General features: G+C 72.2%; 39 protein-coding genes, 1 tRNA gene and 1 pseudogene. 23 read left to right on the top strand and 18 right to left on the bottom strand.

Features of this window, described 5'->3' with window-relative positions:
* Window positions 1-35 precede the first annotated feature (35 nt).
* The gene (locus ACFRCG_RS33145; RefSeq protein ID WP_380038325.1) at window positions 36-1,109 is read right to left on the bottom strand and encodes a LacI family DNA-binding transcriptional regulator; all 1,074 of its coding nucleotides are present in this window, start codon (window positions 1,107-1,109) and stop codon (window positions 36-38) included.
* 164 nt (window positions 1,110-1,273) lie between these two features.
* Between ACFRCG_RS33145 and ACFRCG_RS33140 the strand changes: the two genes are divergently transcribed.
* From ACFRCG_RS33140 to ACFRCG_RS33120, 5 genes are all read left to right on the top strand, one after another.
* Window positions 1,274-2,446: a Gfo/Idh/MocA family protein gene (locus ACFRCG_RS33140; protein WP_380038323.1), complete on the top strand. Its 1,173-nt coding sequence runs from the start codon at window positions 1,274-1,276 to the stop codon at window positions 2,444-2,446.
* Window positions 2,443-3,615, top strand: coding sequence for a dihydrodipicolinate synthase family protein (locus ACFRCG_RS33135; RefSeq protein WP_380038321.1), 1,173 nt, complete (start codon window positions 2,443-2,445; stop codon window positions 3,613-3,615). The genes ACFRCG_RS33140 and ACFRCG_RS33135 overlap by 4 nt, the downstream gene beginning before the upstream one ends.
* A 74-nt stretch (window positions 3,616-3,689) precedes the next feature.
* Entirely contained in the window at window positions 3,690-4,538 is an 849-nt protein-coding gene (locus ACFRCG_RS33130) for a sugar phosphate isomerase/epimerase family protein (protein ID WP_380038398.1), read from the top strand.
* A gap of 299 nt (window positions 4,539-4,837) precedes the next feature.
* Window positions 4,838-5,947, top strand: coding sequence for a glycerate kinase (locus ACFRCG_RS33125; RefSeq protein ID WP_380038319.1), 1,110 nt, complete (start codon window positions 4,838-4,840; stop codon window positions 5,945-5,947).
* A gap of 158 nt (window positions 5,948-6,105) precedes the next feature.
* Entirely contained in the window at window positions 6,106-7,263 is a 1,158-nt protein-coding gene (locus ACFRCG_RS33120; protein WP_380038317.1) for a methyltransferase, read from the top strand.
* Between the two features lie 112 nt (window positions 7,264-7,375).
* On the opposite strand, the gene ACFRCG_RS33115 is transcribed toward ACFRCG_RS33120, so the two are convergent.
* Window positions 7,376-7,951, bottom strand: coding sequence for a MarR family winged helix-turn-helix transcriptional regulator (locus ACFRCG_RS33115; RefSeq protein WP_380038315.1), 576 nt, complete (start codon window positions 7,949-7,951; stop codon window positions 7,376-7,378).
* A 68-nt stretch (window positions 7,952-8,019) separates the two neighbouring features.
* On the opposite strand from ACFRCG_RS33115, the gene ACFRCG_RS33110 reads away from it, so the two are divergent.
* The 3 genes from ACFRCG_RS33110 (at window position 8,020) to ACFRCG_RS33100 (ending at window position 11,740) form a co-directional block, all read left to right on the top strand.
* A complete protein-coding gene (locus ACFRCG_RS33110) occupies window positions 8,020-9,282 on the top strand; it encodes an MFS transporter (protein WP_380038313.1) in 1,263 nt (420 codons plus the stop codon).
* Between the two features lie 83 nt (window positions 9,283-9,365).
* Window positions 9,366-9,437, top strand: a tRNA-Arg gene (locus ACFRCG_RS33105).
* Between the two features lie 2 nt (window positions 9,438-9,439).
* Entirely contained in the window at window positions 9,440-11,740 is a 2,301-nt protein-coding gene (locus ACFRCG_RS33100) for a hypothetical protein (protein WP_380038311.1), read from the top strand.
* A gap of 15 nt (window positions 11,741-11,755) precedes the next feature.
* Here the strand turns inward: ACFRCG_RS33100 and ACFRCG_RS33095 are convergent, their stop codons facing one another.
* Window positions 11,756-12,448 (bottom strand): TetR/AcrR family transcriptional regulator, encoded by a 693-nt coding sequence (locus ACFRCG_RS33095; RefSeq protein WP_380038308.1) that lies wholly within the window; start codon window positions 12,446-12,448, stop codon window positions 11,756-11,758.
* Between the two features lie 262 nt (window positions 12,449-12,710).
* On the opposite strand from ACFRCG_RS33095, the gene ACFRCG_RS33090 reads away from it, so the two are divergent.
* Window positions 12,711-14,135: an MFS transporter gene (locus ACFRCG_RS33090; protein WP_380038306.1), complete on the top strand. Its 1,425-nt coding sequence runs from the start codon at window positions 12,711-12,713 to the stop codon at window positions 14,133-14,135.
* 18 nt (window positions 14,136-14,153) lie between these two features.
* On the opposite strand, the gene ACFRCG_RS33085 is transcribed toward ACFRCG_RS33090, so the two are convergent.
* Complete coding sequence (locus tag ACFRCG_RS33085) at window positions 14,154-14,822, bottom strand: tetratricopeptide repeat protein (RefSeq protein ID WP_380038304.1); 669 nt, start codon at window positions 14,820-14,822, stop codon at window positions 14,154-14,156.
* A gap of 314 nt (window positions 14,823-15,136) precedes the next feature.
* On the opposite strand from ACFRCG_RS33085, the gene ACFRCG_RS33080 reads away from it, so the two are divergent.
* Window positions 15,137-15,727 carry a hypothetical protein gene (locus tag ACFRCG_RS33080; protein WP_380038302.1) on the top strand — a complete coding sequence of 197 codons (591 nt, stop codon included), beginning with the start codon at window positions 15,137-15,139 and terminating at the stop codon, window positions 15,725-15,727.
* 24 nt (window positions 15,728-15,751) lie between these two features.
* Here ACFRCG_RS33080 and ACFRCG_RS33075 read toward each other — a convergent pair whose 3' ends face one another.
* The 3 genes from ACFRCG_RS33075 to ACFRCG_RS33065 all read right to left on the bottom strand — a co-directional run bounded on the left by ACFRCG_RS33075 (window position 15,752) and on the right by ACFRCG_RS33065 (window position 19,365).
* Window positions 15,752-16,807: a hypothetical protein gene (locus tag ACFRCG_RS33075; RefSeq protein ID WP_380038300.1), complete on the bottom strand. Its 1,056-nt coding sequence runs from the start codon at window positions 16,805-16,807 to the stop codon at window positions 15,752-15,754.
* Between the two features lie 354 nt (window positions 16,808-17,161).
* Window positions 17,162-18,568 (bottom strand): dihydrolipoyl dehydrogenase, encoded by a 1,407-nt coding sequence (gene lpdA / locus ACFRCG_RS33070; RefSeq protein WP_380038298.1) that lies wholly within the window; start codon window positions 18,566-18,568, stop codon window positions 17,162-17,164.
* A gap of 110 nt (window positions 18,569-18,678) precedes the next feature.
* A complete protein-coding gene (locus ACFRCG_RS33065; protein WP_380038296.1) occupies window positions 18,679-19,365 on the bottom strand; it encodes a helix-turn-helix domain-containing protein in 687 nt (228 codons plus the stop codon).
* 212 nt (window positions 19,366-19,577) lie between these two features.
* Between ACFRCG_RS33065 and ACFRCG_RS33060 the strand changes: the two genes are divergently transcribed.
* Together ACFRCG_RS33060 and ACFRCG_RS33055 are read left to right on the top strand one after the other, a co-directional pair.
* Window positions 19,578-21,011, top strand: coding sequence for an aminotransferase class V-fold PLP-dependent enzyme (locus ACFRCG_RS33060; protein WP_380038293.1), 1,434 nt, complete (start codon window positions 19,578-19,580; stop codon window positions 21,009-21,011).
* Between the two features lie 318 nt (window positions 21,012-21,329).
* Window positions 21,330-21,584 (top strand): acyl carrier protein, encoded by a 255-nt coding sequence (locus ACFRCG_RS33055; RefSeq protein WP_380038291.1) that lies wholly within the window; start codon window positions 21,330-21,332, stop codon window positions 21,582-21,584.
* 99 nt (window positions 21,585-21,683) lie between these two features.
* On the opposite strand, the gene ACFRCG_RS33050 is transcribed toward ACFRCG_RS33055, so the two are convergent.
* A complete protein-coding gene (locus tag ACFRCG_RS33050; RefSeq protein WP_380038289.1) occupies window positions 21,684-22,052 on the bottom strand; it encodes a transposase in 369 nt (122 codons plus the stop codon).
* A gap of 171 nt (window positions 22,053-22,223) precedes the next feature.
* Here ACFRCG_RS33050 and ACFRCG_RS33045 point away from each other — a divergent pair, with 171 nt between their 5' ends.
* Entirely contained in the window at window positions 22,224-22,619 is a 396-nt protein-coding gene (locus ACFRCG_RS33045; RefSeq protein ID WP_380038287.1) for a Rid family hydrolase, read from the top strand.
* Window positions 22,620-22,681: 62 nt separating this feature from the next.
* Here the strand turns inward: ACFRCG_RS33045 and ACFRCG_RS33040 are convergent, their stop codons facing one another.
* Window positions 22,682-23,980 (bottom strand): hypothetical protein, encoded by a 1,299-nt coding sequence (locus ACFRCG_RS33040; RefSeq protein ID WP_380038285.1) that lies wholly within the window; start codon window positions 23,978-23,980, stop codon window positions 22,682-22,684.
* Between the two features lie 277 nt (window positions 23,981-24,257).
* On the bottom strand, window positions 24,258-24,719 hold the full coding sequence (locus ACFRCG_RS33035) for a hypothetical protein (protein WP_380038283.1): 462 nt from the start codon (window positions 24,717-24,719) through the stop codon (window positions 24,258-24,260).
* A 280-nt stretch (window positions 24,720-24,999) separates the two neighbouring features.
* Here ACFRCG_RS33035 and ACFRCG_RS33030 point away from each other — a divergent pair, with 280 nt between their 5' ends.
* Complete coding sequence (locus ACFRCG_RS33030) at window positions 25,000-26,112, top strand: porin PorA family protein (protein WP_380038281.1); 1,113 nt, start codon at window positions 25,000-25,002, stop codon at window positions 26,110-26,112.
* A 68-nt stretch (window positions 26,113-26,180) separates the two neighbouring features.
* Here the strand turns inward: ACFRCG_RS33030 and ACFRCG_RS33025 are convergent, their stop codons facing one another.
* Window positions 26,181-27,071 carry a LysR family transcriptional regulator gene (locus ACFRCG_RS33025; protein WP_380038279.1) on the bottom strand — a complete coding sequence of 297 codons (891 nt, stop codon included), beginning with the start codon at window positions 27,069-27,071 and terminating at the stop codon, window positions 26,181-26,183.
* A gap of 84 nt (window positions 27,072-27,155) precedes the next feature.
* Here ACFRCG_RS33025 and ACFRCG_RS33020 point away from each other — a divergent pair, with 84 nt between their 5' ends.
* From ACFRCG_RS33020 to ACFRCG_RS32995, 6 genes are all read left to right on the top strand, one after another.
* The gene (locus ACFRCG_RS33020) at window positions 27,156-28,178 is read left to right on the top strand and encodes a threonine/serine dehydratase (protein WP_380038277.1); all 1,023 of its coding nucleotides are present in this window, start codon (window positions 27,156-27,158) and stop codon (window positions 28,176-28,178) included.
* 314 nt (window positions 28,179-28,492) lie between these two features.
* Complete coding sequence (locus tag ACFRCG_RS33015; protein WP_078979967.1) at window positions 28,493-29,164, top strand: FadR/GntR family transcriptional regulator; 672 nt, start codon at window positions 28,493-28,495, stop codon at window positions 29,162-29,164.
* A 418-nt stretch (window positions 29,165-29,582) separates the two neighbouring features.
* Window positions 29,583-30,974, top strand: coding sequence for an L-fuconate dehydratase (locus ACFRCG_RS33010; protein ID WP_380038275.1), 1,392 nt, complete (start codon window positions 29,583-29,585; stop codon window positions 30,972-30,974).
* The gene (locus ACFRCG_RS33005; RefSeq protein ID WP_380038273.1) at window positions 30,971-31,729 is read left to right on the top strand and encodes an SDR family NAD(P)-dependent oxidoreductase; all 759 of its coding nucleotides are present in this window, start codon (window positions 30,971-30,973) and stop codon (window positions 31,727-31,729) included. The genes ACFRCG_RS33010 and ACFRCG_RS33005 overlap by 4 nt, the downstream gene beginning before the upstream one ends.
* Window positions 31,730-32,112: 383 nt before the next feature.
* Window positions 32,113-33,075 (top strand): aldo/keto reductase, encoded by a 963-nt coding sequence (locus ACFRCG_RS33000; RefSeq protein ID WP_380038271.1) that lies wholly within the window; start codon window positions 32,113-32,115, stop codon window positions 33,073-33,075.
* A 90-nt stretch (window positions 33,076-33,165) separates the two neighbouring features.
* On the top strand, window positions 33,166-33,906 hold the full coding sequence (locus ACFRCG_RS32995) for an SDR family NAD(P)-dependent oxidoreductase (protein WP_380038269.1): 741 nt from the start codon (window positions 33,166-33,168) through the stop codon (window positions 33,904-33,906).
* Here the strand turns inward: ACFRCG_RS32995 and ACFRCG_RS32990 are convergent.
* Window positions 33,896-34,345, bottom strand: coding sequence for a MerR family transcriptional regulator (locus ACFRCG_RS32990; protein WP_380038267.1), 450 nt, complete (start codon window positions 34,343-34,345; stop codon window positions 33,896-33,898). The two genes, ACFRCG_RS32995 and ACFRCG_RS32990, sit on opposite strands and share 11 nt — an antisense overlap.
* 28 nt (window positions 34,346-34,373) lie before the next feature.
* Between ACFRCG_RS32990 and ACFRCG_RS32985 the strand changes: the two genes are divergently transcribed.
* Window positions 34,374-35,204 (top strand): methyltransferase domain-containing protein, encoded by an 831-nt coding sequence (locus tag ACFRCG_RS32985; protein ID WP_380038265.1) that lies wholly within the window; start codon window positions 34,374-34,376, stop codon window positions 35,202-35,204.
* 102 nt (window positions 35,205-35,306) lie between these two features.
* On the top strand, window positions 35,307-35,912 hold the full coding sequence (locus tag ACFRCG_RS32980; protein WP_380038263.1) for a short chain dehydrogenase: 606 nt from the start codon (window positions 35,307-35,309) through the stop codon (window positions 35,910-35,912).
* A 162-nt stretch (window positions 35,913-36,074) separates the two neighbouring features.
* Here ACFRCG_RS32980 and ACFRCG_RS32975 read toward each other — a convergent pair whose 3' ends face one another.
* A complete protein-coding gene (locus tag ACFRCG_RS32975; RefSeq protein ID WP_380038261.1) occupies window positions 36,075-36,734 on the bottom strand; it encodes a hemerythrin domain-containing protein in 660 nt (219 codons plus the stop codon).
* 289 nt (window positions 36,735-37,023) lie between these two features.
* Here ACFRCG_RS32975 and ACFRCG_RS32970 point away from each other — a divergent pair, with 289 nt between their 5' ends.
* Entirely contained in the window at window positions 37,024-37,311 is a 288-nt protein-coding gene (locus ACFRCG_RS32970) for a hypothetical protein (protein WP_380038259.1), read from the top strand.
* Between the two features lie 84 nt (window positions 37,312-37,395).
* Here ACFRCG_RS32970 and ACFRCG_RS32965 read toward each other — a convergent pair whose 3' ends face one another.
* From ACFRCG_RS32965 to ACFRCG_RS32945, 5 genes and pseudogenes are all read right to left on the bottom strand, one after another.
* Window positions 37,396-38,721 carry a hypothetical protein gene (locus ACFRCG_RS32965; protein WP_380038257.1) on the bottom strand — a complete coding sequence of 442 codons (1,326 nt, stop codon included), beginning with the start codon at window positions 38,719-38,721 and terminating at the stop codon, window positions 37,396-37,398.
* Between the two features lie 79 nt (window positions 38,722-38,800).
* Window positions 38,801-40,123 carry a nucleotidyl transferase AbiEii/AbiGii toxin family protein gene (locus tag ACFRCG_RS32960; protein WP_380038255.1) on the bottom strand — a complete coding sequence of 441 codons (1,323 nt, stop codon included), beginning with the start codon at window positions 40,121-40,123 and terminating at the stop codon, window positions 38,801-38,803.
* Window positions 40,124-40,170: 47 nt separating this feature from the next.
* Window positions 40,171-40,716, bottom strand: coding sequence for a GNAT family N-acetyltransferase (locus ACFRCG_RS32955; RefSeq protein WP_380038253.1), 546 nt, complete (start codon window positions 40,714-40,716; stop codon window positions 40,171-40,173).
* A gap of 90 nt (window positions 40,717-40,806) precedes the next feature.
* Complete coding sequence (locus tag ACFRCG_RS32950) at window positions 40,807-42,243, bottom strand: GuaB1 family IMP dehydrogenase-related protein (protein WP_380038251.1); 1,437 nt, start codon at window positions 42,241-42,243, stop codon at window positions 40,807-40,809.
* Window positions 42,244-42,740: 497 nt separating this feature from the next.
* A pseudogene (locus ACFRCG_RS32945) lies at window positions 42,741-42,872 on the bottom strand (IS3 family transposase); the annotation flags it as partial.

Below are 42,872 nucleotides of genomic sequence, written 5' to 3'. Positions count from 1 at the left end.
ACGGCCAGGCACCAAGGCCGCAGCCGCGTCGTCGGTCAGGGGCCGGGGGCCGGGGCCGTGCTGGATCTGGGGATCAGTTCTGCGTCCACCTCCACCGTGCGTGGGGTGACTGTTGGGCCGGTGAGGATCATGTGCATGGCCTGGGTGCCGATGTCGGCCAACGGGAGGCGGATCGTGGTCAGGGGTGGGTTGAGGTCGGCGGCGAAGGGGACGTCGTCGAAGCCCACCACCGAGACCTGGTCCGGTACGCGCAGGCCCAGGTCCTCCCGCAGGGCGGCCAGCACACCGGCGGCCATCACGTCGTTGAGGACGACGAGCGCCGTCGGTGCGGACGGACCGGTCAGCAGGGTGTGCGCGGCGGTTCGGGCCTGCTCGCGGGTGAAGCCGCCGTCGACGACCTGACCGGGGGTCAGGGGAAGCCCCAGCGACCGGAGTTGCCGCCGGGCGCCGTCCAGGCGATCCCGGACGGTGGTCAGCGCGCGCGGGCCGGAGACGATGCCGAAGCGCCGGTGGCCGAGGTCGTACAGGTGGCGCACGGCGAGGGCGGCGCCGGCGCGGTTCGCCGGACGCACGGTGTCGGCCGCGATCCCGTGTGAGCCGACCGCGATCACGTGGCCGCCGTCGGCGCGGTAGGCGTCCGCCTCGGCGGCCAGCCGTCGGGTGAACTCGCGGTCGGCGAAGCCGCTGCCGGCCAGGACCACCGCACGGGCGCGCTGGGCACGCAGGCGGGCCAGGTAGTCGAGTTCCAGCTCGGGGTCGCGGAACGTCGCGGCGAGCATCACCAGCAGCCCGTGCTCCCGAGCCACGCCCATCGCGCCGGCCGCGATCGCCGCGAAATACGGGTCGGCGACGTCGTGCACCACCACGCCCACCACACTCGTCGTGGAACGGGCCAGCGCCTGGGCCGGGGCGTTCGAGACGTACCTCAGTTCGCGGGCGGCGTCGAGTACGCGCTTGCGCAGTTCCTCCCCCACGATCCGGGTCCCGTTGCTGCCGTGCAGGGCACGGGAGGCGGTGGCGGAGGAGACCCCGGCGCGCTCGGCCACCTGCTGGAGGGTGACGGGGCCCGGCGGGCGGGCCGCAGGCGCGTCGGAGGGCGGAGTCGGCATGGGCACAGAGTAGCGATTGGAAAGCGCATACCCAAGTGAATGCCGGGAGCGGTATGCGGGCTGTGTGCCTCCAGCCCCGCATCCCTTGACCTTGACGGCCCCGCGCTCTAGCTTACGGGAAAGCGCTTTCCCGCTCCCGTCCACCCGCCTATCGAGAGGCCCCCATGACCACCACCCAAACCCTCGGCGTCGTGATGAACGGCGTCACCGGCCGCATGGGCTACCGCCAGCACCTGGTCCGCTCGATCCTGGCCATCCGCGAGCAGGGCGGCGTGGCGCTGGCCGACGGGTCGCGGGTCGTGCTCGAGCCGGTGCTGGTCGGGCGTGACGCGGACAAGCTGCGCGCGATGGCCGATCGGCACGGCATCGCCGCCTGGACGACCAGCCTGGACACCGCGCTCGCCGACCCCGCGAACACGATCTACTTCGACGCGCAGGTGACCACGGCGCGCGAGAAGGCGATCCACGCGGCGATCGCGGCGGGCAAGCACATCTACACCGAGAAGCCGACCGCCGAGACCCTGACCGGCGCGCTGGACCTGGCCCGGGCCGCCGACGCCGCCGGGGTCAAGCACGGCGTGGTGCAGGACAAATTGTTCCTGCCCGGACTGCTCAAGCTCCGCCGGTTGATCCAGGGCGGCTTCTTCGGCCGAATCCTGTCCGTGCGCGGCGAGTTCGGCTACTGGGTGTTCGAGGGCGACTGGCAGGCCGCACAGCGGCCGAGCTGGAACTACCGGGCCGAGGACGGCGGCGGCATCGTCGTGGACATGTTCTGCCACTGGTCGTATGTCCTGGAGAACCTGTTCGGCCGGGTCGAGGCGGTCACCGCCAAGGCCGTCACGCACATCCCCACCCGCTGGGACGAGCAGGGCCGGGAATACCCCGCGACCGCCGACGACGCGGCCTACGGCATCTTCGAACTCGCGGGCGGGGTGGTCGCGCAGATCAACTCGTCCTGGGCGGTGCGGGTCAACCGGGACGAACTGGTGGAGTTCCAGGTCGACGGCACCGAGGGCAGCGCCGTCGCCGGGCTGCGTCGATGCCGCGTCCAGCACCGCTCGGCGACGCCGACTCCGGTGTGGAACCCGGACCTTCCGGTGACCGAGTCCTTCCGGGACCAGTGGCAGGAGATCCCGGACAACGCGGGCGACAGCGGCTTCGACAACGGATTCAAGGTCCAGTGGGAGGACTTCGTCCGGCACGTGGTGGACGACGCGCCGTTCGCGTTCGACTTCCTCGCGGGCGCGCGAGGCGTACAGCTGGCCGAGTGCGGCCTGCGCTCCTCGGCCGAGGGCCGTCGGATCGAGCTGCCCGTGCTCGACGGGAAGTCCGCATGACCGCCCGCCTGTTGCTGCCCACGACGACGGGCACGGTCGAGCCGTACGAACTCACCGGCGTACACCTGGGCGCGGCCCCCGGCGGCCCGGCCTTCCGCGAACGCACCGCGTACGCCGCCGCGCACGTGGTGGCCGACCCGCTCGCCGACAACACCCCGGGCCGGCCGGCGGCACCCGACTGGGACGCCACGCTCGCCTTCCGGCGCCACCTGTGGTCGCACGGCTTCGCCGTCGCCGACGCGATGGACACCGCGCAGCGCAACATGGGCCTGGACTGGGCGGCCACCGCCGAGTTGATCCGCCGCAGCGCCGCCGAGGCGGCCACGATCGGCGACCCGTACGCGCTGATCGCCTGCGGCGCGGGCACGGACCACGCCGGCGTCGGGCTGACCGTGGATCAGGTGATCGCCGCCTACACGGAACAGATCGCGGTGGTCGAGGAATCGGGCGCCAAGGTCGTGCTGATGGCGAGCCGGCAACTGGCCGCGGCGGCGCAGGGGCCGGAGGACTATCGGCGGGTGTACGACGCGCTGTTGCGGCAGGTGCGGCGGCCGGTCGTACTGCACTGGTTGGGCGAGGTGTTCGACCCGGCGCTGGCCGGCTACTGGGGCTCCGCCGATGTCGACGCGGCGACGGAGACGTTCCTGGACCTGGTGCGCGAGCACGCGGATCGGGTCGACGGGGTCAAGGTCTCGCTGCTCGACCGCGACCACGAGGTCCGGTTGCGCGCGCAACTCCCCGCCGGGGTACGGCTGTACACCGGGGACGACTTCCACTACCCGGAGCTGATCCGGGGCGACGGGCAGCACTTCAGCCACGCCCTGCTCGGCATCTTCGACGCGATCGCCCCGGTCGCGGCGGGCGCGCTGCGGGCGTTGGACGCGGGTGACACGGATCGGTACGAGGCCCTGATGGCGCCGACCGTTCCGCTGTCCCGGCATCTGTTCGCGGCGCCGACCTACCACTACAAGACCGGCATCGTCTTCCTGGCCTGGCTGACCGGCAACCAGTCCGCGTTCACGATGGTGGCGGGCGCACAATCGTCCCGCTCCGTACCGCACTTGGCCGAGGCCTTCCGACTGGCCGACGCGGCGGGCCTGTTCCCGGATCCGGAGTTGGCGGCGTCCCGGATGCGGGCGCTGCTGACGGTGGCGGGGGTGGCGTCGTGAGTGCGAACGAGGCGACGGGTTCGGAGGCGGGGGACGTGACGGCGGTGGACGTCCCGAGCGGGCGACCCGCCGGCGTGCCCACGCCCGCGGCCGGCGACGCACGGTTGGCGCGGCTCGCGCTGAACCAGTGGACGACGCGGGAGTGGTCGCTGCACGAGGCGGTCGAGGGGTGTGTGCGGGCGGGCCTGCCGGCGATCGGGCTGTGGCGGGACAAGGTCGCCGACGTGGGGCTCGCCGAGTCGGCGAAGCTCGTGCGCGAGGCCGGGCTGCGCGTCTCGTCGTTGTGCCGGGGCGGGTTCCTGACCGCGCGCGAACCGGCCGCGCGGGCCGAGGCGATCGCGGACAACCGTCGCGCGATCGAGGAGGCCGCGGCGTTGGAGGCGGCCTGTCTGGTCCTGGTCGTCGGCGGACTGCCCGCCGACGAACGGGACTTGCCAGGGGCGCGGGAGCGGGTCGCCGAGGCGCTGGCCGAACTCGCCCCGTACGCCGGGGAGCACGGGGTTCGGCTCGCGTTGGAGCCGCTGCACCCGATGTACTGCGCGGACCGCGCGGTGCTCTCCACCCTGGATCAGGCGCTGGACCTGGCCGAGCCGCATCCGGTCGAGCAGGTCGGCGTGGTCGTGGACGCGTTCCACGTGTGGTGGGACCCCTACCTCCCGGCGGCCATCCGTCGGGCCGGCACGCGGATCGCCTCGTTCCAGATCTGCGACTGGGTGCTCCCACTGCCCGCCGACGCCCTCCTCGCGCGCGGCATGATGGGCGACGGCACGATCGACTTCCGCGCGATGGCGACGATGGTCGAGGCGGCCGGCTACCGGGGCGACATCGAGGTGGAGATCTTCAACGCCGACGTCTGGTCCGCCGACCCGAACGCGGTCCTGGCCACGCTGAAACGCCGATACGTGACGGAACTCCTGGACTGAGCGCGCGAGTCGCCTCCAGCCCGGTGCTCGGGGCGGCCGGCCACCATCCGGCCGTCCCGAGCCCGGTGCCGGCTTGCCATCGCACAGGTACCGGCAAGCGCGTCCGACCGGGCGGCGTCGAATCGGCCGAACGGCGCCGGCACCGCTCCGTGCGCGGCCCGGTCGGGCTTGCGGAGGAACCGGGTCGGCGCAGCGGACGTGGGAGGGTGTCGTCCCCATGTACCTCGCCTCCCCAGGCGGGTCCGGGCCCGGCCGGCACGCGTCCGGCCGACTCTCACCGATACGAAAGTGGATCCATCATGCGCATCGTGCTTGCTCCCGACTCGTTCAAGGGGACCGTCGAGGCTTCGGTGGTGGCCGAGGTGTGGGCGGAGGGGTGGTTGCGGGGGCGGCCGGGGGACGAGGTGGTGTCGGTGCCGTTGGCGGATGGGGGTGAGGGCACGCTCGATGCGGTGGCGCGGGCCGTGCCGGGGGCCGTGCGGGTGCCGGTGGGGCCGGTGCCCGGGCCCGACGGGCGGCCCGTGGACGGCGTGTGGTTGCGGTTGCCGGACGGTACGGGCGTGGTCGAACTCGCCGCCGTGTCGGGGCTGCCGCTGATGGCCGCGCCCGATCCGGCCGGGGCGCATACCGCCGGCCTCGGCGTGGTCGTCGGCGCGGCGCTGCGGGCCGGCGTGTCCGCCCTGGTGGTCGCGGTGGGCGGTTCGGCCTCGACCGACGGCGGCACCGGCGCCCTGGCCGCGCTCGGCGCCCGCTTCCGCGACCACGACGGCCGGGAACTGCCGTACGGCGGCGGCCCCTTGGCCCGCCTCGCCGACATCGACACGAGTACGCTCGCGGCGCCTCCGCCCGGCGGCGTACAGATCCTCACCGACGTCACCAATCCCCTGCTCGGCCCGACCGGCGCGGCGGCCGTCTTCGGCCCGCAGAAGGGCGCGACCCCGGCCGACGTCGCGGCCCTGGACGCCGCCCTGGTCCGCCTGGCCGCCCTCCTCGGCGGCAGCCCGACCGCCCCCGGCGCCGGTGCGGCGGGCGGTACCGCGTACGGCTTCGCCGCCGCCTGGAACGCCTCGATCGTGCCCGGCGCCCTCCGCGTCGCCGAACTCGCGGGCCTGCCGGACGCCCTCGTCGGCGCCGACCTCGTGATCACCGGCGAGGGCCGCTTCGACGCCACCTCCGCGCAGGGCAAGGTGGTCGGCACGGTCCTGGACCTGGCCCACCACGGCGCCGGCGTCCCCGTGGCGCTGATCGCCGGCTCGATCGCCGCGCCCCTGCCTCCGGGCGTGCCGATCGCCGCCGACCTGACCGCGCTGTCCGGCTCTCCCGCCGAAGCCCGAACCAACCCCACCCACTGGCTCCGCGAGGCCGCCACCCGCCTGGCCTGCCAATTCCGCCCCACGTCCGCAACCTGACCGCCCCACAGCCGACTTCGGCGCCGCGGCGGTGACAGGCGATCTAGCCGAGCGGTCCGCCGGCCGACCCCGACCCCGGCCCGGCCCCCGGCCCCGGCCCCGCGCGAGCCGGCCGCATGGGCCGAGCAGCCGACGGGGGCGGCTAGGGTGAGGGGATAATGAATTGGTTTTCTGCGCCTTCGGGCGAGTTCGAGCTCGGCCGGTATCCCGAGGATCCCCGTGATCTGCTACGCGCCTGGGATGCCGCCGACGAGTACGTACTGCGCCACCTCGCCGGCATCGACGACGCCGAACCGACGGATCTGTCCGGCTCCGTCGTGATCGTGGGCGACCGATGGGGCGCGCTGGCGACCGCGCTGGCCGAGTCCCGGCCGGTACAGATCAGTGACTCGTTCCTCGGCCGGGAAGCCACGCGGACCAACCTGGCGCGCAACGACGCCGACCCGAAGTGGGTGCGGCTGCTCTCCACGCAGGACGCGCCGCCGGAGCGAATCGACGTACTGATCGTCCGCGTCCCGAAGAACCTGGCCCTGCTGGAGGACCAGCTGCACCGGCTCGCGCCCGGGGTGCACGCCGACACCGTGGTGGTCGGCACCGGGATGACCACCGAGATCCACACGTCCACGCTCAAGCTGTTCGAGCGGATCATCGGCCCGACCCGGACCTCGCTCGCGGTGAAGAAGGCCCGGCTGATCTTCGCCACGCCCGACCCCGCGCTGCCGCGTACCCCGAGCCCGTGGCCGCACGGCTACACGGTGCCGGACGGCCTGGGCGCGGCGTCCGGGATCGTGACCGTCAACCACGCGGGCATCTTTTGCGCCGACCGGCTCGACATCGGTACCCGCTTCCTGCTGCGCAACCTGCCGCGTCGCGTCGGCCGCGACCGGGTGGTGGACCTGGGCTGCGGCAACGGCGTGGTGGGTACGGCGGCGATGCTGGCCAATCCGCGTTCGGAGGTGTTGTTCGTCGACGAGTCGCACCAGGCGGTGGCGTCGGCGCGGGCCACCTTCGAGGCGAACCTCGGAACCGACGCGGGCGCCGAGTTCGTGGTGGGCGACGGGGTGACCGACGTGGCGCCCGAGAGTGTCGACCTGATCCTGAACAATCCGCCGTTCCATACCCACCGGGCCACCACCGAGGGCGTCTCGTGGCGGATGTTCGCCGGTTCGCGCGCGGCGCTGCGCTCCGGCGGCGAACTGTGGGTGATCGGCAATCGGCATCTGGGCTACCACGTGAAGCTGCGCCGGTTGTTCGGCAACTGCGAGATCGTGGCGAGCGACCCGAAGTTCGTCGTGCTGCGGGCCGTGAAGAAGTAGGGGTCGGGCCCGTGAGGCGGGATACCGGGCCGGAGCCACCGCCCGACCCGCCCCGGGCCTGCCCGTCCCGGACCGTGCCCCGACCCGGTCCGGGCACGGCCCCGGCTTCCGTTCAGTCCTCGTTCTCCACCCGCGACAACATCCGCTTCAGCAGCGCGTTCAGTACATCGCGATCCGCCTCGTCGAGCGGCCCGACCATCGCCCGCTCGGCCCGGTCGAGCAGTTTCATCGCGGCCGTCCAGCGCTCCCGGCCGGTGTCGGTCAGTTCCACGTCGACCCGGCGGCGGTCCTCGGTGCCCCGGATGCGGCGGATCAGGCCGGCCTTCTCCAGGGTGTCGAGCCGCCCGGTGATGCCGGCCGGCGACACCATCAGCTCGCCGGCCAGTTCGGACGGCGTGGCCCGGTAGGGCGCGCCGCGCGAGGACAGTCGGTGCAGTGTCTCGAACTCGAAGCCCTGGAGCCCCACCTCGGCGAGCACACGTTCCTTGACCTGCCGCACGTGCCTGTTCAGCATCTGGATGCGGGTGACGATGCCCTCCACCCGCTCGTCGAAGGGCGCCTTGTCGCGCCAGCGCGCGATGTGCCGGTCGACCGAGTCGTCGGTCTCGGGCGGCCCGGGCTCCGCGCGCTCGCCGCCCCGCGTCCGCCGATCCTGGTCCGATGTCCGGTCCCGACGCTCACCTTGCATCCGGTCATTATGCTATGCGGGTCATTAATTTGCTGGCGAAAGATTCGCTGACGAATTATATTGCGGTCATGACGTCCTCGACCCGACGGCTGATCCTCGGCCGCTCCTTCGCGGCCTTCGCGACCGCGCTGATCCCGACCACGCTGACCCTGGCGCTCGTACACACCGGCTCCAACGGCGATCTGGGCCTGGTCCTGGCGTGCGAGCTGATCCCGATGTTGCTGCTGCTGCCGGTGGCCGGGGTGATGGCGGACCGCTTCCCTCCGCACCGGGTGGTGCTGATCGCCGACCTGGTACGCGCCGCCGCGCAGTTGGCGATCGGCGTCGAACTGCTCTCGGCCCCGCCCCGGATCGCCGACCTGGCCGTCCTGTCCGCGCTCACCGGCGCCGCCGTCGCGTTCGGCACGTCGGCGATCCATACCCTCGTCGTGTCGGTGGTGCCCGAGCCGGAGCGGATGCGGACCAACTCCCGACTCGGCGTGGTCCAAGGCCTGGCCCAGATGGCGGCTCCCGCGGCCGCCGGCGCACTGATGCTGGCGGTCGGCGCCGGCTGGTCCTCACTGCTCACCGGGCTGCTGTTCGTCGGATCGGCCGCCACGTTCGGCGGCCTGCGTCCCGAGCGGGTCGTACGTCGGGCCGAACCAGGGCCGTTCCTGGATGAGTTGCGGGCCGGGTGGGAGGAGACCAAGCGCCACCCCTGGTTCCTGGCGAGCGTGATCACGCACGGCGTCTGGCACCTGGCGGCGGGCTTTCTGCTCACCCTCGGGCCGATCATCGCCGTGGACCGGCTCGGCGGCGACCGGGCCTGGGTGATCATCGCCCAAGTCGGCACCGTGGGACTGCTGTTCGGCGTGTGGGTCTCCTCCCGCCTGCCGATTCGCCGTCCCCTGGTGGCCACCACGTTCGGCGCCGCGCTCTACGCCGTCCCGCTCACCACCCTGGCCCTGCACGCCCCGATGCCGGTCGTCGCGACCGGCTACTTCGTCGCCATGCTCGGCCTCGGCATCCTCAGCCCGCTGTGGGAGACCACGATGCAGCGCCGAATCCCGGCGGAGGCGCTGGGCCGGGTGGGCTCGTTCGACACACTGATCTCCTTCGCGGCCCGGCCGCTCGGCCTGGCCGTGGCCGCTCCGGTCGCGGCGGCGATCGGCAGTACCACGCCGCTGCTGGTGGCCGCCGTGCTCGTATTGGCCTCGAATCTGGCGCTGTTGCTGCTGCCGGACATTCGGATGACCACGAATGCGGCGGAGGACGCGGCCAAAGAGGCCGCGACGGACGCGCCCGTCGCGGCGGAGCTCGCGGCCGAGTCCGGCCCCGCCAGGCAGGCTTGACGCACCCGAGGCGGACCAAACCCCGCCGTAAATGCGATTGTTCCGTCCCCGGGTCCGCCTCTAGCCTGAGCCCGCAACGACGACGGCGTGTAGCTCAGCAGTAGAGCACCGGGCTTCGGACCCGGAGGGCGCGGGGGCGGAACCCGCCATGCCGGCTATGAACGACAACGAAGAGCAGCGACAGGGCCCCACACCCGAGAACGCCGACGGTACCTACATCGGCGGGCAACTGGCCCAGGCCCTCCGCACGGCCGCGACCCACGAGGACGCGGACACCCGCCGCCGTGCCGAACTCCGGCTCGGGCGTTGGCGCCAAGTGATGCACGGTCTGCGCGACGGGTCGTTGCGGATCGGCTCGCGCACGCCCGTCGCGGGGTTCCCGGCCTGGGTGACGCCCGAGGTGGTCCGCGGCGGATTCGCCACCGGGGCGGCGAGTGCCGGCGGCCCGCTGTTGCCGCACGAGGTCGAGCTCGCGCGCCGCGCGGGCGTACCGGCCGATCGGCGCGCCCTGTTCGAGTATCACCTGAGCGATGCGGGCCTGGCCGAACTCACCACGATGCTCGACGGCGGCCACTACGAGGTGACCGTGCCGGAGGAGGCCGCGCTGCTCGCGGTGGCCTGGCTGGCCCGAGCGGGCGAGCGGGCCGCGGCGCTCGAACTCCTGGAGACGATCGCGCCGTTCGCGGACCGCCTGCGCTTCGCGCCGCGCCCGACGTCCGCCCCCGCGCCCGACCCCTCGACGGCGTACCGGCGTACGGTCGGCGAGGCCCGCGCCGAGGTGGCTCGGCGCCCGCCGAAGCGCGCGATCGAGGCGATGCGCGAGGCCCTTGCCGTCTGGAACCCCTTCACGGACGAGCTGCTCGTGCTCTGGCTCGAGGTCACCGACGTCGACACCGGCCATGTCCTCACCCGCGACCCGGACCCGGATTGGCGACTGCGCGGACGCGAACTGCTGGACCGGTACCAGGTATTGGCGGCCGAGCATCGCCTGTGCGGCAAACACCGCGACCCGAAGCAGAATCAGAGCATCCTGCGCACGGCCCTGGCGGATGTCCTCGCCGGACGCCCGCTCGACGCGCGCCGGCTCGGACTGGTCCGGCACACGATCCGCTCGATGGTGGGTCGGCGCGGTGTCCCCGGATCCGCCGAGCACACCCGACTGCGCGGGCGGCAGGCGGACGATGCGAAGCGGCCGACGCACCACGAGTCGGCCCGCGTGGTGGTGCGGCGGTTGGGCGACCTTCCGCAGGATGCCGGGACGACCGACACCGGCGCGCTGCTCGGGCCGGTCACGACGGCCGAGCAGGAGGCGACCGGTGTGCCGGCGCACGCGGAGATCCCGGTGGCCATCCGGCGGTTGGTCGAGCGGGCGCTGAGTGCGCCGATCGGGACGCTGATCGAACGCGGCATCGTGCCGTCGGCCGAGGTACTGGCCGAGCTGGTACCGCAGTTGGTCGCCTCGACGACGGCACAGGCATACCCCGAGGCGTCGTTGCGGGCGCTGATGAGCGCGCACCATCGGGCGTTCGGCAACCGTCGCTCGTTGTTGCTGGTGAATCTGCGGCACCAGGTCAGGGCCGAGGAACTGCCGTGGGTGGCCGCCGTGTCCGGTCGGCGCGAGCACGGCATCGAGGCCCGGGAGCAGGCCCGCACGGTGTCGACCCGCCTCGGCAAGCTGGCCCTGACCGGCTTCCCGGCGACGATCCTGCCCAATCCGATGATCGCCCAGCTGTCCGCGCTCACCGCCGGTGCGGGGGTGCGGGTGCCGTGGGTGGAGGAGTTGGCGGCGGACATCTTCATGGGCCGGTTCTCCCGGAAGTTCCTGGGTGCCGCGGTGCTGGCCGGCGGGATCCTGGAAGGGTCGTTGTACGAGCGGTACTTCGACATCGACTACGCCGCGATGGCCGAATGGGTGAACGGGGACCCGGACTGGCGTGCCTACTCCGACGCGTCGCTCGCCCGGTTCGGCGAGATGTGCCGATCTCGGGGCGGGGTCGGGGCGGGGTGGTCCGTGGCCTCGAACGGCGTGGTGCTCGAGCATGCGCAGATCCTGACCACGCACAACCTGGCGGCACTCGCCGGACCGGTCGGGGTCGAGCCGAACTGGGCCGACCTGGCCCGGCGTTCGTTCACCGCGGTGTGCCGGTTGACGGCGCGCACGCAGGGCAACCCGCGGCCGCTGGGCATGGTGAAGGACGCGGCGTACGCGTGGCGGCAGATGGTGTTCCACCTGTCGCTGTGCGGCGAGGCGGAGCGGGCCGAGGTGGAGTCCTGGTCGGACGACGAGGCCGCCCGGTATCCCGACCACGTGGGCCGCCGGCTGGCACCGGCGGTGTTCGGGCTGCGCGCGGTCGCCACCGGCGCACGCTTCAACGCTCGGGGCACGCTCGACAACGGCGCGGGCCGACGGCTGGTGGGGTGGACGACGAGCCGGCATTGGTTGTTGGAGTCGCGGTAGGGGCGTGGCCGGTTCCTACAGGTCCGGCCATCCTCGGCGCAGGTGGGTGAACACGACGTCCAGCGCCCGGCGGGGGTCGGGTTCCCCGCCGGCCAGGTCGGGGGTCTCCAACACGTAGCGGGCCAGGACGCGCAGCGACAGGTCGTCGGGGTCGCGGCCGGTCTCCTCGGCGATCACCCGGGCCAGGGCCGCCTCGCAGCCGATCCACAACGATCTGGCGTACGCGCGCAACGCCGGGGTGGCCACCACGAGTTCGGCCCGACGGCGGAACTCGGGATCCGGGTCGGGACGGAACGGCCCCCGCCGGGTCAGGAACGTGTGCAGGGCGGTCAGGATCGAGCTGTCTTCGGGGCGTTCGCGGACCGCCGCGATCAGGGCCGCCTCGCGCTCGTCGCCGTCGTTCAGGATCAACGCTTCCTTGCCGCCGGGGAAGTGTGCGAAGAGCGTGGTGACGGCGGTGTCCGCGGCCTCGGCGATCTCGGCGACCGTCACCTCGGTGAAGCCGCGCTCCAGGAACAGGCGTAGCGCGGCGTCGGAGAGGGCCTTGCGGGTGGCGGCCTTCTTGCGTTCGCGGCGGCCGAGGGGTTCGGAGGGGGCGGGCATCGCGGCGGCGGCCGGTGTCTCCGACGCGGGTCGGGGTTTCGCCGCGGGTTGCCGGCGGCGGCCCGCGGGAGGCTGCGCGGGTGTCCGCGGCCGACTGTCAGTCATGGGGCGATCCTAACAAAGTCACAGGTATTACGGATCCGTAGTGATGGTGTACTCGTAGTGTTGAGGATTTCATCATGATTATGAATCCGTAGTGATTGCGGTTTTGTAGTGAGTGTGGTCCCCTGGGAGGGCACTCGCCCGGGCCCGCCCGCTCGCCTTGCTCGCTTGTCGCCGTACGCACCGTGTACGCCGAGCCCGTGCGGCGCCCGCCCGGCCCACCCCCGCTCACGGCCCTCATGCCGACCTGCCTCCGGAGTCCGCCATGTCCGTCCTCACCGAATCCGCCCCGACGCCGGCGCAGGTGTCACCCTCACGAACCGTCCTGTGGCTGATCCTCGGCCTCGTCCTGGTGGCCGACGCCCTGGACATGATCGACTCGACGGTGACCAACATCGCCGCGCCCACGATCGTGGACGACGTAGGCGGCGGCGAGACGCTGATCAAGTGGCTCGGCGCGGCGTACGCGCTGGCCATGGGCGTACTGCTGGTGGTCGGCGGTCGCCTGGGCGACAAGTTCGGTCAGCGTCGACTGTTCCTGATCGGCATGATCGGCTTCACGGCGGCCTCGGCCGGCTGCGGACTGGCGCCGGATCCGGTGCTGCTCGTGGTCGCCCGCGTGGTCCAGGGCGCCTTCGGAGCACTGCTCCTCCCGCAGGGCATGGCGATCATGACCAGGACGTTTCCGCGCGAGATGTTGGCCAAGGCGTTCAACCTGTTCGGCCCGCTGCTCGGCCTGGCCACCGTCGGCGGGCCGGTCCTGGCCGGGTTCGTCATCGACGCCGATGTGGCCGGGCTGTCCTGGCGGCCGATCTTCCTGGTCAACCTGATCCTGGGCGGTGTCGGCATCATCGCCGCGCTGCGCCTGCTCCCGCACGACGACGGGGACCGCTCGCTCACCGTGGACGGGCCCGGCGCCGGCTACCTGGGCGTGACCATGTTCGGCCTGATGTTCGGCCTCATCGAGGGCTCCGCCAACGGCTGGGACGCCCTGCCCGTCGGCTCCCTCGCGGTCGGCCTGGTCGCGCTGGCCCTGTTCGCGCGGCGCCAGCGAATCGCCGCGAACCCGCTGATCAAGCCGTCACTGTTGAGCAATCGCGGCTTCACGGCCGGTCTGATCGTCGGCCTGCTGTTCTTCGCCGTCACCAGCGGATCGACGTATGTCGTCTCGCTCTTCATGCAGCAGGCCCTGAACGCCGGCCCCCGCGACGCGGCCCTCGGCCTGCTGCCGCTGACCATCGGGATCATCATCGCCGCCGGCGCGTGCATGGCCCTCACCCGGCGACTCGGCCGCACACTCATCCTGATCGGCATGCTGATCACCCTGGTCGGCACCGGATGGCTGCTCGCCCTCGTCGTCGCGCACGGTACCGATCTGAGCCTGTGGGCCCTGGCCCCGGCGGTGCTGGTCACCGGCCTCGGGATGGGTACGTGCTTCGGCACCATCTTCGACATCGCCCTCGGCGACATCGCGCCCGACGAGGCGGGCAGCGCCGGCGGGGCGCTCACCGCGATCCAACAATTGGCCGCCGGCATCGGTTCGGCGACCGTGACCACGATCTACTTCCACGCCGGCGCCCCCGCGCACGCGATGACGGTCAGCCTGGTCACGGTGCTCGTGGTCACCGTGGTATGCCTGCCGGCCGTACTGCTGCTGCCCCGCAACGCGCCTGCGGAACAGGCGAGTTGACGGCCGCGCGTGGCGGTGTCAGGCGGGCGGGACGGCCTCGGTCAGGGCGGTGCGGGCCTCCTCGATCGAGGCGGTGACGCCCTTCGCGTCGGCCGCCTCGGCGAGGCCGTTCGCCTCCTCGATCAGCGCGAGCGCGTCGTCGCGGCGGTTTTGGCCTGCGGCGATGTAGGCAAGGCCGACCAGGTTGGCCGCGACCCCGGCGGGGAAGTCGAGTTCGCGGCGCAGCCGGGTCGACCACTCCAACCGCTCTCGCGCCTGATCGAGCCGGCCGGCCCGGTGCTCGGCGATGCCCAGGTGCCGGAGCGCGTACGACATCGTCCGCCGGTCGTCGGCTCCCGTGGCCAACTCCAGGGAACGTTCGAGGGCCGGCACCGCCGCGGCGTCGTCATCGCGGATCACCTGGTGCAGCACGCCGATCCAGAACAACGCCTCGCCCTCGCCGCGTTCGTCGCCCAGATTCCGGTACAGCTCCGCGGCACGTTCGAACAGGGCCGACTCGCGCGGATCCTCCCCGTCCGACCGGCGCTCGAGAAAGCGGGCGTGCAGGATGCGACCTCGAGACAGGGCCAAGTCGGCCTCGACGGCGTCGAGTTCCCGATCGGCGGCGGGCAACGCGGCGGCGTCGGCGCCGAATACCGACCGCTCGTAGAGCAACCTCGCCCGCTCGAAACGTTCGTCGACGCTCATCAAGTGCCCCCAGGCGTGCGCGGATCGGAAGCCGCGAGTCTAGTAGCGGGCGCGGCCCGGGGGCGCGATCTCGCGTCGGATGGCGCCGGGACGCCCCTTGGTTCGTGGCGCATCCCGCCCCCGGCCGACCCTTCCGAGGATGCGACCCAGGTCGGGGGCGGCCATCCGCCATCATCCTCCGGTCGCGCGAATTCGTGCGCCACGAAGCGCACTCGGCTCAGTCCGGCGAACGATCCGCGGGGGCGCCGCCTGCTGCGATCTTGGTCGGCGAGCGAGTCGACCCAAGTCGGCCCACCGAACACGGGACCTCCCACATGCAGCCGCCGCACCACACCGAAATCCGAGACGGAACCCCGTCCACCTCCACCACCGCCCACCCGGGCCAACTTCGCGCCGCGTGGCACGCCGCCCACGAGCCCGTGCCCGGTGTGTCCCGCCGCGTACAACTCATCGCCTACGCCGTCCCGTTCCCCGTGCTACCGGCCGGCCTCTGGCGACTCGCGGCGGTCTTCGACAACGACATCGGCATCGGCGAGCGGTGCTACATCGTCTTCCTGTCCGCCTTCTCCGAGGCCGTCGCCTTCACCGCGATCGGCCTGATCGCCCGCTGGGGCGAGGTCTTCCCGCGTCGGATCCCCATCCTCGGCGGCCGTCGAGTGTCCCCGAAGCCGGTCACGATCGTCGCCGCGCTCGGCGCCACGTTCCTGACCCTCCTGTGGACGGTCCTGACCCTGGCCACCGAAATCATGGGCACCACCATCCGCGGCGACGAACTGCCCGACGACTTCCCGGGCCGGGCGGGCGGCTGGGAAGCCACCTCCTACTACATCTGCTACGCCCCGTTGATCCTGTGGGGCCCACTACTCGCGATCCTCACCATCGCCTACCACAACCGCCGAAAGTAACCCGAACACGAGCGGCGGTAGATGTCAGTCGGCGTCCGGCCAGGCGCGGGCGGGGCCGATCTTGGCCATGTACGCCTCGGTCTCGCCCCGGGTCAGCACCGCGTCCAGGGTGAGGTCGCCGGGCAGGGCCGGGTAGAACCGGCCGGCGTTCCAAGTGCGGCCGTACGTCGGCGGATCCAGCACCAACAGGCGCTCGCCGTCGACGAGCGGGATGTCCGCCGGGCAGCCCTCGTTCCAGATCCACGAGCCGTCCGCCGCGCACAGGTTGAACGCGCCGGTCGTCTGCGGTTCCCCATCGGGCACGGCGTCCCGGGACGCGGCCACCGCCTCGGCCGACGGTGCCTCACCGGCAATGTGGCCGCCTCCGACGAGGAGGTGCGCCAAAAGCGTGTGCAGTTGGAAGTTGTCACCGATCCGGGTCACCCGCATCCGGTATCCCGTCCCGGAGGGACGGTGCAGAACGACCAAGGGCTCGTCGTCGAACATCTTGAGCAGGTAGCGCAGGCACTTGAGGTCCGCGTCCCCGCGCGCGGCCTCCTCGACCAGCGCGACCAACGTCCCGTCGGCCTGCGCCGCCCGGCGTATCCCGGCGTGGAGGAGCACCGCGACACCGGCCATCTCCCACAGCGGCAACTGCATCCACGCGGACACCGCGCCGAATTTCCGCCCGTCCATGCCGCCGACCGCCGCGATCCGCTCCACCACCTCACCGAGCACCAGGTGGTCGCGTTCCGGCAGTTCGCCCCCGACCGTCTCCTCCCACAACGCCGGAAACGCCATCACATCACGCATGGCCTCACCCACCCCGGCGAGGATCGGCCCCGAACAGACCTCCGGGTCGGCCCCGTGCTCCACACAGGCCCCGACCATCACGGCAAGAATCCCCTCGGCCCCCATCGGAATCCGCGGCAACAGCGCCGCCATCCGCGGCCCCGCCTCCACACAACTCGCCGGCTTCGCCCCTTGCAACGCCCCGCTCAACGCGTGAAATGCCGCATTGAGCAACGCTTCGTCCTGCTCTCCCAAGGCCCGCTCAAGCTGGTCGACCGCCTTGGACAAAGCACGCTCACGAAAGATCATGCGCGCAACATAGCCACCCCCACTGCCACTTCCCTCGCGGCAACCGATACCCGCGGCCGCCATCGCCCGCACAGCCGCGAATGAACCCCACCCGGCGGGTGATGCCTTGGCGCACGCGCCGCGGGGGCACCGGAGCGTGGTCGTGGACCAACGGTTTCGTGAGGCTTTGGCGCCGCCGCCCCGGTCGGATCGGAGGGCGCGGGGGAGGCCGTCGATCGCGCCTTCGCGGGCACGATCGACGGCCGGGGTCGATCCCGGAGGGATCCCGGACTGGTCCGGATCGCCGTCACGGAGCCTTCATCGGGTGGCTCCGGCTCCGGGGTCCTGCGGGGCGAGCCCCGAAGGTCCGCCTCGTCACATGTTGATCATGTGGCCGGCGAGGCCGTGGATGGCTTCCTTGACGGCTTCGCCGAGGGTTGGGTGGGCGTGGACGTTGCGGGCCACCTCGTGGACGGTGAGGTCCCACTGTTGGGCCAGGGTGAGTTCGGGGAGGAGTTCGGTGACCTCGGGGCCGATCAGGTGGGCGCCCAGGAGTTCGCCGTGGGTGCCGTCGCTGATCACCTTGACGAAGCCGACCGGGTCGCCCAGGCCGTGCGCCTTGCCGTTGGCCGTGAACGGGAACTTGGCGACCTGTACGTCGAAGCCCTTCTCCCGCGCCTGCGCCTCCGTCCAGCCGAAGCTGGCGATCTGCGGCTGGCAGTAGGTGGCGCGCGGGATCATCGGGAAGTCGAGTTCCATCGTCTCGGCGCCCGCGATCGTCTCGGCGGCGATCACCGCCATCGACTCGGCCGCGTGCGCGAGCATCAGCTTCGCGGTGACGTCGCCGATCGCGTAGATGTGCGGGACGTTGGTCCGGCCGCGGCCGTCCACGTCGATCGCGCCGCGCTCGGTGAGGGCGACGCCGGTGTTCTCCAGGCCGTATCCGCTCACGCGCGGCGCGAAGCCGATCGCCTGCAGGACCTTGTCCGCCTCCAGGACCTGCTGCTGCCCGTCGCGGGTCACGGTGACCCGGACCTTGGTGTTCGGGTCGCTGTCGTCGATCGACTCGACCCGCGTGGAGGTCAGGATCTCGATGCCCAACCGCCGGTAGCGCTTGGCGAGTTCGGTGGAGACCTCGACGTCCTCGAGCGGCACGACCCGGTCGAGGAACTCGACGATGGTCACCTTCACGCCGTAGTTGTGCAGAACGTACGCGAACTCCACGCCGATCGCTCCGGCGCCCGCGATGATGATGCTCTCCGGCAGTCGGTCGGTGAGGATCTGCTCCTCGTAGGTGACCACACGCTCGCTGAGCGAGGTGCCCGGCAGCAGCCGGGTGGTGGCGCCGGCCGCGATGATGCAGTGGTCGAAGGTGACGGTCTGGACGCCGCCCGCGGTGAGCGACACGTCCAGGGTGTGCGTGTCGACGAACGTGCCGAGCCCGTCGAACTCGGTGATGCCGTTCTTCTTCATCAGGTAGTGCACGCCGTTGACCCGGCCGTCGGCGACCTTGCGGCTGCGCTTGAACGCGGCCTCGTAGTCGAACGTGACCGAGCCCTCGACACGGATCCCGAAGGTCTTGGCCTCCTGCGTGAAGATGTGCGCCAGCTCCGCGTTGCGCAGCAGCGCCTTGGACGGGATGCAGCCGACGTTGAGGCAGACACCTCCCCAGTACTTCTGCTCGACGACCGCGACGCGCAGTCCGAGCTGCGCGCTGCGAACCGCCGCGGTGTATCCGCCGGGACCGGCACCCAGGACGACGACGTCAAAGTGATTGCTCATGATCCATACGATATGCGGCCGGCGTCGGGCCCGGGACCGCCGGGGCGCCCTCGCGGGCACGTGGTCCGGACGCCCCGGCGGACGCCGCCGCACCCGCCCCGCCGCGCCCGCTACGCCTCCCCCGCCGGCGGTCGCACCCGCCGCCCCGTCATGCGCTCGGCGCGGATCCGGATGCACACGTCGCGCCGCCCGGCCGGCCACGGGCCCTCGTCCGCGCCCGGCACGTCGGCGGGGTCGTCGTCGGGCTCCGCCGTGCCCCGGATCAGGACGCTCCAGCCGATCCGCGCCGCGTCGACGATGTCGTCCACCTCGAACAGCACCGGGCCCGCGACGCGGGCCAGGGACGAGTCGGCGGCGGTACAGAACACCACGTCGCGGCCGAGCAGCACGTAGTTGACCGGCAGCACGAACGGATCCGGCGCGTCCAGCGCGGCCACCCGGCCGACCAGTTGCAGGGCGACCCGGGCCAGGCACTCCTCCTCCGTCATCACCACCAGCTCCCGCTCCGGGGCCGCCTCCCGACCCTCCGGCGCGGGCACGATCCGGTGTGTGAAGGCCGCCGACGATGGGGCCAGCAGGTCGTCGACGGTGGTTTCGAGCGCGTCGGCGAGCCGGGACAGGGCCGGCGCCGACGGCGCGGTCGAACCGGACTCGACGGAGTGCACCCACCCGCCGGGCAGCCCCGTACGGCGGGCGATGTCCGGTACGGACAAACCGAGTTCGCGTCGCCGGGCGGCCACCCGCCCGGGCAACGCGTCGGTGGATGGACGGACGGTACCCGCAGTCTCCTCGCTCATCACCCCAGCCCACACCCACGACCCGGTTCGACCGGGCATTGCGCCGATCGGCGGCGCGCCCCCGCGGGATGCCGCCGAACACCGCGCGTCGATCCCTACAGACTTCCCGCACCCGCCGCGCTACCGTGCCCGAACCCCCGGTCGAAGCGCGTGGGAACACCGCCGGATCGGGTCGTGATCGGTCGCATCGAGGCAACGATCGGGAGGCACGAATGGGCACATTCGCGGACGGGCGGCCGGCGGCCGAGGTCCTGGCGGAGTTGAGCACGCTGCACGCCGGGGACGAGCCCGGGCGCGGGCGGCCCGGGGTGGCCAATACCTTCGACTCCGGTTCGGCCGCGGTCGAGGACGTCGCGGTCCGCGCGTTCGAGCTGTATCTGCACGTCAACGGCCTGTACCCGACGTCCTTCCCGAGTGTGGCCACACTGGAGCACGAGGTCGTGGCGATCGTCGGCGAGCAGCTGCACGCCCCGCCGGGCGCCGCCGGGAGCTGGACAAGCGGCGGCACCGAGAGTTGCCTGCTCGCGGCGAAGGCGGCCCGGGACGCGCGCCCCGACGTGGCACGCCCACGCGTCGTCTTCGCCCGGTCGGCGCACGCGGCCTGGGCCAAGGCGGCCGGATACTTCGGCCTCGACCCCGTCATCGTGGACATCGACCCCGTCACGATGACCGCCGACGTCGCCGCGATCGAGCGGGCGATCGACGTCGACACCGTCCTGGTGGTCGCCTCGGCGCCGTCCTACGGCCACGGCGTCGTCGACCCCATACCCGAGATCGCCGCGATCTGCGCCCGGCGCGGCGTGCGCTGCCACGTGGACGCGTGCATCGGCGGCTGGGTGCTGCCGTTCGCCGAACAGCTCGGACACCGTGTCCAACCCTGGGACTTCCGCGTCCCCGGCGTGGACTCGATCTCGGTGGACCTGCACAAGTACGGCTACACGCCCAAGGGTTGCTCGATCCTGCTGTACCGCACCGCGGCGCTGCGCCGGACCCAGTACTTCGTCGGGTCCGACTGGACCGGCTATCCGGTGGTCAATCCGACCATGCAGAGTTCGAAGTCGGGTGGACTGATCGCCGCCGCGTGGGCGGTGCTGCACCACCTCGGGCTGGACGGATACCGGGAGTTGGTCACCCGCACACTGGCCGCCACCCGTGAACTGGTGGACGGCGTCGGCCAGATCCCGCAACTGCGCGTCCTGGGCAGCCCCACCGCCAGTCTGGTCGCGGTGACCACGAACGGCGTCGACTTCTTCGCCTTCCTGGACGAACTGGAGCGCCTGGGTTGGGCCGTGCAGCCGCAACTGTCGCAGCCGAACGTACCGCCGACGATCCATCTGACCATGACCGCGACCCACGGCCCCCACGTCCCGGATCTGCTCCACGCGCTTCGCACCGCCGCCCGCACCGCGGCCGACCGCGAACCGCTGCCCACCGCCGAGCAGTTGCGTGCGGTCGACCGGCTCACCGCGCTCGCCGCCGCCGACGGCGGGGTATCGCCCGACGCGCTGACCGAACTCATGGTCGAGACGGGCCTGTTGACCGACGGCCGACTCGCCCCGGTACACGCGCTCCTGGACCACCTGCCGCCCGCTCTGCGCGAGGCCGTGTTACTCGCCTTCTTCGAGGGCCTCAACCCGCCCCTGTAGGCCCGGCCCGACACGCGCCCCGGCACCCTCGCGGTGCCCCGCCGCCATGCCCGGCCGAACCGCCGCCGGCCTGGTCCCCACGGCGAATCGCCATGCTTCGCCACCCGCGCCGAGCCGATTGTGTCCTACCGCCGGAACCGGGGCGCCGACTAGCGTTTCCTCCGGTACGACGGGAGCCGATGCCGTCGATCGGCGGCCTCGGAGCCCGGTCGACGGGCCGGCCCGGACCGTTCTCGCCGTCGGCCGCCACGCCCGTGCCCGTTCACCGCCCCCTCTCTCCGTCGGGGACACATCCATGACCCGCCAAGGAGCCACGCCATGTCCGTCAACGCCGCTCTTCTGGACGAGATCGTCGATCAGACCGCCCGACTCATCTCCCTCGACGTGACCCGGATCGACCCCGACGACACCTTCGCCGAACTGGGCGTGGACGCGACCCTCGCGATCGAGTTCGCGGACGTGCTCGGCAAGCGGTACGGCATCTCCGTCGCGCCGGCGACGATCCTGGCACGGGTCACACCCAGCGGCCTCGCCGAGTTCGTCGACCAGGTGCGCGCGGGGGGCGCGGCCTGATCGCGGGGCGGGCGACCGGCGATCGCCCACCGCGCTCGGCACGCGCGGACACGCCGTCGCGTCCGGACAGGAAGGCGCGGGGCCACCACGGGCCGGGCATCACGGCGCCGCCGACTCGTCCCCCCGCTCGACCCGCGCACCGGCCGCCCGGGTCCCGAGCGCCGCGTCGACCTCGATCAGCCAGTCCAGATTGCCGTTCGGGTCGGGACAGTGTTGGAGCCGGGTCAGGATGCGATGCCAGGTGCCGTCGTTGCCCCACACGGTGTACCGGTGATAGACGGTCCGCCACGGCCCGAACCGCTCCGGCAGTTCCCACCACGCACACCGGCGCTCGTGTTTCCAGGCCACCGCGTCGATCACGGCCCGCCGATCGAGCCACCGGCCGCCCCGCCGCCGCCGCGCCCGTTCCGGCAGCAGAGGCTCCACCAGCGCCCACTGACCATCCGTCAGCCCATCCCAACGACCCACACCCCACCAACGACGCGCCCACCCATCCGACACGGCACCGATGCGGGGATCTCGGACCGGGCGGCGTGTTCGGTGGGGGTGAGCATGGAAGTTGGTTAAAGTCGATGGGGCAATTTGCACCGTTTAGCCGGCTTTTGCCAACCTCCGGGCTCATGGGCGAAGGATGATGCGATGCACAGGCAGGACATCGGACCTCGAATGTTCGGCGATCGACTCGGCTACAACCGGGCCGTCTCGGTGGACCGACCTGATCGATGGCTGGTGTTGGCCGGTCACGAATCCCGCGGGCCCGACGGTGCGATCGTGCATGTACGGGATCTGCGCGGCCAGATCGAGACCACCTTCGACCGAATCGCCGAAACACTCGACGAGGCCGGCTTCACCTTCACTGACGTCGTGCAACTGCGCTACTTCGCGCTCGACGTCGCCGCCGTCGTCGGCCACTTCGACGTGATCACCACCCGCCTGGAACGAGAGAACTGCCGCCCGGCCACGGTCCTGGTCGGCGTCACCGCCCTCTCCGACCCGGACATGCTGATCGAAATCGAGGGCCTGGCCGTTCGGTAGGGTCGGCCCCGGTCCGGGAGCCGAACGACTCCCGGACCGAACCCGACCGCCGCCGTTCACCGTCACCCGTACAGGGCGCCCGCCTCCTCGAGGTCCGCGACACCCTCGGCCGCCCGACCCACTGTGGCCAACAGCAGGGCATGGTCGGTCAGGGCACGGACCAGCAACGGCGTACCGGCTTCCGGATCGGCGACGGCCAACGCCCGCGCGTGGTCGACGGCCTTGGCGAAGGCCGGCAACAACCGATCGATCACGTCCGCCCGCCGCATGTACGCGAACGCGGCCCGGACGTTGAGCCGACGTTCGAGCACGAGGCGTTCGGCGGCGCCGGTCGTCGACGCGTCGAGCGCACCACGAAGCGCGGTTTCGGCGTTGACGTACCGATCCAGGCGCGTCGGCGACCAGTGGTCGCGAGTCGTGGCGTGCGCGACATCCGCCGGCTCGTCGGCGGCGCCGAAGGCGGCCGGGTGGTGGGCGAGTCGGTCGTGGCGCAGGCCGTGCACCGAACCGCGGAACGACCCACGGGCCGGGCCCCGAACCAGGCCCGAATCGACACCTCGGCGATACACCTTCACGGCACGCGCGAACACCGCCCGCCCCTCCGCACGCCGTTGCGCGGCGGCCGACAGGTGGGCGCCGTAGAGCAGGATCGGCACCCGACGGTCGTCCGGCGTGGCGTCGACAGCGACGGCGGGGTCGCTGTCGCCGTCATCGCGGTTGCCGCCGCCACCGAGCAGTGGGGCGTACACCTCCGCCGCCTCGGCAAAGCGGCCGCGCGTGGCGAGGTGGCCCGCGTAGGCGGTGACGTACCAGTGCCGGTCGGCCGTCGACCGGTAGTCCCGCCGCGGCCCGGCCGCGACCGCGACCGCCTCGGCGAACAACGACTCGGCCTCGTCGTCCCGTCCGTCCTCGACCAGTCCGACGGCGAGTTCCAGGAGCGCCTCGGCCAGGGCCCGGCGGTCACCCCTTCCGGCGCGGGCGAGCGCGACGAGTTCGCGTCGGACGGCAAGTGCCTCCCGGCGCCGCCCGTAGCGGTACAGCGCCCATTGGTGGGTGGCCAGCAGTCCCCGCAATACCGCGTCGCGGTCCCGGTGTTCGGCCGGATCCAACCCCCGGCACAACTCGATCGCCTCGGTCAGCCGCCCGAGGGCGAGCCCCATGTCGGCCCCGTGCCGGGCGAAGACGTGCCCGGTCGTGTGCAACGCCACGGCCAACCGTCGCGCGTAGTGGCGCGGCCCGTCGACCTCCCCCAACACCCGGTAGATCCCGACCAATCGCTCCGCCGACAACCGCTCGACGTCGAACAGCGCGACTCGCGCACGAGCCACCACATCGGCATTCGCCACATGCACCCCTGTCATTCGTGTCCACCCCGTCGCGCCACTCGGCACGACGCCACAACGCGCCCCGGAAACGCGCATGCCGCCGAAACCCCCGGACTCCCCCGGCGGCTCGATCGATCCGACATGTACGAACACCCGATGCCGCGCCCGTCCCCGGCGGCTCGTTGTCGCGGAACCGTACAGCGAGCGATGCGTCTTCAGGCTGTACGCAAATTCCCATAAGGTAAGGGCGTATCAACCCCCGGCGCCCCGAGAGCCGCGCCGGCCCTCGGGCTTCGACCGGTAGCCGGCGGCGTCAGGGCACCTGGCGGAGGTAGAGAGCACCGCACGTGTGGCAGACGGGGTGGATGGTGCCCCATTCGAGATCCGACCTGGTTTCGGCGTGCGGCCGGAGGGCGCGGCCACACAGGGCGTCGGTGCCGGCGTCGCGGATCATGTGCCAGAGCTTGACCGGGGTGGCGGTGTCGTCCCCGGCGGCTCCGGCGGGTGCTGCCGATTCGACGTATTCGGCGCACAGTTCGTAGACCACGAGCATGATCGCACCACCTCTGCGGGGCTCGGTCGGATTGAACGGCTCACCCTTTCGTCCACTTTTGCACATCGCGACCCGGCGGACGACCAAGAGTTGTTCATGTTTCCGATGGGGCGTCAAGAATGGCCTCTGACCTGGGACTTGCATGGCGAGCTGCAACAGACTCTGCATGAAGGCACGTTCGGGGAATTGCAGCGACACCTGCAGCGCCACTTGCAGCGGCACTCGCAACGCACCTTGCCACGACACATGTAGCGGCACTCACAGCGCCGACCACAACGGCAACCGCAACGGCGGCTCGGCGAAAGCGGGTTCAAGTGAGGCGCGCGACAACTTGCACGCCCGATATACCACGAACCAACCGTACTGAGGCAGGAATCGTGGTATCTGGCGCAATCCGTGGCGAATCCTGGTGGGGTACGGGCCAACAGGTCGCGTGCGCCGACGCGACGGGGGGACATCCGGCCCTCCCGGGGCCATCTGGCGACCTGCGGAGGCTGGTCTGATGAGAAAGACGTCCTGGTATCTCGGTGCCGCCGCCACATTGCTGGTGACGGCGAGTGCGGTGACCCGGTTCGCCGTGCTGCCCGCCGTGCACCAGGTGCCCGACGACGCCGACTTCACGATGCACTTCGCCGGCGGCATGACCATGTTGGATCCCCAGGCGTTGCAGGCGGGCAATCTGTCGGGGGCCATCGTGCGCGACCTGCCGGTGAAGGTGGACCGGCACGTGCACGCCGTGCACACCTCCGGTTCGACGATCGTGCTGAGCGACCGGACCGTGGTGTCCGGGCCGCAGAAGCAGACCCTGACCGATGTGGACAACCGCTGGGCGGTGGACCGCAAGACGCTGCTGGAGCGGTCCACTCCCGAGGGTGTCCGCGCCAATCCGCACAAGGGTCTGACCGCAGGCTTCCCGTTGGAGCCGAAGAAGAAGAACTATCCGTTCTGGGACTCGCCGACCCGGACCACCGTCCCGGCCACGTACATCCGCACCGAACAACGCGCCGGCCGCGAGACGTACGTGTTCTCGATCCGCACGAGCGGCCCGCTCGCCGATCCGGACACGCTGCGCTCGCTGCCGCCCGCGATGCCCAAGGCGGCCGTGCAGGGCCTGGCCGGCGTCGCGTTCCCGAATCGGCCCGCCGATCTGACCGGCGGCGCCGATCCCACGCCCCTCGCGTACACGTCGACCACCGACCTCACCGGCTGGGTCGACAGCGAAACGGGCACCACGGTGGACCTCGAATCCACCCAGTCGGTCACCGCGACCGCCGTAACCGCGAACGGCACCCCGACCGAGGTCTTCCCGGTGGTCCGGCTGGAGATGACCACCACGCCGGCCTCGCGCGCGGAGTTGGCAGACATCGCCGCCGACGGCGCGCAGGCCCTGTGGCTGCTCGGCGTCGTGGGTCCGCTGGTCGCGCTGCTCCTCGGCCTGGCACTGCTCGGCTTGGCCGTGTACCTCGAATTCCGGGCCCGGCGGGCACAGCCCGATCCGACCGTCCCGGGGCCGCGCACCGAGGCCGACGCCGACGCCGCTCCCGAGCCGTCACCTGCCGATGCCGACTCGGATGCCGGAACCAACCACAAAACCAACAACGCCTCGACCACCTGAACCACGCCCCCGCAAGCGGCCCGACCCCGGGAAACCCCATCCCGGCGGCCGGGCCGCGTCCCGGCCCATCACCCCTCGGCCAACACCCCCGCCGCCGCGCGGCCCAGTTCCGCGAGCAACGCGGCCGTGGGCGCCGGATCGGGTGCGGCGCCGTGTACCGCCGCGTGCACCAGGCGTACCTGATCGGCCAGCCGCACCGTCCGCACCGCCGCGTTGCGCTGCGCGGCCAGGGCCAGCCCCGGCAGCGTGGTGACCCCGAGGCCGGCGGCGACCAATGCCTGGACGGCGACGTAGTCGTCGGTGGTGAACGCGATGTCGGGGACGAATCCGGCCGCCGCGCACGAGCGGACCAACTGCGTACGGCAACATTCGCAGCCGGTGATCCAGCGCCGCTCGGCGTGGTCCGCGACCCGGTCACCGGCCACGTCGAGCGGCGTGACCAAATGAATCGGCTCGACCAGCAACCGGGTGCGGCGCAGCCCGTCGTCGTCCGCCGGCACCGTACCCGGATGCGCGAACAGCACCGCCACGTCCACCTCGCCGGCCCGCAACAGCCGTACCGCTTCCGGCGGTTCGGCCTCGACGAGGCGCAGTTCGACACCGGGGTGGGCGGCGTCGAACGCGGCGGCGGCGCGCGGGACGAAGGTGCCGAGCGCGGAGGGGAACGCGGCCAGGCGCACCCGGCCCGCGCGCAGCCCGGTATGGGCGGCCAACTCCGCCTCGGCCGCGTCGAGCCGTCCCAGGATCTCCTCGGCCCGCTCGGCCAGCATGCGCCCGGCGTCGGTCAACCGGATCCCGCGCCCCACCCGCTGGATCAGCCGACCGCCGGTCTCCGCCTCCAGGCGCGACAGGTGGTGGCTGATCGAGGGCTGCGCGTACCCGAGCGCCCGGGCCGCGTCGGTGACCGACCCGTAGCGGGCGACGGCGGCGAGCACACGCAGTCGGGTGACGTCGAGCATGCGGCCAATATATCGATGCCATCGATGGATGACCCATAAAAGTGGCATTGGACCGATGAATCGGCAACACCGGAGGATGGCCCCATGACAGCCGACCCGACCGCTCCCCCTCCGGCCCCCACTCCCCGGCCCACGCCCACACCGCCGCCCCCTCCCTCCTTCGCCGACATCCTCGCCGCCCGCGATCTCCTCGCCGGTCATCTCCCACCGACCCCGATGTGGTCCTATCCCGCGCTCGACGCGGCCACCGGCGCCGAGGTGTACGTCAAACACGAGAACGTGCAGCCGGTCGGCGCCTTCAAGGTGCGGGGCGGCCTGACCCTGCTCGCCGGCCTGGACCCGGCGGAACGGGCCCGCGGCCTGGTCACCTACTCGACGGGCAATCACGCGCAGTCGATCGCCTACGCGTGTGCCGCCTTCGGCGTGACCGGCACCGTGGTGATGCCCGCCGGCGCGAACCCGGCCAAGGTGCGGGCGGTGCGCGCGCTCGGGGCGAACGTGGTGCTGCACGGCGCGGACATGGCCGGCGCACAGGGACGGGCCGAGCGGTACGCGGACGAGACCGGCGCCCTCCTCGTCAGCCCCGGCGACACCCCGGCCCTGGTGGCCGGCGTCGGCACCGCGTACCTGGAGATCTGTACCGCCAGACCGGACCTGGACGCGATCGTGGTGCCGATCGGCAGTGGCACCGGCGCCGCGGCCGCCGTCCTCGTGGCCGCCGAACTCGCCCCGAACTGCCGGGTGATCGGCGTACAGTCCGCCGCCGCGCCGGCCGCGCACGACTCCTGGCGCGCCGGCACGTGCGTCACGCGCACCAACACCACCGTCGTGGACGGACTGGCCACCGGCCGCGGATTCGCCCTGCCGCAAAGGCTGCTGCGGCAGGGGCTGGCCGACTTCCTGCTGGTCTCCGACGCGGACATCGCCGTCGCCCAGCGACTGTTCGCCACCCACGCCCACACCCTGGCCGAGGGCGCGGGGGCCGCGGCGCTGGCCGCCGTACTGACCCACCCGGCCCGGTTCGCGGGGCGTCGGATCGCGGTGATGTGCTCCGGGGGCAACGCGTCGCCGGCCGAGATCGCGGCGCTCGGCGCAGGGCACGATTGAGCGATCCCGGACACCCGGACGCATGGCGACGCGATCTCCGGGACCCGCCCGCGGAGTACGCAGGAAGATCGGACGGCTGACGGGGTCCCGGCGCGATACACCGACCGGTACCGGCCGGGACGGCGACCGGATCGCGACGCTGCCGCCCTCGGTACCCGGTTTCCCCGGTCCGGTGGTGCCGCGGATCGGCGCCGGACCCAACCCGATTCGACCCTCCCCGCCCCCGGTCCCGCGCGGGCCGGCGGGCGGCCCTGTCCATGTACGGGCCGACCCGCCATACTGGGGAGTCATCGGATCTCTGGAAGGGTCATCGCGTGGCGGTCACAGACGAAGCCATCGACAAGATCAAGGGCATGATCGTCTCCGGGGAGCTTCAGCCGGGCGAGAAGCTGCCCAAGGAGGCCGACTTGGCCGCGAAGCTCGGCCTGTCCCGGAATTCGCTGCGCGAGGCGGTCAAGGCGCTGTCGCTGATCCAGATCCTCGACGTGCGCCAAGGCGACGGCACCTACGTGACGAGCCTGGAGCCCAATCTGCTCCTCGGCGCGATCTCCTTCGTGGTCGACTTCCACCACGACAAGAGCGTGCTCGACTTCCTCCAGGTACGCCGGATCCTGGAGCCGGCGGCGACCGCGCTGGCCGCCGAGCGGATCGACGCGGAGGGCATCGCCAAGCTGCGGGCGCTCGCGGACGCGCCGAGTCCGGACGCGGGGCACGAGGCGCTGATCGAGCAGGATCTGCGCTTCCATCACGAAATCGCCGTGTTCAGCGGCAACCAGGTGTTGTGCTCGCTCCTCGAGACGTTGTCGAGCCCGACCACACGTGCCCGGATCTGGCGCGGATTGACCGAGGACGACTCGTGGCTGCGCACGATCCGCGAGCATCACTCGATCGTGGACGCCCTGGAGAACCACGACGCGGCGGCGGCGCACGCGTGGTCGACGGTGCACACGAGCGGGGTCGAGCAGTGGCTGCGGCGGATGGCCTGAGTTCCAAAGGCGCGGACAGCCTGCGGGGCGGGCGGTCGGCGGCGCGAGCGGTCGGCGATGCGGCAGGACGAGGGGTCCGGGTTCGGGGTGCGCCGGATGCGCCGGATGCGCCGGAGCCGCGTCGAGCCGTATCCGGCCGGGCGTCGACCCGGCGTCGATGCGGGAGGCGGCGGGTCATTCGGAGTGATCGGCGCCTTTGTCCTCTCGACGAGCATCATTGACCCGATGTATCAGACCTGTTCAAGGATAATTGCAGCATAAACACGGCATTTCCGGGTCAGCCCTCCGATGAATCGTAGACGAGCGACCGGAAACGGGGTATACATCGGATGTCTGATCGTCCTTCACCCCGCTCGGGCGCATTCCCGTTCCCGTGTTCGGCGATCGGGTCGCACGGTCGAGAACCGAGGAGTCGCACGTGATCCCGCACCACTCCGATGATCCGCCCCGGCGGGTCGCCGGCGCCGTCCCCCGCGTCACCGAACTCGTCACCGCGGACATCCGCTTTCCCACCTCGCGGGAACTGGACGGCTCCGATGCGATGAACCCCGACCCGGACTACTCGGCCGCGTACGTGATCCTGCGCACCGACGCGGGCGACGGGCACGAGGGCCACGGGTTCGCGTTCACCATCGGGCGTGGCAACGATGTGCAGGTCGCCGCGATCGAGACGCTGCGCCCCTATGTGGTCGGCCGGCCGCTCGAAGAACTCCTCGACGATCTGGGCGAGTTCTCGCGCGCCCTGATCGGTGACAGCCAACTGCGATGGCTCGGGCCGGAGAAGGGCGTCATGCACATGGCCATCTCGGCCGTGGTCAACGCCGCCTGGGATCTCAAGGCCAAGCGCGCCGGGCAACCGCTGTGGCAGCTGCTGGCGGAGATGAGCCCGGAACGGATCGTCGACCTGGTCGACTTCCGCTACCTGGGCGACGCGCTCACGCGCGAGGAGGCGCTGGAGATCCTGCACCGTGCCGTGCCCGGTCGGGCCGCGCGGGTCGAGACGTTGCGGGCGCAGGGCTATCCCGCCTACACCACGTCGCCCGGCTGGCTGGGCTACGACGACGCCAAGCTCGCCCGGCTGTGCCGCGAGGCGGTGGCCGAGGGCTTCGGTCAGATCAAGCTGAAGGTCGGCGCGGACGTCGAGGACGACGTGCGTCGGTTGCGGATCGCCCGTGCGGCGGTGGGGCCGGACATCCGCATCGCGGTGGACGCCAACCAGCGCTGGGAGGTGGCGGAGGCTATCTCGTGGATGAGCCGGCTCGCCGAGTTCGACCCGCACTGGATCGAGGAACCCACCAGTCCCGACGAAGTCCTCGGCCACGCCGCGATCCGCGCCGCGATCGCCCCGGTCAAGGTCGCCACCGGCGAACACGTACAGAACCGGATCGTGTTCAAGCAGTTGCTCCAGGCCGGGGCGATCGACTTCCTGCAGCTCGACGCGTGTCGGGTCGGCGGGGTCAACGAGAACATCGCCATCCTGCTGCTGGCCGCCAAGTTCGGCGTGCCGGTCTGTCCGCACGCGGGCGGGGTGGGGCTGTGCGAACTGGTCCGGCATCTTTCGATGTTCGACTACGTCGCGGTCAGCGGCACGCTCCAGGACCGGGTCATCGAGTACGTCGACCACCTGCACGAGCACTTCGTCGACCCGGTGGTGATCGAGCGCGGGGCCTACCGCGCGCCCACCGCGCCCGGCTTCTCCGCGACGATGCACCCCGCGTCGATCGACACCTACCGCTACCCGGACGGCCTGTTCTGGATCGCCGACCGGGCGGCCGAACTCGCCGAAACCCATGTCGGAGCCGCCTCGTGAGCACCCATCAGGAATTCGCCGGCCTGCGGGCCCTGGTCACGGGCGGCGCGTCCGGCATCGGCCTGGCCACCGCGCGCCTGCTTGCCGCGCGCGGGGCGGCCGTCGCCGTGCTGGATCGCGACCTCACCGGCCTGCCGGGCGAACTCGGCGGCCACACCGCCGACGTCACCGACGACGCGTCGGTGGTCCGTGCCGTCGAGGCGGTCGGCGTGGCGCTCGGCGGGCTGGACATCCTGGTCAACAACGCCGGCATCGGCGCCGCGGGGACCGTCGCGGACAACGACGACGCGGAGTGGCACCGGGTCCTGGACGTCAACGTGCTCGGCCTGGTTCGGGTCACGCGCGCGTGCCTGCCGTACCTGCGGGCTTCCGCGCATGCGGCGATCGTCAACACGTGCTCGATCGCGGCGACGGCGGGGTTGCCGCAGCGGGCGCTCTACTCGGCGTCCAAGGGCGCGGTACAGGCGCTGACGCTGGCGATGGCGGCCGACCACGTGCGGGAGGGGATTCGGGTCAACTGCGTCAATCCCGGCACGGCCGACACGCCGTGGGTGGGGCGGTTGTTGTCCGCCGCGGCCGATCCCGACGGGGAGCGGGCCGCGCTCAACGCCCGGCAGCCGCTGGGGCGGTTGGTCAGCGCGGAGGAGGTCGCCTACGCGATCTGCACCCTGGCCAGCCCACTCGCTTCCGCGACCACGGGGGCGGCGGTGGCGGTGGATGGCGGTATGCAAGGTTTGCGGTTGCGGCCGTCGTGAGACCGGCGGTTGTCCTCAAACGCCGGACGGGCTGAAATGGTCGGCCCGCTCTCGGAGCTGGGCGAGGCACCCGGCGCGGGCCTGCGGCCGCGTTTGTCCGCAAACGCCGGACGGGCTGAAATGGTCGGCCCGCCCTCGGAGCCAGGCAAGGCACCCGGCGGCGGTTTGCGGACTGACCTTCGGTCAGGTGCGGGTCTGCGGGGCGGGTTGGTCTTGGGGGCCGGGCGGGCTGAGATGGTTGGGTCGTCCTTGGAGCTGGGCGAGGTGCCCGGCGGCGGTTTGTGGACTGGGCTTCGATCGGTGCGGGTCTGCGGGGCGGGCTGGTCTCGGGTGGCGTGGGTGGGTTGGGTTGTCGGGGGTGGGTTGGAACGGGAGGTGTGGTTGTGAAGTTGCGTGTGGTTGGTGGGACCGATGTGTTGGTGAGTGAAGTGGGGCTCGGGGCCGCGCCGTTGGGGAATCTTGGGGCGCCGGTCGACGACGAGACGGCCGGCGCGGTCGTGGATGCCGCCTGGCAGGCCGGGATTCGGTACTTCGATACCGCGCCGCACTACGGCGTCGGGTTGTCCGAGTCCCGGCTCGGGGACGCGCTGCGCGGGCGGCCGCGTGACGAGTTCACCGTTTCGACCAAGGTTGGTCGGCTCCTCGTGGACGACCCCGACGCGCCCACCTCCGGGGAGGGGTTCGTCGACACGCCCACGCGACGCCGAGTACGCGACTACTCGGCCGACGGTGTACGCCGCAGTCTCGAGGCGAGCCTGGACCGGCTCGGGCTGGACCGGATCGACATCGTGCTGATCCACGATCCGGACGAGCACTGGGCCGAGGCCGTCGGCGCCGCGTATCCCGCCCTCGCCGAACTGCGCGCCCAGGGCGTGATCGGCGCGATCGGCGTCGGCATGAACCAGAGCGCGATGCCCGCCCGGTTCGTGGCCGAGACCGACCTCGACTGCGTCATGCTCGCCGGCCGCTACACCCTCCTCGACCGCACCGGCGCCGACCTGCTCGACCTGTGCGCCCGCCGAGGCGTCTCCGTCCTGGGCGCCGGCGTCTACAACAGCGGCCTCCTCGCCAACCCGCGCCCGGGCGCCACCTACGACTACGCGCCCGCCGACGCCGACCTGCTGGCGCGGGCGTTGCGGCTGCGCGAGGTCTGCGAGGCGTACGACGTACCGCTTCGCGCCGCGGCCCTCGGCTTCGTCGCGGCACACCCGGCGGTGGCCACCATCGTGGTCGGCGCCCGGAGCGCGGCCCAGATCACGGACACCGTCGCCCTCGCCGCCGAGCGCATCCCCGACGAACTGTGGGAGGAGCCGGCCATCCTGTCAGGGGCGTCGGGCGGGACCTGATCAAACACGTTTGACGCCGGTCGGAGCGGGCGAAATGCCAGGGCGGTTTTCCGCCGGCTCCGCGGAGGGGGGTCGGCCAGGCTTGGGGACATGAACGAGATCCAAGGAAAAGTCGCGTTGGTCACCGGTGGCAGCCGAGGCATCGGGGCCGCGTCGGTGCGGGCGCTGGCCGCGCACGGAGTCGACGTGGCGTTCACCTACCGGTCCGACGTCGACGCGGCGGCGGGTGTGGTGGAGCAGGTGAAGGCGTTGGGACGGCGGGTGTTGGCGATCCGCGCCGACGCCGTGGACACGGACGCGGTGGTCGCGGCCGTGGACGAGACGGTCGCCACGTTCGGCCGGTTGGACATCCTGCTGAACAACGCGGCGGTGTTCCGGCTCGGCCCGATCGAGGAGTTGGGCGCGGCCGAGCTGAACGAGACGCTCGCGGCCAACGTGAGTGCCCCGTACCTGGCTTCGCGTGCGGCGGCCGGACACATGGTCGACGGTGGCCGGATCATCACCATCGGCAGCAACGTCGCCGGGCGGACCCCCTTCCCGGGCTTCACCCTGTACACGCTGAGCAAGGCCGCGGTGGTCGGCATGACCAAGGGCCTGGCCCGGGACCTGGGACCGCGCGGGATCACGGTCAATGTGATCCAGCCCGGCCCGACCGACACCGACCTCAACCCCGCCGACGGCCCGAACGCCGAGGGCGTGCGCGGCCACACCGCGCTCGGGCGCTTCGCGTCCACGGACGAGATAGCCCGCACCGTCGTGTACCTGGCCGGTCCCGGCGGCGACTACGTCACCGGCACCGCGATCGAAGTGGACGGGGGATTCAACATCTGAGCGCTGCCTCGTGACAGCCGGCCCGGGCCGCGCCCGGGCCGGCGTCGGTGAGCGCGTCCCGGAAGTGCGGGCAGTGGGTCGGGTCGTCGTGGGTGCAGGACAGGGCGCACGTGACCAGGTCCAACGCGGCGCGGGTGCGGGCGAGTTCGGCCGCCAAGGCGGCCTGGCGGCGGCGAAGGGTGGCTCGGCGGGCGTGCGGGTCGGCGTCGGCGAGCAGGGCCGCGATGTCGTCCAGGGGCAGGCCGGCCTCCTTGGCGCGCAGGATGACGGCGATCCGTTCGGCGTCCGCCTCGCCGTAGCGGCGGCGGCCTGCTCCGTCGCGGTCGGGGCGGAGCAGGCCGACGTGTTCCCAGTGGCGCAGTACGTGTGCGGCGAGTCCGAAGCGGGCGGCCGTATCGCCGATGGCGAGGGTCGGTCCGGGGTCGGGGGTTGACTTCATGTCGTCATTAAGTCGCACGGTGGTCGGCATGACCAGTACGAACCGGTCGGGCCCCGACGCCCGCCCCGATACGCCGACCACCGAACCCGACCACGGCCTCCTCGCCCGCCTCGACGCCGTGGACGCGCGGCCCGAGGCGGTACGACTGCGTGCCCGTACCTATGCGCTGCTCGCCGAAGCCGGCGGCGATGTCGATGGCGATGGCGACGGGGGCGCCCCATCCGGGCCGGTCCTGGACGTCGGCTGCGGCGCCGGGCTCGCGGTCGCCGAATTGGCCGCACGCGGGGTACGGGCGGTCGGCCTGGACCTCGATCCCCGGATGCTCGCGGCGGCCGAACTCCGTCATCCGACCGGCGAGTTCCGGCGCGGCGACGCCCACGCGCCGCCCTTCGCCGACGGGTCGTTCGGCGGCTACCGGGCGGACAAGGTCCTGCACGAATCGGCCGACCCGGCGGCCGTGGTGGCCGAGGCCCGGCGGGTGTTGCGACCGGGCGGGCGGATCGTACTCACCGGGCAGGACTGGGACACCATCCTCGTCGACGCCGCCGACCCGGCGCTCACCCGCACCCTGGTACACGCCCGCGCCGACCGTGTCCCCGGCCCCCGAACCGCCCGCCGCTACCGGGCCCTGCTGCTCGACGCGGGGTTCCGGGACGTCCGGGTCGAGGTGGATACGTGGGTGGTGGTGGACGGTTCCCTGCTTCCCCTGCTCGTCGGCCTGGCCGAATCGGCTCGGGCGCACGGCACGATCACCGCCGACCGGTGCCGCGCCTGGATCGCCGACCAACACGAACGCGCGGACGCGGACCGCTCGTTCGTGGCCGTCCCGATGTTCGTCGCGGCCGGCACCCGTCTCTGAACCCTCGCAACCCCGGGCCGGTCTTATCCGTCGTTTGCCCATCCCCGGCGAACCGGCGAGGATCGCAGCGGTATTCGTTCGTATCCCGCGTCGGAGGTCGTCGTGAAGGTCCTCGTGGTCGGTGCCACCGGCACTCTCGGTGCCGCGGTCACCACATTGCTCGCCACTCGACACGACGTGGTCACCGCGTCGCGGACGGGGCGCACCGACGTGGCGGTGGACATCACCGACCCGGCGTCGATCGCGGCGATGTACGAACAGGTCGGCCGCGTCGACGCGGTCGCCTGTACCGCCGGCAGTGTGCCGTTCAAGGAGATCGGCGACCTCGCGCGCGAGGACACCGTGAGCGCGGCGCTGAACAAGCTGCTCGGACAGGTCGAACTGGTCCGTCGCGGCCTCGACGCGGTCGCGGACAACGGCTCGTTCACGCTGATCACCGGCATCCTGGCGGGCGAGCCGGTCCGCACCGGATCGATGTCCTCGATGGCCAACGGCGGCGTCGACGCGTTCGTCCGGGGCGCGGCCGTCGAACTCCCGCGCGGGTTGCGGATCAACTCGGTCAGCCCGACGGTGTTCACCGAGTCCGCCGAGATCTACGACGCGATCTTCCCCGGCTTTCCCCCGGTCGACGTGTCCGCCGCCGCGCTCGCCTACCGACGCTCCATCGAAGGCGTGCAGACGGGGCAGACGTTCCGCGTGGGCTGGTAGCCGACGGCGTGGTGCGTACGACGGTCCGGGGACCGTTGGGGTGGGTGTACCGCCCTGGCCGGGTGGGGTCCGGATCACCGCCGTGATCCGGAGCCGCACCCGGTCGATCGGCATGGGCCCTGGTGGGTGTCGGGGGGCTGCGGCACCGGTGCGGGGTGTGGGTCATGCGGCGGTGGAGCCGTTCTTCGGGCCCCAGATGTCGCGGGCGGCGTAGGCCGGCTTCCATTCGGCGTGGTAGGCGGCGCGGACCGGTTCGGGCAGCACGCCGAGGGCGATCGCGATGTGTTCGTCGCTCGCGCCCCGGAGGAGCCAGGGGAGGTATTCGGCGGTGCCCGGCCCGATCCGTACCTGGTGCTCGGCGCCGAATCGCCGGAGCAGTTCGGGCGTGCAGTGCTCGTCGACGATCGCCAGGGCCTCGTCCTCCTCGTGCGTGAGGTGCCCGCCGAGGCCGCCGACCAGGCGCTCGACGATCATCGCCAGGCGTTCCGGGCCGCCCTCGCGGTCCGCCAGCGCGGCGTCGACGGCGTTCAGGCCGGGGTCGACGATCGCGTGCTCCGTCTCCATCGCGTCGATCACCGCGAGCTGGTCCGGCAGGTTCCGGGTGGCCGACCGGATCGCGGGCCACAACACGTCGTCCTCGGCGCCGTGGTGCACGTGCAGGTACCGCTTGAACAGCTCCCAGCCGACCGACGCCTGGAGGATCACCCGGGGATCGTCCGCGGCCTCGGCGGTGATCCGCGCGATCTGTTCCAGTTGGCGGCGAAGCGCGTCGTGGAAGATGAACATCATCGACATATCGTTCTTGAAGGACTTGCCGGTCATGCTGTGCTCCGATTCGCGATCTGCCGACCTCGGCTGCGGCGCGCGGCGATGCGTGGTCCCGCGGCGTTGCCGCCGGGTGCCTCGCCGGTGCGATCGGCTCGTTGTCGTCGGCTCGTGGTCGGCGGCCCGTTGCCGCCCGACACCTCACTGACGGATGCGAATCGGGGATTGTGACCGATCGCGGCCGGATATTTTTCCGGGGCCTCGGACGGGTCGGGTAGGCCGGTCGAGGCGGTGGGCGGGGCCGGTCGGGGCGGGTGGTGTCCGTCCTGTCGGACATCATGGGGGGATGAACACACACCGCCCACGAGGCACCTGCGGAGTGTGCGGGCGTCGGGTCGCGGTGACCGAGACGCACGCGGTCTGGCGGCACGACGATCCCGGACACGTGCGGGCCGGCGACGCGCCGATCTCCTGCCGGGGGTCCTGGACGCCCGCCGCCGAGCGGGCGCACGACCTGCTCGACGGGCACGAGCAGCTGGTCCTGCTCGGCGCCGAGACGGAAGCGGAGCGGGATCGGGAGGGGTCGGACGGCGAGCCGACCGCAGTCTCCGCCGGGCACTCCTCCGCTCGGTGAGATGATCCGGGCCGGACGCCGATGGGCGCTCGGGGGCGGGCGGTCGGCCGTCGGCGAACCCACCCGATCCGGGCCGGCCGTCGATCAGCCGACCGCGCCCGCCCGATCCCTCGTCACCGCGCCTGCGGTGGCCAGGAGTTCCGGGATGGTGCCGGCGAAGTCCGGGAACAGCCGCAGCGCGACGATCCACGCCTCCACGTCCGTCCCCAGATAACGGTCGGCCAGCAGGTACGCCCGGGCACGTGGCGCGCCCGACGCCCAACGGTCCGGGGACGTACGTCCGTCGGTGCCGGCGAGGATCGACAACGCCACCGCCGCCGGGCGGGCGTGGTCCAGTACGTCGGCGCCGGTCAGCCGGCCGGCGGCCAGTGCCGCGTGCAGCCACGGTCGGTCGTCGCGGCTCGACCGCGGCAGACCCTGGGCCAACAGCGCGATCAGCAACTCGTGTGGGCAGTCCGGCAGTTCGGCCAGCCGTGCATGCAGCGCGGCGGGCAGCGAGGTGGTTCGGTGCGCCCGGATCAGCTCCGGCCACGGAATCGCGCCGCCGTCGTCGAGGATCCCGTCGACCCGGTCGGGCTGCTCGGAGTCGTCGCCCGCGCACAGGAACTCCACGATGTGCTCCGGGGCTTCCGACTCGGCCAAGCGCGCGTCGAGGACGGCGCGGCCGTCGTGGCGCCCCAGGGCCTCCTCGATCTCGGCCCGCGCCTCGGCCGGGAAGTGGGCCTCGGCGAGTACGCGGCGCACCTCGTCCCGGCCGTGCCGCGCCCACACCCCGAGGATCAGCCGCAGTCGGCCGGCCTCGGTGCGCAGCGGCAGGCGGTTGACCACGATCCGGGCCACCTCGGCGTCGCCCGAGGCCATCCCGGCGGCGAGCCACCGGGCGCAGCGGCCCAGTTCGGCCGCCCACAGCAGTTCGGTGAGCGCCGCGGGCACCGGGCCGACCGTACCGTCGCGACGCACACCCGCGAGCAGCCGGGCACGTTCCGTGCGGTCCAGAACCGGTCCGGCGAACAGGCGGGCATCCACGAGCGGGTCGTCCAGGTCGAGGAGCGCGTCCAGTTCCTCGGCGGTGAGGTCGGTCCGGGCGGCCCGGGCGACGGGGTCGTGCGGCGGGGGGTCGGGGGGTGTGTGGATGGATGGGGCGGCCGGGTCGGCGAAGCCCGCCGGCGCGAACGGGCGCCCGACGGGCGGCTCCGACCGGTCCGCGCGCGCCTCGACGGCTTCGACGGCCTCGACCAGCACCGGATCGCCCCCGGCCCGGACCGCGTCGGCCAACGGCGCCGGCACGCTGGGCAACGAGCGCAGTGCCGCCCCCAGTTCGTCCCCGAGCCGGTCGACGAGCACGGGCACGATGGCGGCATCCGCCAGCGTGAAAACGGCCTTGACCACGGACGGGTCGATGGTGCTCACCGATGGTCCTTCCTGAAGGGTGATCCGAGCGATTCGACGGGCGGTCGGGCGGTCGGGCGGCGGAGGGATGCCGGCCCGGTCAGACCTCTTCCCGCAGCGCCTCCAACGCGTTGCGCACAACATCCGGATTACGCTCGTAGTAGCCGAGTTGGCTCGACCCGTACGGCAGTTCGGCCACATATGCAGCCGCCGCCCGTTCCGGTGTGCAGCGCTCGGGGCCGACCACCTCGCGGATGACCACGATGCTCTCGGTCAGGCCGAGGGCGCGGCTGCGCAGCCACCCCGCCAGCGCCGGCATCCCGCCGTGTGCCGCCTCGCGCCGACCGTCCGGGAGCAGCGGCGCGAGCCACCGCAGTCGCCAGGTGTAGCCGTCGACGGCCGGGCCGCCCGCCTCCTCGGCGAAGACCGGGGTCAGCGCGGTGAGCAGGCGCTCCATGAACTCCTCGGCCGAGCCGCCGAGATGCGGGTACTCCTTGGCGAACTCGCTCCAGTCGGGGTCCTGGTCGACCAGCGCGCTGCGCGCCACCCGCCGGCCGGCCCAGTGCGGTTCCGCCGCGACCAGGGTGGCGTGCAGCAGTTCGGCGCGCAGCGGCGTCGACTCGGCGAGCAGGACCGCGTCGTACAGGTCCTTGCCCTGCGGGTAGGCGTCGGCGATCAGCCACAACAACTTCCAGGCCAGGGACTGCTCGCGGGTGGCGGCCAAAAGGCGGTGCCCGCCGGTGCCGTCGTGCCGGGGCACCTCGGTGTACGCGGCCGGCGAGGGCAGCGTCTCGGAGAAGACGAAGTCGAGTTGCACCGTCCCGGACGGCAGCCCGTCGGCCCGCCAGGGCAACACCAGCCGTCGGCCCGGGACGCGGTCGTAGGTCCAGATCTCGTCGTCGACCGCGCCGGCCGCGTCGATCCGCACCTCGCCCGCCGCGCGCGCGTGCGCCTCGGCGGCACGCCCGATCCCGGCCAACATCCGCTCCGTGCGCGGCTCGGCCAGTTCCCAGGTGGCCGGGACCACGACGAAGTCCAGGTCGCCCGGTTCCCGGGCGGCGTCGCCGTACCACGCGCGGAGCAGCATGCTGCCGCGCAGCACCAGGTGTTCGGCCCACCGGGATTCCGCGATCGCGGCGAGCACGTGGTCGATCGCGCGGCGGCGCGCGGTGTGCCAGCGCTCGGCGGCCTCGGGCGCAGCGAACTGCGGCTCCCCGGCCCGCATCGCGCTGGCGTACTGCTTCAACGCCGGGTCGAACACGGCGCGTTGCACCACCCCGGGGCCCGTCGCCGCCAGCAGCGTGCGGGGCAACTCCTGTTGCTCACGGTCCTGTTCGCTCGGCGGACCCTGCGGGAGCGCCAACCTCTCGTCCCACGGCCCCCACCCGAGGTTGTACCAGTTGTCGTCCTGGTCGCTGGTCATGCCCGCTCCCGCTCGTCGTCTCCGCCGCCGCGCTCCCGCCCGTGTGCTCAGGCCGGATCGGCCGGCTCCGGCGTGCGGTCGGTGATGAGGTCCTTGGCGTACCAGATCTCCGCGTATCGGCAATTGTTGTGCGCCGGCACCTCGACGTAGCCGGTCCTGGTGTACAGGGTGCGCGCCTCGATCAGATCCAGTCGGGTGTCAAGCATGATGCGTTCGGCGCCCAACGCCCTCGCGGCGTCGTCCACGGCGGCCATCAGGCGCCGGCCGCCGCCGGTGCCGCGCACGTCGGGGCGGACGAAGACGCGGGTGAGTTCGGCGGCGCCGTCGGCGCGCAGCCGCACTCCGGCGCAGGCGGCCGGTTCGTCGCCGTACCGGCCCACCAGGAACACCCCTGCGGGCGGCACGAGATCGTCGTGCGTGGTCTCGGCGAGGCCCGCCTCGATCTCGGCGGGGGTGGAGTCGCGGCCCTCGTGCAACCGGTAGTAGCGGTCGCTGACCTCGACGTAGTACTCGCGATGCAGCGCGAGTGCCGCGGGCGAGTCGACCGGGGTGGGCACGATCGTCCAGGTGCCGGTGCGGGTGGCGTGCGTCATGACAAGAGTGTCACCCGGCCGTCAATCCGTTTCGTACGGAGGGGGTCTCGGCGGCGCGCTCCCGGGGCGGAGGTTCGCGCCGCCGACGGCTCACCAGCTCTCGGGCAGCGGTTTGCCCTCCGCGTAGCCCGCCGGGCTCTGCACGCCCAGGATCGCGCGCTCGTGGAACTCGGCGAGGTTGCGGGCGCCCGCGTAGGTGCAGGCGCTGCGCACGCCCGCGCCGATCGAGTCCATCAGGTCCTCGACGCCCGGGCGGACCGGGTCCAGGTACATCCGCGAGGACGAGATGCCCTCCTCGAACAGCGCCTTGCGGGCCCGGTCGAAGGCGGATTCGGTGGCGGTGCGCAGTCGGACCGCGCGGGCCGAGGCCATCCCGAAGCTCTCCTTGTACAGCCTGCCCTCACCGTCGCGGTACGCGTCCCCGGGCGATTCGTAGGTGGCCGCGAACCACGAGCCGACCATCACGTTCGAAGCCCCGGCGGCCAGCGCGAGGGCCACGTCGCGCGGGTACCGGACGCCGCCGTCGGCCCACACGTGTCGCCCCGACCGCGCGGCCTCGGCGGCACATTCGGCGACGGCGGAGAACTGCGGGCGGCCGACGCCGGTCATCATCCGCGTGGTGCACATCGCGCCGGGACCGACGCCGACCTTGACGATGTCGGCGCCCGCGTCGATCAGATCGCGCACGCCCGCCACGGTGACCACGTTGCCCGCGACGATCGGTACGGGCGGGTCGAGCGCCCGTACCGCGCGCAGCGCCTTGAGCATCTGCTCCTGGTGACCGTGCGCGGTGTCCAGGACCAGCGTGTCCACGCCCGCCTCGATCAGGCTCGCCGCCTTGTGCGCCACGTCGTTGGTGATGCCGATCGCGGCGGCCACCCGCAGCCGGCCCGCGGCGTCCACGGCCGGCGTGTACAACGTCGAGCGCAGCGCGCCGGTGCGGGTGAGTACGGCGACCAGTCGGCCGTCGGCGTCCACGATCGGCGCGAGCTTGTGCCGGCCCTCGTGCAGCCGGTCGAACGCCTCGCGCGGGTCGACCCCGTCGGGCAGCGTGAGCAGTTCGGTGGACATCACCCGCGCGAGCTGCGCGAAACGGTCCACCCCCAGACAGTCCGCCTCGGCCACGATGCCCACCGGCCGACCACTCTCGGTCACCACGACCGCCCCATGCGCCCGCTTGGGAAGCAGATTCATCGCCTCGCCGACGGTATCGGTGGGCGACATCGTGATGGGCGTGTCGTACACGAGGTGGCGTTGCTTGACCCAGGCGGTCACCTCGGCGACCACATCCACCGGGATGTCCTGGGGAATCACCGCGAGCCCACCACGCCGCGCAATGGTCTCGGCCATCCGCCGCCCGGCCACGGCGGTCATATTGGCCACCACCACGGGGATGGTGGTCCCGGTCCCATCGGAGGTGGTCAGGTCCACATCGAGCCGCGACCCCACACCGGATCGCGAAGGAACGAGGAAGACGTCACTGTAGGTGAGGTCATGGGGCGGAACCTGATCGTGGAGAAATCTCATGCCGCGGAACGTACCCACCCCGACGGCGGATATCGATCTTCACCACGGACTGCCGCCGGCCACTGGGGGGTTGGGGGCGGGGGGCTGGGGGTTGGGGGCGTGGGGGCTGGGGGCGGGGGGCTGGGGGCGGGGGCTGGGGGCGGGGGCGTGGAGGTTGAGGTTTTGGCTGCGGGTGGCTGGTGCGGGGTTGGCCAGAGTCGGCGGGCCGGCCGCCGCCGGCGTGCGGGGCTGCGAGATTGGGGCTTCCGGCGAGGCGGGCGTGTTGGTCGGCGAAAAAGCGACCTGCAGCGGCGGGCGGGGTGGGTGCTCGGGTCGGGTTCGCCGGGCGTGCGTTCCCGAGTGGGTCGAGTGCTTTCGGCGGGCGTTGCGCTTGCGGCTGCGGGTGGCTGGTGCGGGGCTGGTCAGAGTCGGTGGTGGGCCGCCGCCGGCGTGCGGGGCTGCGAGATTGGGGCTTTTGAGGTGCTCCGCGTTTTCCGGACGCCTTGTTTGCTGTCTTCTTATGCCGCGAGTCTGAGTTCGTCGTGGTCCCGCAGTGCTTCGAGGGGTGTGCGGTATCCCAGAGCGGAGTGGAGTCGTCGGCGATTGTAGAAGCCCTCGATGTATCTGACAACTTCGCGGCGTGCCTTCGC

This window comes from Embleya sp. NPDC056575 (assembly GCF_042793325.1).
GTDB lineage: Bacteria > Actinomycetota > Actinomycetes > Streptomycetales > Streptomycetaceae > Embleya.
Note: the sequence above shows the minus strand (reverse complement) of the source record. Positions and strands in the feature narration are given on the sequence as shown.

Bases quoted from the DNA above. Each gene is read 5' to 3' on its own strand.
- ACFRCG_RS33040 (WP_380038285.1), bottom strand. From the start codon at position 23,980: ATGACAGGGGTGCATGTGGCGAATGCCGATGTGGTGGCTCGTGCGCGA.
- ACFRCG_RS32990 (WP_380038267.1), bottom strand. From the start codon at position 34,345: ATGAAGTCAACCCCCGACCCCGGACCGACCCTCGCCATCGGCGATACG.
- ACFRCG_RS33030 (WP_380038281.1), top strand. From the start codon at position 25,000: ATGAGAAAGACGTCCTGGTATCTCGGTGCCGCCGCCACATTGCTGGTG.
- ACFRCG_RS33025 (WP_380038279.1), bottom strand. From the start codon at position 27,071: ATGCTCGACGTCACCCGACTGCGTGTGCTCGCCGCCGTCGCCCGCTAC.
- ACFRCG_RS33100 (WP_380038311.1), top strand. From the start codon at position 9,440: ATGAACGACAACGAAGAGCAGCGACAGGGCCCCACACCCGAGAACGCC.
- ACFRCG_RS33085 (WP_380038304.1), bottom strand. From the start codon at position 14,822: ATGAGCGTCGACGAACGTTTCGAGCGGGCGAGGTTGCTCTACGAGCGG.
- ACFRCG_RS32970 (WP_380038259.1), top strand. From the start codon at position 37,024: ATGAACACACACCGCCCACGAGGCACCTGCGGAGTGTGCGGGCGTCGG.
- ACFRCG_RS32950 (WP_380038251.1), bottom strand. From the start codon at position 42,243: ATGAGATTTCTCCACGATCAGGTTCCGCCCCATGACCTCACCTACAGT.
- ACFRCG_RS33115 (WP_380038315.1), bottom strand. From the start codon at position 7,951: ATGCAAGGTGAGCGTCGGGACCGGACATCGGACCAGGATCGGCGGACG.
- ACFRCG_RS33065 (WP_380038296.1), bottom strand. From the start codon at position 19,365: ATGAGCGAGGAGACTGCGGGTACCGTCCGTCCATCCACCGACGCGTTG.
- ACFRCG_RS32975 (WP_380038261.1), bottom strand. From the start codon at position 36,734: ATGACCGGCAAGTCCTTCAAGAACGATATGTCGATGATGTTCATCTTC.
- ACFRCG_RS32955 (WP_380038253.1), bottom strand. From the start codon at position 40,716: ATGACGCACGCCACCCGCACCGGCACCTGGACGATCGTGCCCACCCCG.
- lpdA (WP_380038298.1), bottom strand. From the start codon at position 18,568: ATGAGCAATCACTTTGACGTCGTCGTCCTGGGTGCCGGTCCCGGCGGA.
- ACFRCG_RS33145 (WP_380038325.1), bottom strand. From the start codon at position 1,109: ATGCCGACTCCGCCCTCCGACGCGCCTGCGGCCCGCCCGCCGGGCCCC.
- ACFRCG_RS33045 (WP_380038287.1), top strand. From the start codon at position 22,224: ATGCACAGGCAGGACATCGGACCTCGAATGTTCGGCGATCGACTCGGC.
- ACFRCG_RS33060 (WP_380038293.1), top strand. From the start codon at position 19,578: ATGGGCACATTCGCGGACGGGCGGCCGGCGGCCGAGGTCCTGGCGGAG.
- ACFRCG_RS33090 (WP_380038306.1), top strand. From the start codon at position 12,711: ATGTCCGTCCTCACCGAATCCGCCCCGACGCCGGCGCAGGTGTCACCC.
- ACFRCG_RS33080 (WP_380038302.1), top strand. From the start codon at position 15,137: ATGCAGCCGCCGCACCACACCGAAATCCGAGACGGAACCCCGTCCACC.
- ACFRCG_RS33125 (WP_380038319.1), top strand. From the start codon at position 4,838: ATGCGCATCGTGCTTGCTCCCGACTCGTTCAAGGGGACCGTCGAGGCT.
- ACFRCG_RS33110 (WP_380038313.1), top strand. From the start codon at position 8,020: ATGACGTCCTCGACCCGACGGCTGATCCTCGGCCGCTCCTTCGCGGCC.
- ACFRCG_RS33055 (WP_380038291.1), top strand. From the start codon at position 21,330: ATGTCCGTCAACGCCGCTCTTCTGGACGAGATCGTCGATCAGACCGCC.
- ACFRCG_RS33120 (WP_380038317.1), top strand. From the start codon at position 6,106: ATGAATTGGTTTTCTGCGCCTTCGGGCGAGTTCGAGCTCGGCCGGTAT.
- ACFRCG_RS32995 (WP_380038269.1), top strand. From the start codon at position 33,166: ATGAACGAGATCCAAGGAAAAGTCGCGTTGGTCACCGGTGGCAGCCGA.
- ACFRCG_RS33020 (WP_380038277.1), top strand. From the start codon at position 27,156: ATGACAGCCGACCCGACCGCTCCCCCTCCGGCCCCCACTCCCCGGCCC.
- ACFRCG_RS33075 (WP_380038300.1), bottom strand. From the start codon at position 16,807: ATGATCTTTCGTGAGCGTGCTTTGTCCAAGGCGGTCGACCAGCTTGAG.
- ACFRCG_RS33135 (WP_380038321.1), top strand. From the start codon at position 2,443: ATGACCGCCCGCCTGTTGCTGCCCACGACGACGGGCACGGTCGAGCCG.
- ACFRCG_RS32985 (WP_380038265.1), top strand. From the start codon at position 34,374: ATGACCAGTACGAACCGGTCGGGCCCCGACGCCCGCCCCGATACGCCG.
- ACFRCG_RS33140 (WP_380038323.1), top strand. From the start codon at position 1,274: ATGACCACCACCCAAACCCTCGGCGTCGTGATGAACGGCGTCACCGGC.
- ACFRCG_RS32960 (WP_380038255.1), bottom strand. From the start codon at position 40,123: ATGACCAGCGACCAGGACGACAACTGGTACAACCTCGGGTGGGGGCCG.
- ACFRCG_RS33095 (WP_380038308.1), bottom strand. From the start codon at position 12,448: ATGACTGACAGTCGGCCGCGGACACCCGCGCAGCCTCCCGCGGGCCGC.